The sequence below is a fragment of the Herbaspirillum sp. GW821-FHT09A12 genome, assembly GCF_059418325.1.
In genome coordinates this window covers 112,062-168,813 of record NZ_JBWKPR010000006.1, presented here as the reverse complement: position 1 = coordinate 168,813, position 56,752 = coordinate 112,062, and the positions used below count along the sequence as shown (strand labels likewise).

General features: G+C 62.7%; 50 protein-coding genes and 1 pseudogene (2 of these 51 only partly in view). 19 read left to right on the top strand and 32 right to left on the bottom strand.

All coding sequences use genetic code 11. The features are described 5' to 3' along the window. On the bottom strand, positions 1-747 hold the 5' portion of the coding sequence (locus AC07N6_RS15420; protein ID WP_494782287.1) for an MFS transporter. Its footprint begins 471 nt before the window's first position; 747 of the gene's 1,218 nt are visible here — the first part of the coding sequence; the start codon lies at positions 745-747; its stop codon lies off the left edge, out of view. Positions 748-1,058: 311 nt separating this feature from the next. Between AC07N6_RS15420 and AC07N6_RS15415 the strand changes: the two genes are divergently transcribed. The 5 genes from AC07N6_RS15415 (at position 1,059) to phaP (ending at position 4,920) form a co-directional block, all read left to right on the top strand. After that, positions 1,059-2,270, top strand: a complete 1,212-nt coding sequence (locus tag AC07N6_RS15415; RefSeq protein ID WP_494782288.1) for an MFS transporter — start codon at positions 1,059-1,061, stop codon at positions 2,268-2,270. Positions 2,271-2,285: 15 nt separating this feature from the next. Further along, positions 2,286-2,438 (top strand): hypothetical protein, encoded by a 153-nt coding sequence (locus AC07N6_RS15410; RefSeq protein ID WP_494782289.1) that lies wholly within the window; start codon positions 2,286-2,288, stop codon positions 2,436-2,438. Between the two features lie 71 nt (positions 2,439-2,509). Continuing rightward, a complete protein-coding gene (locus AC07N6_RS15405; protein WP_050468602.1) occupies positions 2,510-2,722 on the top strand; it encodes a DUF3717 domain-containing protein in 213 nt (70 codons plus the stop codon). 157 nt (positions 2,723-2,879) lie between these two features. Beyond that, the gene (locus tag AC07N6_RS15400) at positions 2,880-4,106 is read left to right on the top strand and encodes a patatin-like phospholipase family protein (protein ID WP_494782290.1); all 1,227 of its coding nucleotides are present in this window, start codon (positions 2,880-2,882) and stop codon (positions 4,104-4,106) included. Between the two features lie 244 nt (positions 4,107-4,350). Continuing rightward, on the top strand, positions 4,351-4,920 hold the full coding sequence (gene phaP, locus AC07N6_RS15395; protein ID WP_494782291.1) for a TIGR01841 family phasin: 570 nt from the start codon (positions 4,351-4,353) through the stop codon (positions 4,918-4,920). A gap of 108 nt (positions 4,921-5,028) precedes the next feature. Here phaP and AC07N6_RS15390 read toward each other — a convergent pair whose 3' ends face one another. Both AC07N6_RS15390 and AC07N6_RS15385 read right to left on the bottom strand, forming a co-directional pair. Beyond that, positions 5,029-6,636 carry an NAD(P)/FAD-dependent oxidoreductase gene (locus tag AC07N6_RS15390; protein ID WP_494782292.1) on the bottom strand — a complete coding sequence of 536 codons (1,608 nt, stop codon included), beginning with the start codon at positions 6,634-6,636 and terminating at the stop codon, positions 5,029-5,031. Between the two features lie 217 nt (positions 6,637-6,853). Further along, positions 6,854-8,068 (bottom strand): low temperature requirement protein A, encoded by a 1,215-nt coding sequence (locus tag AC07N6_RS15385; protein ID WP_494782293.1) that lies wholly within the window; start codon positions 8,066-8,068, stop codon positions 6,854-6,856. Between the two features lie 369 nt (positions 8,069-8,437). Here AC07N6_RS15385 and AC07N6_RS15380 point away from each other — a divergent pair, with 369 nt between their 5' ends. After that, positions 8,438-8,779: a YXWGXW repeat-containing protein gene (locus AC07N6_RS15380; protein WP_494782294.1), complete on the top strand. Its 342-nt coding sequence runs from the start codon at positions 8,438-8,440 to the stop codon at positions 8,777-8,779. A 31-nt stretch (positions 8,780-8,810) separates the two neighbouring features. On the opposite strand, the gene mnmC is transcribed toward AC07N6_RS15380, so the two are convergent. Then, positions 8,811-10,775 (bottom strand): bifunctional tRNA (5-methylaminomethyl-2-thiouridine)(34)-methyltransferase MnmC2/FAD-dependent 5-carboxymethylaminomethyl-2-thiouridine(34) oxidoreductase MnmC1, encoded by a 1,965-nt coding sequence (gene mnmC / locus AC07N6_RS15375; RefSeq protein ID WP_494782295.1) that lies wholly within the window; start codon positions 10,773-10,775, stop codon positions 8,811-8,813. Between the two features lie 247 nt (positions 10,776-11,022). Between mnmC and AC07N6_RS15370 the strand changes: the two genes are divergently transcribed. Further along, positions 11,023-11,727, top strand: coding sequence for a GntR family transcriptional regulator (locus AC07N6_RS15370; RefSeq protein WP_494782296.1), 705 nt, complete (start codon positions 11,023-11,025; stop codon positions 11,725-11,727). 66 nt (positions 11,728-11,793) lie between these two features. Here the strand turns inward: AC07N6_RS15370 and AC07N6_RS15365 are convergent, their stop codons facing one another. The 6 genes from AC07N6_RS15365 to AC07N6_RS15340 form a co-directional block, all read right to left on the bottom strand. Continuing rightward, the gene (locus AC07N6_RS15365; protein ID WP_494782297.1) at positions 11,794-14,628 is read right to left on the bottom strand and encodes a bifunctional diguanylate cyclase/phosphodiesterase; all 2,835 of its coding nucleotides are present in this window, start codon (positions 14,626-14,628) and stop codon (positions 11,794-11,796) included. Between the two features lie 162 nt (positions 14,629-14,790). Continuing rightward, positions 14,791-15,960 (bottom strand): CobW family GTP-binding protein, encoded by a 1,170-nt coding sequence (locus tag AC07N6_RS15360; protein ID WP_494782298.1) that lies wholly within the window; start codon positions 15,958-15,960, stop codon positions 14,791-14,793. A gap of 143 nt (positions 15,961-16,103) precedes the next feature. Beyond that, positions 16,104-16,787, bottom strand: a complete 684-nt coding sequence (gene ribA / locus AC07N6_RS15355) for a GTP cyclohydrolase II (RefSeq protein WP_494782299.1) — start codon at positions 16,785-16,787, stop codon at positions 16,104-16,106. 186 nt (positions 16,788-16,973) lie between these two features. Then, complete coding sequence (lipA, locus tag AC07N6_RS15350) at positions 16,974-17,957, bottom strand: lipoyl synthase (RefSeq protein ID WP_050468616.1); 984 nt, start codon at positions 17,955-17,957, stop codon at positions 16,974-16,976. A 32-nt stretch (positions 17,958-17,989) separates the two neighbouring features. Next, positions 17,990-18,712 carry a lipoyl(octanoyl) transferase LipB gene (lipB, locus tag AC07N6_RS15345; protein WP_494782300.1) on the bottom strand — a complete coding sequence of 241 codons (723 nt, stop codon included), beginning with the start codon at positions 18,710-18,712 and terminating at the stop codon, positions 17,990-17,992. A gap of 135 nt (positions 18,713-18,847) precedes the next feature. Next, on the bottom strand, positions 18,848-19,246 hold the full coding sequence (locus tag AC07N6_RS15340) for a DUF2917 domain-containing protein (RefSeq protein ID WP_494782301.1): 399 nt from the start codon (positions 19,244-19,246) through the stop codon (positions 18,848-18,850). A gap of 186 nt (positions 19,247-19,432) precedes the next feature. On the opposite strand from AC07N6_RS15340, the gene gcvA reads away from it, so the two are divergent. Continuing rightward, positions 19,433-20,353, top strand: a complete 921-nt coding sequence (gcvA, locus tag AC07N6_RS15335; protein WP_494782302.1) for a transcriptional regulator GcvA — start codon at positions 19,433-19,435, stop codon at positions 20,351-20,353. 68 nt (positions 20,354-20,421) lie between these two features. Here the strand turns inward: gcvA and AC07N6_RS15330 are convergent. The 5 genes and pseudogenes from AC07N6_RS15330 to AC07N6_RS15310 form a co-directional block, all read right to left on the bottom strand. Continuing rightward, a pseudogene (locus AC07N6_RS15330) lies at positions 20,422-20,871 on the bottom strand (DUF1016 N-terminal domain-containing protein); the annotation flags it as partial. 171 nt (positions 20,872-21,042) lie between these two features. Further along, on the bottom strand, positions 21,043-21,366 hold the full coding sequence (locus AC07N6_RS15325; RefSeq protein WP_141917925.1) for an HP0495 family protein: 324 nt from the start codon (positions 21,364-21,366) through the stop codon (positions 21,043-21,045). 165 nt (positions 21,367-21,531) lie between these two features. Continuing rightward, a complete protein-coding gene (locus tag AC07N6_RS15320) occupies positions 21,532-22,380 on the bottom strand; it encodes a D-amino acid aminotransferase (protein ID WP_494782303.1) in 849 nt (282 codons plus the stop codon). Positions 22,381-22,537: 157 nt separating this feature from the next. Further along, entirely contained in the window at positions 22,538-24,283 is a 1,746-nt protein-coding gene (locus tag AC07N6_RS15315) for an ABC transporter ATP-binding protein/permease (protein WP_494782304.1), read from the bottom strand. Between the two features lie 102 nt (positions 24,284-24,385). After that, positions 24,386-25,093 carry an outer membrane protein gene (locus AC07N6_RS15310; protein WP_494782305.1) on the bottom strand — a complete coding sequence of 236 codons (708 nt, stop codon included), beginning with the start codon at positions 25,091-25,093 and terminating at the stop codon, positions 24,386-24,388. 582 nt (positions 25,094-25,675) lie between these two features. Between AC07N6_RS15310 and AC07N6_RS15305 the strand changes: the two genes are divergently transcribed. Continuing rightward, positions 25,676-27,535, top strand: a complete 1,860-nt coding sequence (locus AC07N6_RS15305; protein ID WP_494782306.1) for an ABC transporter ATP-binding protein — start codon at positions 25,676-25,678, stop codon at positions 27,533-27,535. A gap of 73 nt (positions 27,536-27,608) precedes the next feature. Continuing rightward, positions 27,609-28,292, top strand: coding sequence for a hypothetical protein (locus AC07N6_RS15300; RefSeq protein WP_494782307.1), 684 nt, complete (start codon positions 27,609-27,611; stop codon positions 28,290-28,292). Positions 28,293-28,407: 115 nt separating this feature from the next. On the opposite strand, the gene bglX is transcribed toward AC07N6_RS15300, so the two are convergent. Then, positions 28,408-30,756, bottom strand: coding sequence for a beta-glucosidase BglX (gene bglX / locus AC07N6_RS15295; protein WP_494782308.1), 2,349 nt, complete (start codon positions 30,754-30,756; stop codon positions 28,408-28,410). 74 nt (positions 30,757-30,830) lie between these two features. Between bglX and AC07N6_RS15290 the strand changes: the two genes are divergently transcribed. Both AC07N6_RS15290 and AC07N6_RS15285 read left to right on the top strand, forming a co-directional pair. After that, on the top strand, positions 30,831-30,953 hold the full coding sequence (locus tag AC07N6_RS15290) for a hypothetical protein (protein ID WP_494786263.1): 123 nt from the start codon (positions 30,831-30,833) through the stop codon (positions 30,951-30,953). A 96-nt stretch (positions 30,954-31,049) separates the two neighbouring features. Beyond that, complete coding sequence (locus tag AC07N6_RS15285) at positions 31,050-32,633, top strand: glucan biosynthesis protein G (protein ID WP_494782309.1); 1,584 nt, start codon at positions 31,050-31,052, stop codon at positions 32,631-32,633. A 283-nt stretch (positions 32,634-32,916) separates the two neighbouring features. Here AC07N6_RS15285 and AC07N6_RS15280 read toward each other — a convergent pair whose 3' ends face one another. The 14 genes from AC07N6_RS15280 to AC07N6_RS15215 form a co-directional block, all read right to left on the bottom strand. Continuing rightward, on the bottom strand, positions 32,917-33,831 hold the full coding sequence (locus tag AC07N6_RS15280) for a ParB/RepB/Spo0J family partition protein (protein WP_494782310.1): 915 nt from the start codon (positions 33,829-33,831) through the stop codon (positions 32,917-32,919). 15 nt (positions 33,832-33,846) lie between these two features. Beyond that, the gene (locus AC07N6_RS15275) at positions 33,847-34,617 is read right to left on the bottom strand and encodes a ParA family protein (protein WP_141917938.1); all 771 of its coding nucleotides are present in this window, start codon (positions 34,615-34,617) and stop codon (positions 33,847-33,849) included. An 18-nt stretch (positions 34,618-34,635) separates the two neighbouring features. Further along, positions 34,636-35,268, bottom strand: coding sequence for a leucine efflux protein LeuE (gene leuE / locus AC07N6_RS15270; RefSeq protein ID WP_494782311.1), 633 nt, complete (start codon positions 35,266-35,268; stop codon positions 34,636-34,638). A gap of 79 nt (positions 35,269-35,347) precedes the next feature. Next, positions 35,348-35,851, bottom strand: a complete 504-nt coding sequence (locus AC07N6_RS15265) for a lipocalin family protein (RefSeq protein ID WP_494782424.1) — start codon at positions 35,849-35,851, stop codon at positions 35,348-35,350. 47 nt (positions 35,852-35,898) lie between these two features. Then, positions 35,899-36,561: a 16S rRNA (guanine(527)-N(7))-methyltransferase RsmG gene (rsmG, locus tag AC07N6_RS15260; protein ID WP_494782312.1), complete on the bottom strand. Its 663-nt coding sequence runs from the start codon at positions 36,559-36,561 to the stop codon at positions 35,899-35,901. A gap of 60 nt (positions 36,562-36,621) precedes the next feature. Beyond that, a complete protein-coding gene (mnmG, locus tag AC07N6_RS15255; protein ID WP_494782313.1) occupies positions 36,622-38,550 on the bottom strand; it encodes a tRNA uridine-5-carboxymethylaminomethyl(34) synthesis enzyme MnmG in 1,929 nt (642 codons plus the stop codon). A gap of 323 nt (positions 38,551-38,873) precedes the next feature. Further along, positions 38,874-39,635, bottom strand: a complete 762-nt coding sequence (locus AC07N6_RS15250; protein ID WP_494782314.1) for a sulfite exporter TauE/SafE family protein — start codon at positions 39,633-39,635, stop codon at positions 38,874-38,876. Positions 39,636-39,933: 298 nt separating this feature from the next. After that, complete coding sequence (locus AC07N6_RS15245) at positions 39,934-40,914, bottom strand: branched-chain amino acid ABC transporter permease (RefSeq protein ID WP_494782315.1); 981 nt, start codon at positions 40,912-40,914, stop codon at positions 39,934-39,936. Between the two features lie 13 nt (positions 40,915-40,927). Next, positions 40,928-41,812 carry a branched-chain amino acid ABC transporter permease gene (locus AC07N6_RS15240; RefSeq protein ID WP_494782316.1) on the bottom strand — a complete coding sequence of 295 codons (885 nt, stop codon included), beginning with the start codon at positions 41,810-41,812 and terminating at the stop codon, positions 40,928-40,930. Positions 41,813-42,027: 215 nt separating this feature from the next. Next, the gene (locus tag AC07N6_RS15235; RefSeq protein ID WP_494782317.1) at positions 42,028-43,236 is read right to left on the bottom strand and encodes an ABC transporter substrate-binding protein; all 1,209 of its coding nucleotides are present in this window, start codon (positions 43,234-43,236) and stop codon (positions 42,028-42,030) included. A 168-nt stretch (positions 43,237-43,404) separates the two neighbouring features. Continuing rightward, complete coding sequence (locus tag AC07N6_RS15230) at positions 43,405-44,163, bottom strand: ABC transporter ATP-binding protein (RefSeq protein ID WP_494782318.1); 759 nt, start codon at positions 44,161-44,163, stop codon at positions 43,405-43,407. Continuing rightward, positions 44,163-44,933 (bottom strand): ABC transporter ATP-binding protein, encoded by a 771-nt coding sequence (locus tag AC07N6_RS15225; protein ID WP_494782319.1) that lies wholly within the window; start codon positions 44,931-44,933, stop codon positions 44,163-44,165. The genes AC07N6_RS15230 and AC07N6_RS15225 overlap by 1 nt, the downstream gene beginning before the upstream one ends. A 214-nt stretch (positions 44,934-45,147) precedes the next feature. Next, entirely contained in the window at positions 45,148-46,770 is a 1,623-nt protein-coding gene (locus AC07N6_RS15220) for a GMC family oxidoreductase (protein ID WP_494782320.1), read from the bottom strand. A gap of 96 nt (positions 46,771-46,866) precedes the next feature. Next, on the bottom strand, positions 46,867-48,378 hold the full coding sequence (locus AC07N6_RS15215) for a CoA-acylating methylmalonate-semialdehyde dehydrogenase (RefSeq protein ID WP_494782321.1): 1,512 nt from the start codon (positions 48,376-48,378) through the stop codon (positions 46,867-46,869). 234 nt (positions 48,379-48,612) lie between these two features. Between AC07N6_RS15215 and AC07N6_RS15210 the strand changes: the two genes are divergently transcribed. From AC07N6_RS15210 to AC07N6_RS15200, 3 genes are all read left to right on the top strand, one after another. Beyond that, the gene (locus tag AC07N6_RS15210; protein WP_494782322.1) at positions 48,613-49,497 is read left to right on the top strand and encodes a LysR family transcriptional regulator; all 885 of its coding nucleotides are present in this window, start codon (positions 48,613-48,615) and stop codon (positions 49,495-49,497) included. 459 nt (positions 49,498-49,956) lie between these two features. Beyond that, complete coding sequence (locus AC07N6_RS15205) at positions 49,957-50,259, top strand: 2Fe-2S iron-sulfur cluster-binding protein (protein ID WP_494782323.1); 303 nt, start codon at positions 49,957-49,959, stop codon at positions 50,257-50,259. Positions 50,260-50,533: 274 nt separating this feature from the next. Beyond that, positions 50,534-50,806 (top strand): hypothetical protein, encoded by a 273-nt coding sequence (locus AC07N6_RS15200; protein ID WP_494782324.1) that lies wholly within the window; start codon positions 50,534-50,536, stop codon positions 50,804-50,806. Positions 50,807-50,884: 78 nt separating this feature from the next. On the opposite strand, the gene AC07N6_RS15195 is transcribed toward AC07N6_RS15200, so the two are convergent. Both AC07N6_RS15195 and AC07N6_RS15190 read right to left on the bottom strand, forming a co-directional pair. Further along, positions 50,885-52,921 carry an AsmA family protein gene (locus tag AC07N6_RS15195; protein ID WP_494782425.1) on the bottom strand — a complete coding sequence of 679 codons (2,037 nt, stop codon included), beginning with the start codon at positions 52,919-52,921 and terminating at the stop codon, positions 50,885-50,887. Between the two features lie 148 nt (positions 52,922-53,069). Then, the gene (locus AC07N6_RS15190) at positions 53,070-54,029 is read right to left on the bottom strand and encodes a LysR family transcriptional regulator (RefSeq protein WP_050468643.1); all 960 of its coding nucleotides are present in this window, start codon (positions 54,027-54,029) and stop codon (positions 53,070-53,072) included. 156 nt (positions 54,030-54,185) lie between these two features. Here AC07N6_RS15190 and AC07N6_RS15185 point away from each other — a divergent pair, with 156 nt between their 5' ends. The 4 genes from AC07N6_RS15185 to dnaA form a co-directional block, all read left to right on the top strand. Further along, positions 54,186-54,422 carry a hypothetical protein gene (locus tag AC07N6_RS15185; protein WP_494782325.1) on the top strand — a complete coding sequence of 79 codons (237 nt, stop codon included), beginning with the start codon at positions 54,186-54,188 and terminating at the stop codon, positions 54,420-54,422. Between the two features lie 495 nt (positions 54,423-54,917). Further along, complete coding sequence (locus AC07N6_RS15180; RefSeq protein ID WP_494782326.1) at positions 54,918-55,235, top strand: hypothetical protein; 318 nt, start codon at positions 54,918-54,920, stop codon at positions 55,233-55,235. Positions 55,236-55,472: 237 nt separating this feature from the next. After that, a complete protein-coding gene (locus tag AC07N6_RS15175; protein WP_494782327.1) occupies positions 55,473-56,240 on the top strand; it encodes a class II glutamine amidotransferase in 768 nt (255 codons plus the stop codon). A 383-nt stretch (positions 56,241-56,623) separates the two neighbouring features. Next, positions 56,624-56,752, top strand: partial view of a chromosomal replication initiator protein DnaA gene (gene dnaA, locus AC07N6_RS15170; protein ID WP_494782328.1) — the 5' end (the start) only. It continues 1,290 nt past the right edge of the window; 129 of the gene's 1,419 nt are visible here — the first part of the coding sequence; it begins with the start codon at positions 56,624-56,626; its stop codon lies off the right edge, out of view.

Here is a 56,752-nt window from a genome sequence, read left to right as displayed (position 1 = left end):
CGCCAGCCCGACGCCGATCAGCAGCAGCACCCCGGCCACGCCGCGCGGCGAGATGCCGCTGACGTCGCGCAGGATCGGGGCGATGTAGGTGAACACGGCGAAGGTGCTGGCCGAGAATGCCACCGTGGTGGCGAAGGCCAGCCAGACCGGCTTGCTGCGCCAGAGGGCGGCGCTGTCTTCGGCGGTGCCGTCGGATGTCTGGATGCGGGACGGCAGGAAAGCCATGATCGCCGCCAGCGACAGCAGGCCGATCACGGTCACGCCGAAGAAGGTGGCGCGCCAGCCGAAGCTTTGGCCCAGCAGCGTGCCGCCGGGTACGCCCACCACGTTGGCCAGGGTCAGGCCGGTAAACATGAGGGCGATGGCGCTGGCCTGCTTCTCCTTGCTGACCAGGCTGGTGGCGACCACCGCGCCCAGGCCGAAGAACGAGCCGTGGGCGAACGAGGTGACCACGCGCGCCACCATCAACATGCCGTAGTTGGCCGACAGCGCACACAGCAAGTTGCCGGCGATGAAGATCAGCATCAGCATGGCCAGCGCGCGCTTGGGCGGGATGCGGCTGGTGACGGCCGCCAGGATCGGCGCACCGACCGTGACGCCGAGCGCGTAGCCGCTCACCAGGTAACCGGCGGCGGGCAAATTGACCTGCAGGTCGGCGGCCATCTCGGGCAACAGGCCCATGATGACGAATTCGGTGGTGCCGATGGCGAAGGCGCATAGCGCCAGGGCAAATAAGGGGATGGGCATGTTTTTCTCCGGATAGCGTGGCGGATGTGGCGCGGGTTGATGCGGATCGGTGCGGGCCGACATGGGGCGAATCCATGCTGTGCCGCAGCAATTCCATGCGCGCACCTTACCCCAGATGCTGATTTCCTGCAGACCGCAGCCGTTTTTGCACAGCATGAGAAAAAGCCGCGGAAGGCCGTGTGCCGATGCTTGCAGCGGCTTTGCAGTAAACTCCACCGGCACCAACAAAAAAAACGCATAAGCAAATGCGCGCATGCCTTGCCGGCACAACGCCACACATAACAACAACATCACCGAAAGAAGAGAGAGACATGTTCCGAACCGACCGCGCCCCCGATTTCAAGACCGTGCTGCTGGCCAGCGGCGTGGTGCTCACGCTGGCCATGGGCGTGCGTCATGGGCTGGGCTTCTGGCTGCAGCCGATGTCGCAGGCGCATGGCTGGACGCGCGAGACCTTCTCGCTGGCCATCGCCATGCAAAACCTGATGTGGGGCGCCATCGGCCCCTTCGCCGGCATGGCCTGCGACCGTTTCGGCACGGCGCGCGTGATCGTGCTGGGCGCCTTCCTGTACGCGGCGGGACTGATGTGGATGGCGCTGGTGGCGCAACCGCTGCTGTTCGTGGTCGGCTCCGGGGTGCTGATCGGCGCCGCGCTGGCTTGTACCGCCTTCGGCGCGGTGAGCGGCATCGTCGGCCGCAGCGCGCCGCCGGAAAAGCGTTCCTGGGCCTTCGGCATTTCTTCCGCGGCCGGCTCCTTCGGCCAGTTCATGATGATGCCGGTGGAGCAGCAGCTGATCTCGCTGGCCGGTTGGCAACAGGCGTTCTTCTGGCTGGCCGCGCTGGTGCTGGTGGCGATGCTGCCGATGGCGATGCGCCTGCGGGAGCCGCCGCTGGCAAAGGCGGCGCAAGAGCAAAGCATCGCCGAGGCGATGCGCGAGGCGTTCGCCTACCGTCCCTTCCAGCTGCTGGTGGCGGGCTATTTCGTGTGCGGCTTCCAGGTGGTGTTCATCGGCGCCCACCTGCCTTCCTACCTGAAGGACAAGGGCATCATGGATCCGAATGTGGCGGTGGTGGCGCTGGCGCTGATCGGCCTGTTCAACATCTTCGGCTCTTACTACGCCGGCAAGCTGGGCGGCCTGCTGCCCAAGCGCTTTTTGCTGGCGGGCATCTATTTCTCGCGCACGGTGGCGATCGCGCTGTTCCTGGCGGCGCCGCTGTCGGCCTGGTCGGTGTATATCTTCGCGGCGGCGATGGGAATCCTGTGGCTGTCGACCGTGCCGCTGACCAACGGCATCGTGGCCGGCATTTTCGGCGTGAAGCACCTGTCGATGCTGTCGGGCTTCGTGTTCTTCTCGCACCAGGTCGGCAGCTTTCTGGGCGTCTGGCTGGGCGGCTGGCTGTTTACCCGCGAGGGCAGCTACGACACGGTGTGGGCCATCACGCTGGCGCTGGGCATCTTCGCCACGCTGATCAACTTGCCGGTGCGCGAACAGGCGATTGCCCGCCCGCTGGCGGTGAACTGAGTGGAGAACTTTGCCGTGGCCAGACGCTCTGAGCATGCTCGCGCCGGACGCTGGCGGCGCCTGGCGCTGGCGCTGGCCGGCGCCGGGGTGCTGGCGGCGATATTTCTTGCCTATCTGCAACCGGCATTCATCGTCGACCTGGCGAACCGGATTTACCTGTGTTTTTAGACAGTAGTCCGACCAAATTACGCTAGAATGAGCCGACCCGCTCCCGCCCGTCACCACCAACAAGAAACGCCATGCTCTCGCTCACCGACCTCGAACAAGCCATCAACTACTGGCGCCAGCAGCGCCCCGCCACCGGCGAGGAATGCGCGCTGTCGCCCGAGGTGAACGCGCTGGCCGACCTGTACGCGATGATGATCTACGACCACCGCCATGAAGTGGCGCTGGACGAAATGGGCACCCAGGCGCGCCAGCTGGTGGAGTCCTGGCAGGGCACGCGCGCCTGAACTTGCTCTGCTCCATTTTTCTTTCGCCTCGCCGCACATCCTCCCTCTGTAACCGCGTTATGCTAGAACCCCGCTGGCGGATTGGCGGCGCGCAACCTCCACTGAACGTTTCCATTTCCGCCCGATCTTTTCCTGAGATATTTTAAAAGGAAGGAACATGCGCAAGATCCCCGAGCAGACAGCCCCTGCCGGCCGCCGCAAGGCGGAGCCGGCCAGGCCCGCCGCGCGTTCCCGCAAAAAGGCCGAGCCCGGCCAGCCCCGGGTGGCGCTGGTGCTGCAAGGCGGCGGCGCGCTGGGCGCCTACCAGGCCGGGGTCTACCAGGCCTTGCATGAGAACGGCCTGACGCCGGACTGGGTGGTCGGCACCTCGATCGGCGCCATCAATGCCGCCATCATCGCCGGCAACCCGCGCGAGACGCGCATCGCGCGCCTGCGCGAATTCTGGGAGACGGTGGCCCACCCCGACCTGTTCGACCTGCAGCACCTGCCCGACAGCCTGCGCCTGCTGTCCACCCGGCTGACCACGCTCGATACCTTCATGCGCGGCGCGCCGGGCTTCTTCCGGCCGCGTCCGCTCAACCCGTTTGCCCTGGGCCTGCCGGTGCCGGCCGAGGACGCCAGCTTCTATAGCACCGCCGAGCTGCGGGAGACGCTGGCGCGGCTGGTCGACTTCGATTACCTCAACCGCGCGGCCGGCATGCGCATGACGGTCAGCGCCGTCAAGGTGACGTGCGGCACGCTGGTCAAGTTCGACTCCGCCACCCGCCCCATCGGCCCCGAGCACATCATGGCCAGCGGCGCGCTGCCGCCGGGTTTCGCGCCGGTGCGCATCGACGGCGAGCTGTACTGGGATGGCGGCTTGTATTCCAACACCCCGCTGGAAGCGGTCCTCAACGATGAGCCGCGCATGAATACGCTGTGCATGATGGTCGACCTGTGGCATGCCGACGGCCCCGAGCCCAAGACGCTGGAAGAAGTGCAGACGCGCGAAAAGGACGTGACCTTCGCCTCGCGCTCGCAACGCCATATCGATGCCTATCTCAAGCAATACCAGTTGCGCCGCGCCGCGCACGACCTGTACCAGCGCCTGCCGGCCGCCATGCTCACCGCCGCCGACCGCAAGATGATGGCCGAGCTGGGCGCCGACACTACCATCCACATCGTGCGCCTGCCCTATGCCGGGCGCGACTGGAACATGGCGTCCAAGGATGTCAATTTCGCGCGCGGCTCGCTGCTGTGGCGCTGGGATCAGGGTTACCAGGACGGCCTGCGCGGTATCGAGGTCAGCGCCGGCTGTCCGTTCGAGTCTTCCGCGGCGGGCATTGTGGTGCATGAGCTTCCGGCTGGCGAAACCGGCGTAAAAGTGTCCGAACGTTCGTCTTGATTGGCCGCAAAGCCGCGCCTGGATTGGACGTCGCATATTATCGACGGAGTTACAAATTATTTTGTGCGTCGCACAAAATTCACTTGACCTCCCCAAAGAAGTGCATAAAATAGGAATTGTTGCGGCGCACAAATCATGATTGTTGGTTGATTCTGGTCGAAAGCCGCTGTGGAAGGCCGTTTGTTTATCCATTCCGGCTATTCGTTGAGTGCATCAAATCGTCATTAACATCAAGGAGATGAATATGTTTTCGTACCAAGATCAGTTTTCCGCCGCCACCAAATCCAACCTGCAGGCTCAGCTCGATCTGATCAACACCCTGACCGCGAAGGCTTTCGAAGGCGTGGAAAAGATTGTTGAACTGAACCTGTCCGCCGCCAAGGCTTCGCTGGAAGAATCCGCCGCCGCCGCCAAGCAGTTGGCCGCCGCCAAGGATCCTCAGGAACTGCTGGCGCTGGCTGCCGCGCAAGCCCAGCCGGGCGCTGAAAAGGCTGCCGCTTACGGCCGCCACCTGGCCGGCATCGTTTCGGCCACGCAAGCCGAATTCACCAAGGCTGCCGAAGCCCAGGTCGCCGAAACCAGCCGCAAGGTCGGCGCCCTGATCGACGAAATCAGCAAGAACGCGCCCCCGGGTTCGGAACAGGCGATTTCGCTGCTCAAGGCCACCCTGACCAACGCCAACGCCGGCTACGAACAGCTGACCAAGAGCACCAAGCAAGCCGTCGAAACGCTGGAAGCCAACCTGAGCAACGCCGCCAAGCAATTCACCGCGGTTGCGGAAAAAACTGCTGCGACTACCCGCTCCAAGAAGTAACCGGCCGGTAAGCAACACGCAACAACACCCAGCAGTAATAAGCAGCAGGCAAACGACAAAGGCCGCTCCGGGAAACCGGAGCGGCCTTTTGTCTTGTCTGCCGGATGCTTAGGGCCGGCCGATGATATCCAGCGCCAATGCCTCGGCCACGCGGATGCCGTCGATGGCGGCCGACATGATGCCGCCGGCATAACCGGCGCCTTCGCCGGCCGGATACAGCCCCTTGGTATTCAAGCTTTGCAACGTATGGTCGTCGCGCTTGATGCGGATCGGCGACGAGGTGCGGGTCTCGACGCCGGTCAGCACGGCGTCATGCATCGAATAACCGCGGATCTGCTTGTCGAAGGCCGGCAGCGCTTCGCGGATGGCGTCGATGGCGTACGTGGGCAGCGACGGATTGAGGTCGCCCAGCTTGACGCCCGGCTTGTAGGACGGCTCCACGCTGCCCAGCGCCGTGGAGGGGCGGTTGGCGATGAAGTCGCCCACCAGTTGCGCCGGCGCGTCGTAGTTGCCGCCGCCCAGTTCATAGGCGCGGCTTTCCCATTCGCGCTGGAAGGCGATCCCGGCCAGCGGGTGGCCGGGATAGTCGGCCGGGGTGATGCCCACCACGATGCCGCTGTTGGCGTTGCGCTCGTTGCGCGAGTATTGGCTCATGCCGTTGGTGACCACCCGCCCCGGCTCCGAGGTGGCCGCCACCACGGTGCCGCCCGGGCACATGCAGAAACTGTAGACCGAACGGCCATTGGCGGCGTGGTGCACCAGCTTGTAGTCGGCCGCGCCGAGGATGGGGTGGCCGGCGCTGGGGCCGAAACGGCACTTGTCGATCAGCGACTGCGGGTGTTCGGCGCGAAAGCCGATCGAGAACGGCTTGGCCTCGATGTAGACGCCGCGCTCATACAGCATCTCGAAGGTGTCGCGCGCGCTGTGGCCGATGGCCAATACCACATGGTCGGCCGCGATCTGCTCGCCGGATGCGAGCGTCAGGCCGCGGATCTGGCCGTCTTCGATCAGCACATCCTCCACGCGCTGCTCGAAGCGGAATTCGCCGCCCAGCTGTTCGATCTTCTCGCGCATCAGCTGGATCATCTTCACCAGGCGGAAAGTGCCGATGTGCGGCTTGCTGACGTACATGATCTCGGGCGGGGCATCGGCGGCGACGAATTCCTTGAGCACCTTGCGGCCGTAATGCTTGGGATCCTTGACCTGGCTGTAGAGCTTGCCGTCGGAAAAGGTGCCGGCGCCGCCTTCGCCGAACTGGACGTTGGATTCCGGCTTGAGTTCGCGCTGGCGCCACAGGCCCCAGGTGTCCTTGGTGCGCTCGCGCACGGTCTTGCCGCGTTCCAGGATGATCGGGTTGAAGCCCATCTCGGCCAGCAACAAGGCGGCGAACAGGCCGCACGGGCCGAAGCCGATCACCACCGGGCGCTGCTTCAGGCCGGCCGGCGCCCGGCCGACGAAGTGGTAGCCGGTGTCGGGCGTGGGGCCGACATTGGTTTTGTTCTGGTTGCGCGCCAGCACCTGCGCTTCGTCCTTCACTTCCACATCGATGGTGTAGGTGAGGATCACCGCGCTCTTCTTGCGCGCGTCGTAGCTGCGACGAAACAGCGTGAAGCCGACCAGCTCGTCGGCGGCGATGCCCAGGCGTTCCAGGATCGCGGCGTTCAGGTCGTCTTCCGTATGGTCCAGCGGAAGGAATAGCTCATTGATGCGCAACATGTGCGGGGACTTTCCAGTGTGGCTTGAAATGCATGGGAGCGGCGCGGCCGAAGGCGTTGTCCCGGCGGACGGGCCCGGCGCGGGCCCCGGTGGACAGGGCGCAAGGCGGGCTGCGCGAAAGGCGACATTCTACTCCAGCCGCGGCTGGCCGGCCCAGTGGGCGGGCTGCCGGGCTTGCAGGCTTGCCGGGCTTTTTGACGGCAGCGCGCCGGGCGCGTCAGAAATCGGCGGCGTGCTCGTCCAGATACCCCAGCCGCACCGCCCGCCGCGCACAGCCTTCCCAGCCCGCGACGACCACCAGCACGGCGGTGGTCAGGCCGCTCACCATCAACAGGTCGGTGAAGAAAGCCAGCGGCGCCAGCACCGCCAGCAGCGCCAGGCCGGCGATGTGGGAGAGCGGGAAGCGGCGGTAAACCACCTGCTTGTAGATGCCGTTGCCCAGGACATAGATGGCCGGCCCCAGGATCAGCAACGCCGCGTGCAGCACGTCGATGCGCTGGTCGGGATGGGCGATCACCAGCTCGTTGCCCACCGCCGACAGGATCACGCCGGCCACGATGACCACATGCACGTAATGGAAATAGGCGCCGATGCGCCCCGGGTCGTCGGAACGCACGATGGCTTCGCTGCCGTCCTTGCTGCTGGTGTCGAAATACATCCACCACATCGCCACCGCCCCCACGAAGGTGACGATGAAGGCCACCAGCACCGGGATTTCCCATGCGTGGGCGTGGGCCAATGTCGCGCCGGTCATCAGCAGGGTTTCGCCCAGGGCGACGATGACGAACAGCTGGCAGCGCTCGGCCAGATGGCCGCCCTCGATGCTCCAGTCGCCGGTGCGCGAACGGCCCATGCCGGGCAGGTAGAAGCCGAGCATGGGGGAGATGTACTCGCAGGCCACGGCGGCAATCCACAAACCCAGCCGGTATTGCGGCAGCAAGCCGCCGGCGATCCACAGCACCGCCGACAGCGACAGCCAGCCGAGCATGCGCCGGAAGTTGGCGGCCAGTTCATGGTCGCGGCCCAGGCTGGCCAGCACGTACAAGGTGCGGCCGACCTGGATCGCGGCGTAAGCGATGGCGAACACCAGAGCGCGCTCGCCGAACGCTTCCGGCAGCGCCGCCGCCATCAGCAGGCCGACCAGCATGATGGCGAACAGCAAGGTGCGGATCGGCAGGGCTTCCGGGTCGAACCAGTTGGTCACCCAGGCGGTGTATTGCCACGCCAGCCAGACCGCGAACCACAACACCAGAGTCTGGATGGCGCCTTCGGGCGTGAGATTTTCCAGCAGGCTGTGCGACAGCTGGGTCACGGCGAAGACGTAGATCAGGTCGAAGAACAGTTCGACGAAGGAGACCCGGGCTTCGTGGCCGTCGCGCACGCGCAGCAGGGATGGCCGATGGGATTTGTGATGGCGGATCTGTTGGTTCATGGCGCAATTCCGGAGGTCGGCAGCCGGCGCCAAGTAACAGTACGCCGGAGCTTGTTACAAGAACGCATCGCACGGCGGCGTGAAATGCGTCTGAGGTTTTCTTGTTCTTTACATCCTGTCGACCATCCTCGCACGCGCCCCTCTCGCCAACAATATCGGCGACCCGGCTTTGTCGAAATTTTCCTGCGGGATGCGGCAAATTGGCAACGCATCGGCGCATCGCGATGGCGGAAAAAGGCGACACAAATCGAAACACAAATTAACAGCGTCAAACGCGGCGGCCCTCTACATTGAACTCACGGTCATGCGCGATGCGCAACCAATCAATCCATGTGCCGTCCATGAACACCCGATAAGCAGGAGCCCATCATGAAAACCACAACAACACGCCTCGCCTTCGCTTTGCTGACCACCCTGACTGCCATCGGCGCGGTCATCGCCGCCGCGCCCGCGGCCCAGGCCCAGGCGGTCGGTTCGGTCAATGTGCGCATCGGCACGGCGCCGCCTCCGCCACGCTATGAAGTCGCGCCGCGGCCACGCCCAGGTTATGCCTGGGCGCCCGGCTACTGGGCCTGGAACGGCCACCGCCACGTCTGGATGGGCGGCCACTGGGAACGCGCGCGCCGCGGCTATGCCCGCTATGAACCGGCGCACTGGCAGCAAGGCCGGCATGGCGGCTGGTACTTCGTTCCGGGCCGCTGGATGCGTTGAACGTTTGTTGAGCGCGTTTGGGGAGAAAGAATCAGTCGTCGGCCGCCGCCGTCCCGACATCGGTTTTCCATACGAAGCGGGCCGGATCGAGCGCGGCCAGCAAGTCGCGCGGCAGCGGCAGGGGCTCGCGCTCCAGCATCGCCGCCAGGAGTTCGGCCATGACCGGCGCCCAGATCAGCCCGCGCGAAGCATAACCCAGCAAGCCATATAAGCCGGCGTGGCGCGGCACGGCGTCCAGCCGGGTAGGCGCGAGCGCGGCGGCGGCATCCATGTCGGGCAAGGCGCCCACCAGCGGCAGGCGGTCGGGGCCGATGCACCGAAAGCCGACGCGGCCCGGCAGATTGGCCGCTTGCGCATCCGGCATGGCGTAGCGTTGATCGATCCCCGGCAGCATGTTGCGCAGGCGCTGCAGGTTCTCGGCATGGCTGCCGGCGCGCAGGCCGACACCATCGTCGCGGTCATAGCTGGCGCCCATGCACACATGGCCGGCATAGGGACGGGTCAGGTAGCCGTCGCCGCATAGGGCCACCGGCAGCTCGGGAAACCCTGCCGCCGGCAGATGCGTGACCTGGCCGCGCACCGCGTTCAGCGGCAGCGATGCGCTCTGCGCCAGCGCGCGCGCCTGAGCGCCGGCGGCAAGGATCACCACCGGCGCTTGCGCGATGATGTGTCCCGCCGGGTCCAGCGCCTGCCAATGCCCGCCGTCGCGGCGCAAGGCCGCCACCTGCCGGCCGAAATGCGTGGCCGTCGCCCCGCCCTGCTGCGCCACGGCCAACAGGCGGCGGCATACCGACGGCGGATTCAACCAGCCGGCCTGCGGGAAAAAATAGCCTCCCCCCATGACCGGCATGCCCAACAATGCACGCGCCTGCTCCGGATCCATCCAGCGCGCATACTCGGGCGGGTAGTTCCAGTCCCGCGCGCCCTGCTCGAACGACAGCGCTTGCCTGGCGTCGCGGCCGAACTGCAGGATGCCGCAGCACTCGCCGGCAATGGCGGCATCCGCCGCCGTGCCGACACCGCCCAGCCGCTCCCAATGGCGCGCGGCGAACAGGAAAGCGGCCCGCGTCAGGCGCGCCAGCGGGCTGTCGTCGCGCGCCAGCGCCGGCATGAACAGTCCGCCGTGGTTGCCGGAAGCCTGGGTGGCCGGGCCGTCGCCGGCCTCCACCAGGTCGATGCGCCAACCGCGCGCGGCCAGCCGTTCGGCGATGGCGCAGCCGGCCAGGCCGGCGCCGATCACCAGCGCGTGGCGCGCATGTTCCGGTTGGCGCCGCAACGGGGTGGCGGCCGCGGCCACATGCGAGGGCGGTCGTGCCCATGCCGGCGCGTAATGCAAAAACAGCGCCGCGCCTGGCCGTGGTTCACCGGTGAAGCCAACCTGGCGCATCGCATCGGCCGTGGCCGCGCCGTCGAACACCAGCGCGCGTGCGCCGGTCCAGGCCAGGCGCGCGAGGCGCTTGCAGGCATGCGGGTTCCAGTCCGGAGCGGCGGCGTCGAAATCCTGCTGCCGCCCGTGCAGATAGAACAAGTCGCACGGCGCTTCCAGGCGCGCCAATTCTTCGTCGAGCGGGCCGAACACCAGGGTCAGCGTCACGCGGCCCTCATCCAGCAGCAACCGGTGCGTACCCGGCAGCAGCAGCGGCCACGCCGCGCGCAATCGGTCGGCGTAAGGCGCCAGTTCTTGCCAGCCGGCATGCAGCGCCAGCAACTGTTCGACAGTACAGGGATGCGGCTGGATCGCCACATAATGCAAACGCTGCGCCCCGCCCTGCGCACGCATCCGGTCGAAACGCCGCCAACTGGCGAGAAAGGCCAGCCCGGCGCCGAAATGCAGGTCCAGGATGGCCGGACTATATTGCTCTTGCAGGCAGGCATCCAGCCCGGCTTGCGGCATCGCCAGCAATTGCGCCATGTGGCCGGCGTCGCCGCTATGCGGGTCGACGCGCCAGGCGGCAAGCAGGTTGGCAGAGGCTGGGATGACGGGACGGGCGGGCATCGGTGTTCCGGTGTTAGAACAGGTTCTTGAGATCTTGGGCAGGCTGGAAGGCCGCCATTCTACGCCTTCGCCTGGCGCCGGACGGTGCGGCTTGACAAAGCTGCGGCGCAACAATAATCTGCATACAGAACACGAAAATGGCGTTTTGAGGGAAACTGTCTGAAACAGGCCATCTCCCTATGTCCGGCTTTTCCAGCTTGCGCCGTTCTTTGCCTTACCATTCCGATTCCTTTTTAGCGGCAGCTCCATGTACAAAATCGACGCCCCGGCGCAACTGATCGAGCAGGTCTACGATGCCATCCTGGATGCGATCTGCTCCGGCACGCTGGCGCCCAACGAAAAAATCACCCAGGAAGGCCTGGCCGAACAGCTGGGCGTATCGCGCCAACCCATCCTGCAGGCTTTCCAGCTGCTCAAGCGCCAGGGCTTCATCGAAGATGCCGGGCGCAAAGGCGTGATGGTGACGGCGCTCGATCCGACCCGGCTGATGCAGCTCTACCAAGTGCGTTCGGTGCTGGACGGCCTGGCCGCGCGCGAGGCCGCCGAACGCTGGAAGCAGGACGGCGATGAACGCAGCGCCGGCCAGCGCGAGGGCCGCGCCCTGATCGCCGCCGGACGCAGCGTCGCCGACATGGGCGACCTGTCGGCGCGCATCGTGGCCGACATGAACTTCCACCAGTTCATCTACCGCAGCTGCGGCAACCCGATGGTGGGCGAGACCACCGCCCTCCACTGGCATCACATCCGCCGCGCCATGGGCGCCATCCTCTCGTCGGACGTGCGCTCCCATATCTCGGTGTGGGACGAGCATGAAGCCATCCTGCAAGCCATCATCGATGGCCGCGCGGCGGTGGCCGACAAGCTGGCGCGCCAGCACGCCGAAAGCGCGGCCGAACATCTGGCGCGGGTGCTGACCAGCGCAGAATACGCATCGAAGAGGAAGCAGGCCTGACCCGGCCTTCGCCGCCGGGATGGCCATTAGATTTGAACGGCCCCGGACGAGATCGCGAACAAGCTCTCAGATCACTGCCCGTTCCTGCCTTAGCAACTGCTCGAATTTCTCGGCCGGCACCGGCGGACTGAACAGGTAGCCCTGGATCTCGTCGCAGCCGTAATGACGCAGGTAATCCAGCTGCTCGTCGGTTTCCACGCCTTCGGCGATCACGCGCAGCTTCAGGTGGCGCGCCAGCGAGATGATGGACGCGGTGATGGCGGCGTCGTCGGCGTCGCTGGTGATGTCGCGCACGAAGGAGCGGTCGATCTTGAGCACGTCGATGGGGAAGCGCTTGAGGTAGGCCAGCGAGGAATAGCCGGTGCCGAAGTCGTCGATCGACAGCCGCACGCCCAGCTCCTTCAAGCCGGCCAGGATGCCGATGGCGTGCTCGACATCGGTCATCATCAGGCTTTCCGTCAATTCCAGTTCCAGCGAGGCCGGCGGCAGGCCGGTGTCTTCCAGCACGTCGGCGATCGAGGTCACCAGGTCTTTCTGCAGGAATTGCCCCACCGACAGGTTGACCGAAACGCCGATATCGTCATGCCCGCCAAGCTGCCAGCGGCGGCACTGGACGCAGGCCGTGCGCAGCACCCAGGCGCCGATCGGCAGGATCAACCCGGTCTCTTCGGCCAGGCCGATGAAACGCGCCGGCGAGACCATGCCCAGTTGCGGATGCTGCCAGCGGATCAGCGCTTCGCTGCCGACGATGCGCCCGCTGGCGAGGTCGACCTTGGGCTGGTAATGCAGCAGGAATTCGTTGTTGTCCAGCGCGTTGCGCAGGTCGGCTTCGATGCGCAGGCGTTCCAGCGCCTGCTCGTTCATGGCCGGCGTGTAGAACTGGAAGTTGTTGCGCCCGGTCTGCTTGCCGCGGTACATGGCGATGTCGGCGTGCTTGATCAGGGTCTCGCCATCGGTGCCGTCGGCCGGGTAGCAGGCCACGCCGATGCTGCAGGTCATGAACAGCGTGTGGCCGCCCAATGCGATGGGCGCGGCCACCGCATCCATGATGCGTTGCAGGCTGCGGGTGTCGAGCGTGAGCTCATCCTGCTCGGGCAGGATCATGATGAACTCGTCGCCGCCCAGGCGCGCCACCGTGTCGGCCTCGCGCACCGCCGCGCGCAGGCGCCCGGCCACGGTGCGCAGCAGGGTGTCGCCGGCCTTGTGGCCCAGCGTGTCGTTGACGAACTTGAAGCGGTCGAGGTCGACGAACACCAGCCACAGCGCCTGCTTCTGCCGTTCGGCGTGGCCGATGGCCTGGTCCAGGTGGTGGCGCAGCATGTGGCGGTTGATCAGGCCGGTAAGCGTATCGCGGCTGGCCTGGAATTCCAGTTCGGCCTCGTAGCGCTTCATGGAGGTGATGTCGTAGAGCGCCGCCACGAAGTGCGTCACGGCGCCATTGTCGTCCCTCACCGGCGCGATGTAGAAGTCGTTCCACAGCTCCGAGCCGTCCTTGTGGTAGTTGCGCAGCACCACGTTGTACTCGCGCTGCTCGCGCATGGCGTGCCACACGGTTTCGAAGCCGCCGGGGTCGCTGTCGCGCCCTTCCAGGAAACGGATGCTCTGGCCCACGGCTTCGGCCGGGCTGTAGCCGGTGATGCGGCCGAACGCCGGGTTGACGTATTCGATGGGGTAGTCCGGCGCCTGCGCGGAGAGGATGATGGTGGCGTTGGCGCTGGCTTCGATGGCCTGGTGGCGCAGTTGCAGGGCGCTCTCGGCCTGGCGGCGCGCCTTGATGTCGTCGGACAGCAGCGCGTTGGTGTAACGCAGCTCGGCGGTCTTTTCCTCGACCAGGCGCTGCACGCGGTTCGAGCGCATCGACAGCGCGCGCAGGTAGGCCGCTCCCAGCAGGGAGCAAATGACGCCGGCCAGCAGGATCAGGAGCGAGCCGTAATGGTCGGCCAGCAAGGAGTGCGGGGCGATGCTGATTTCCATATGCCAGGTCTGGCCGGCGATGTCGAAGCTGGTCATGGTGCTGGACGGCTTGCGGAACAGGTCGCCCAGCGCCGCCAGTTGGCCATGGCTTTGCTCCATCGCGCTGTCATGGCGATACACCAGGCTGGATTCATCGGCTTTCGGGCCGACGAAGATGCGCAGGCCGATCTGGTCGTCGTCCAGCAAGCCGGCGCCGTCCAGGATTTTCTGCACCAATTCGGTGACCTGCAGCACGACGGCGGTATCGCCCGTCATGGCGGCGCGCCGCGCCGCGGCGTTGTCCGGCTGGATGCCGCCGCGGTAGACCGGCTGCAACATCAGCAAGCCGCGCTGGTCGGGCGAGGACTGGGCCAGGCGGATGGGCAGCGTCGAGGCCGGGCGGCCGCTGGCCAATGCCACTTCCAGCGCTTGCATGACGAGCGGGTTGCCGGTCTGGTCCAATCCCAGGGCGGCCCGGTTGCCGTTGAGCGGCTCGACGTAGTCGACCACCAGATAGAACGGGCGCTGGGGCGCCCGCTCGAGCTTGCCGTCGATGAAGGCCGTGATCTGGAAGTCGGGAACGGAGCCTTGGCGCAGGGCTTCGAATACCAGCCGGTCGTCGTCGGCGACGAAGCGCTGGACGCTGAAGGCGCGCACATACGGATAGCGCTCCAGCAGCGGCTGGGTGAAATTGCGGAACTGCTGGCGGGTGGGATCGCCGACGGTGGCGTAGAAATGGTTAATCACCGACAGCACCTGCACGGCCTCTTCCAGGCCGCGCTGGACGGTAAAGGTGCGCAAGGCCGCCCGGCGGTCGAAATCCAGGCTGACGGCATCGTCTTCCAGGCGACTGGTGGCGATGAACACCAATATGGTTGCGCACAGTCCCAGCATCAGCGTAAGCGATGCCGACAACGTTGCCCCCAGCTTGTTGATCACACGCCGCATAACTGAATCGTTATCTTTAACGATACCGATAATAATCTGGTCTTCATCAAATTATTAAAAACACCAGATTTATTTTTATCGGCGGCCGCAACCGGAATACGCGGCCGCCGGCCCGCGTTTACCCGGAAAATGCCCGGCCGGCCCCGCCGCCGGCGTCCTAGCTCAATAGCCGTACGGCGAAGATGGTTGTTTTTTGCGTTCTTCCTGCTCGATCGCCTGCGCCTGCATGAAGGCATCGAAAGAGCGTTCGATGGTGGCGCGCTCGATATCGCGGGTGATGAAGACGATACGGCTGCGGCGATCCCCGGACGGCCATTCGGGCAGCGTCACGGTCGAATGGAAGATGTGCTGCACGCCGTGGATCACGGTCGGCTTGTCTTCCCCCTGGAGGTTGAGGATGCCTTTGATGCGCAGGATGTTAGGGCCCTTGAAACCGACCAGCAAGCTCAGCCATTCATCGAACAGCGCCGGATCGATCGGCGCGTCGAAAGTGAAGCAAAAGGCGCGGATGTGGTCGTCGTGGCGGTTCACGTCGTGCGCGTGATCATGGTGATCATGGTGATCATGGTGATCGTGATGGTCATGGCCATGGGCCTGCCCATGATCATGGTGTTGATGGTCGTGCGCCTGCTTCTCGGCAAAAGCCTCCTCGTTGAGCCAGCGCGCCACATCGGGCATCTTCTCGCCCGGCTTGAACAAACCCGCATCCAGCAGCTCGGACGGCGAAATCTTTCCATGCTGCGGCAGCAATTGCCGCGCACCCGGGTTGAGCACGCGCAGGCGCTCGCGCAATTGCTCCAGCTGGGCGGCATCGGCCAGGTCGCTCTTGGTGAGCAGCAGGCGGTCGGCGACCGCGGCCTGCTGCACCGCTTCAACGTGGTTGTCCAGCGTGGCCATGCCATTGACGGCGTCGACCGTGACGATCACGCCGTCCAGCCGGTAGCGCGAGGCGATGAAGGCGTCGGTCATCAGCGTATGCAGGATGGGCACCGGCGACGCCAGCCCGGTGGTCTCGATCACCACGCGGTTGAACTTGCGCTGGCCCCCTTCGGCAAAGCGCCAGGTGATGTCCTTGAGCGTCTTCTTCAGGTCGCCGCGGATGGTGCAGCACAGGCAGCCGCTGCTCATCTCGACCACGGTGTCTTCCTGGCTGTGCGCCACCAGCAGGTGGTCCAGGCCGATCTCGCCGAACTCGTTGATGATGACCAGGGTGTCCTTCATCTCCGGCTGGGCGATCAGGTAATTGAGCAGCGTGGTCTTGCCGCTGCCGAGAAAGCCGGTCAGCAGGGAAACGGGAATCGGCGCATCGCCGGCGGGTACGGATGGGTTCATGATGGAATGCTCGGGCAGAAATAAGGCGCGGAATCGGCGCGTGAACCTCCATGCTAACCGATGCCTCAAGAGAACTGCGGAGGACTGCGGAGGACTGCGCGCCATGAAAAAACGGACCACGCGGGATCCGTCTTGCGGGAATCTTACTCGTTGTCGTGCGCGTCCAGCGGCACCTTGGCGGGCGCTTCTCCGGCCTTGCCCACGCCGGGCAGCAGGTGGCCCAGCTTGCGCGCCTTGGTGCCGAGGTAGCCGATGTTGAATGGATTGTGGTTGGCGATCAGCGGAATGCGCTCGGCCACCGGGATGCCGTTGTCTTCCAGCGCCTTGACCTTGCGCGGGTTGTTGGTCATCAACCGCAGGCTGGTGATCTTCAGGTGCGCCAGCATCGGCAGCACGATGGTGTAGCGGCGCATGTCGGCCGGAAAACCCAGGCGCTCATTGGCCTCGACGGTGTCGGCGCCCTGGTCCTGCAAATGATAGGCGCGGATCTTGTTGAGCAAGCCGATGCCGCGCCCTTCCTGGCGCAGGTAGAACAACACGCCGCGGCCTTCCTTGGCGATCTTCTTCAATGCCGCTTCCAACTGGGCGCCGCAATCGCAGCGCTGCGAGAACAGCCCGTCACCGGTCAGGCATTCGGAATGCACGCGGCCCAGCACCGGCTCGCCGTTGCCGACATCGCCCAAGGACAGCGCCAGGTGTTCCTTGCCGGAAATCTCATCGTAAAAGGCATGCAGTTCAAATGTCGCCCATGGCATGGGCAACTTGCACGAGCTGACGAATTCGAGTTTTTCTTCCGGCACGGCGCCGGGCTCAATCGGTGACGACATGACAACCTGCTTTCAATACGGATGCGGTGAACCGCGTATCTTACCTTGCGGCGGGGTTTATTTCAGGACCTGCAGATGATGGCGATCGTCCGCTTTGCAAGCCGACCCGACGCCGGAAAGACCCGCCCAAAACGACTCAGCCCCGCCATGGGCGGGGCTGAGCGGGCGATTCAGGCGAAAACCGGATTACACCAATCCATGCGCCTGCTGGTCCGCATGGTAACTGGAACGCACCATGGCGCCGACAGCGGCGTGCACGAAGCCCATCTTGTAGGCTTCTTCCTCATACATCTTGAAGGTGTCCGGGTGCACGTAGCGGCGCACCGGCAGGTGGTCGCCGCTGGGCATCAGGTACTGGCCGATGGTCAGCATGTCGACGTTGTGGGCGCGCATGTCGCGCATGACCTGCAGCACTTCCTCGTCGGTCTCGCCCAGGCCGACCATGATGCCGGACTTGGTCGGGGTTTCCGGATGCAGGTCCTTGAAGCGCTTCAACAGGTTCAGCGAGTACTCGTAGTCGGAGCCGGGGCGCGCTTCCTTGTACAGGCGCGGCGCGGTTTCCAGGTTGTGGTTCATGACGTCCGGCGGGGCCATCTTGAGGATTTCCAGCGCGCGGTCCATGCGGCCGCGGAAGTCCGGGGTCAGGATTTCGATGCGGGTCTCGGGCGACAGCTCGCGCACGCGGCGGATGCATTCGGCGAAGTGGGCGGCGCCGCCGTCGCGCAGGTCGTCGCGGTCGACGCTGGTGATGACCACGTACGACAGCTTCAGCTGGGCGATGGTCTTGGCCAGGTTTTCCGGCTCATTGGGGTCGAGCGGGTCGGGACGGCCGTGGCCGACGTCGCAGAACGGGCAACGGCGGGTGCACTTGTCGCCCATGATCATGAAGGTGGCGGTGCCCTTGCCGAAGCATTCGCCGATGTTGGGGCAGGAGGCTTCCTCGCACACCGTCACCAGGTTGTTGGCGCGCAGGATGTCCTTGATCTCGTAGAAGCGCGTGGTCGGCGAGCCGGCCTTGACGCGGATCCAGTCCGGCTTCTTCAGTTTCTCGGCGGCCACGATCTTGATCGGGATCCAGGCGGTCTTGCCGGCGCCCTTCTGCTTGTCGAGCGGGTTGGCGCGCGCCGCGTTGCTGGAGGAATCTGCTGCTGGAGTGATGTCGGTAGTCATGGTGTCGGTATTTCCGGCGCCCGGCGTGTGCCTCAGCGCCCTTCTATGCCCGTGAAGCGGGCGATCAGTTTCTCGGCAAGCAGCGCCTGGACGTCGGCCAGGCGGGCAGCGGCGGCGCCCAGGGTCTTCATGTCGACCGTGGCCAGGCCTTCGTAGCCGCAGGGATTGATCCAGGAAAACGGCGTCAGATCCATGTCGACGTTGAGCGATACCCCGTGGTAAGTGCAGCCGTTGCCGCGGATCTTCAAGCCCAATGCGGCCACCTTGGCGCCCTGCCACGCCCCGTCGGCGGCATAGATGCCCGGCGCGCCCTGCTTGCGTTCACCGGCCAGATTATACGCCGCCAGCGTGTCGATCACCGCCTGCTCGATGTTGTGCACGAACTCGCGCGCGAACAGCCGGGCCCCGGCGCGGTGGCGGCGCAGGTCCATCAGCAGGTAGATCACCGCCTGGCCGGGGCCGTGGAAGGTGACTTCGCCGCCGCGGTCGGTCTGCACCACCGGGATGTCGTGAGGATTCAATACGTGGGAACGGTCGGCGCCCAGGCCCAGCGTGTAGACCGGGGGATGCTCGACGATCCAGAGCTGGTCGGGCGTCTCGGCGGTGCGCGCGTCGGTGTAGGCGCGCATGGCGGCGAAGCTGGCCTCGTAGGGCTCGGCGCCGCGCCGCACGATCTGCGGCAGGCCGGGGCTGGCCAGGATGGCGGGCGAAGCAGCAGCTTGCTGCGCGCCGACGGTGTGTGTTGCTGTCTGCATGGCAGCCAGTTTAGCGAACTTCGCTCTGGCCCGTCGGCGCGGCATGGGTTTTGACGGCCAATATTGCATCATGAGCAATATTTGTTGGCGGAAAGCGTTGGAAAAAGGCGACCGGCCAGGCTTCCCGTTATCCGCTCAGAACCAGCGGATCAGTCCGCGCGGCAACAGGTGGCTGATGCGTGGCGCGCCCTGCTCCCCCGCCGCGCAGCAGTCGGCGGCGGCCGGCCTGGTCGCCGGCTGCTTGCGGACCAACCAGTTGCGGACCATCCGGGCGGCGCGCGCCAGCGGGCCGGGCAGCGGCAGGATGTCGAATTCGGCGCGCCCCTTGACGGCTTCAAACACCGCCAGCCCGCGACCGTGGAAATCGAAGTCGCGGCCGGGACTGAGCCACACGTCGGCGCCGCCCTCTTCCACCGTCAGCCAGACCAACCCGCAACGCACCCTCACCCGTACCGGATGTTGCAGGCGCACGGCGTGGACGCGCCCTTCTTCAAGGCATAGCGGGGCGGTTTGGTTTGTGAATGAAATTGGCATGGCGCATTCCTTTTCCCGTTTCGCAGGACAAACCCCGGGGCAAGCCGCCAGGCCTTGATGGCGCGGCCTCTCAGAGGTATTTCCGGTGATTTCGTTGAATTGGAGTTCATTGTAGGAAGCCTCACGCACAAACCAAAACGATATATATTCGGTGTTATTGCGAATGGAATTCACAAGGAACCAAGCATGGCCGATTTGAGGAAGCTGCCCAACCTGGCGGCATTGCGCGCCTTCGACGCCGCCGCGCGCTACGAATGCTTTTCGCGCGCCGCCGAAGAGATCCACGTCACGCCCGGCGCCATCAGCCACCAGGTGCGCGCACTGGAGGAGGAGCTTGGCCTGCAGTTGTTCATCCGCCACGGCAAGCGCATCTCGGTGACCGAAACCGGCCAGCGCTTCGCCGCCACCATCCGCAAGTCGCTGTCCGAGATCGCGCTGGCCGCCGAACATCTACGCAGCCTGAACCGCCAGCAACGGCTGGTGATATCGAGCACGCCTTCGTTCGCCTCGCGCTGGCTGGCGCCGCGCTTGTGGAAGTTCATCGACCGCCATCCGGAAATCGAGGTGGTGCTGCAGTCGGGCAGCCATTTGTCCGACTTGCGCCTGGACGGCGTCGACGTCGGCCTGCGCTTCGGCCGCGGCAACTATAGCGGCGTGGTATCGGAAAAACTGAGCGACGATTACTACTACCCGGTGGCCTCCCCCGCCTACCGCAGCAAGCGCGGCAAGAAGCCCGCCAAACCCGCCGACCTCGCGCAATGCACACTGCTGCGCATGGACCAGCGCGAATCCTGGCAGCCGTGGCTGCAGCGGGCCGGGCTGGATTTGCCGGAGCCCAGCGGCGGACTGGTGATCGAGGATTCTTCGCTGACCTTGCGCGCGGCGGCCGACGGCGGCGGCGTGGCACTGACCCGGCACATGATCGCCTCGCAGGAGATCGCCGCCGGCGAGGTAGTGCGACTGTTCGCCATGGCCCTGAAAGCCGAGGAATCGTATTACTTCGTGCACCTGCCCGAAGGGCTGGAGAAGCCGGCCGTGGCCGAGTTCAAGAAGTGGATCTTCAAGGAAATGAAACTGTTCCGCGAGAGCGGCGACTGGCCTGGCTAACACCGCAATACACGGTTATCGCCTGCGCGCCTTGGGGGCAATTGCCCCGTGAGACTCCATCAGCCGATTTGACGGGCGTGGTCACCCTTGACCGACAGTAGCCGGACGTAGGCAGACCACGGCAGCGTGAACATTCGCGCCAGTTCGTCCAGCCGCCAGAATCGCTCTGCTGACGATACGGAGGAAGATTTGCCAGACAGTGTCTGGCAAATCGGCCAAGTCAGGAAGAATGATCGCATTTGCTGCAAGTTCTGGCGGCTGAACCCGCGCCCAAACCGTGCAGTCAAGTCACCGGACAGGCGAGCGATCAACTGCTCCCCGTATCCGGCACGCCGCCTTCCCTGCTGTTCGGCTTCCACAATGCGACGGCCGATTTCCCAATAACTCGCCGTCATCAGCGCATTGACGCTACGCGCCGCCGCATGACGTGCCGTATCGAGCAATTCCACGATCCCGCCGTGGATACCGGCATAACCGACGGGCAAGACAGGGGACCTGGTGAGCTTGATTTTTGCCATGATGATTCTTCGGAAAACATCGGCATATAGTGAACCAGGCTCCATCATTGGCGCGCTTGCAATATCGATTTATGAGGTAGTCCCACAAAGTTCGATCCCGCGCCTCTCTCAAACAAAAACCCGGCGCGCCAGGATGGCTACGCCGGGTTTCATACGCGATCGCGCAAGGGCTTACAGCACGAACTTCACCTTCTCATGCGACGACAGCGCGCGGTACAGGTTGTCCAGCTGCTCGCGGCTGGTGGCGCGCACGGTCAGCGTCAGCGACAGGTACTTGCCCTGCGAGGACGGCCGCATTTCCAGCTTGCCGGCATGGAATTCGGGGTCGTGCTCGACCACCAGCTCGACAATGGTCTGGGCGAATTCATCGTGCAGGATCCCGACCACCTTGATCGGGAAGTCGCTCGGGTATTCGATGAGGGATTCTTCGGTAGGGATAGTCATGGCAGTATGGCTCGGCGTGTTCCGCTGGCGCTCCGTTTTCAATGTACCCATATGGGGTTCAAACGGCCGGCTTCAAGCGGAGGGGTTGCGGGAGGGGGAATGCCAGCATTTTACGCCATACGTAGCCGATCAAGCCCAATACGGCCCGATACGCCCTAATACGCACACGGGCCGCACTTGGCGGCCCATGCAGGCAAAAAAACCCAAAGCGGCGGCTTACAGGCGCGCCTTGGCCGCCTGGTAAGCGGCGTAGACCTTGGCATAGACCGGGCCCGGCTTGCCGCTGCCGATGGGCTTGCCGTCCAGCGTCACCACCGGCAGCACTTCCTTGCTGGCCGAGGAAAGGAACAGTTCATCGGCGGCGAACACTTCATCGCGCGGGATGCGGCGCGCTTCCAGCGCAATGCCCTGCCCGGCGCACAGCTCTTCCATCAAGCCGTAACGGATGCCTTCCAGGATCAGGTTGTCCTTAGGCGGCGCGGAAATCTTGCCGTCCTTGACCACCCATACGTTGGACGAGGATGCCTCGGACAGGAAACCGTCACGGAACTGGATCGCCTCAGTCACTTCGTTTTCGGCCGCGAACTGCGCCGCCAGCACGTTGCCCAGCAGCGAGGTCGACTTGATCTGGCAGTTCAGCCAGCGGCGGTCTTCCATGGTCACGCAAGCCACGCCGTTTTCACGCGCGGAGGCCGGCGGCAACACCATGGGATTGGTCATGATCAGCACGGTCGGCGTCACTTCCTTGGGGAAGGCATGCGCGCGCTTGGCCACGCCGCGCGTGACCTGGATGTAGATCATCTGGTCATCCAACCCATTGGCCTGCACCACGCGCTCGATCAGGGCGAACCAGCCGGCTTCGTCATGCGGATTCGGTATGGAGATGGTCTTCAGGCTGCGGAACAGGCGCGCCAGGTGCTGCTGGCTGCGGAAAGCCTTGCGGCCATACATCGGGATCACTTCGTAAATGCCGTCGCCGAAGATGAAACCCCGATCCAGCACCGGAACGCGGGCTTCGGACAGGGGCGTGAGTTCGCCGTTGAGATAGACGATGGGGTCGTTCATGGTGAGTTTTCCAAGTGTGCGGGAATGAGGGAAAGCGGCAGATTCGCCGCCTTCATTCAAAGATTGTGGCATACGCAAGTGTACGGGGTTATGCAAAAACGGTATTGCATTTCCTGAAGTGGAGATCGAGTACAGGTTCTCAACCAACGTGCGATATCTACAGCGCCGCGACCTCTACCCGGCAACCCTCGCCTTCGCCGATCGGCACGAACCTCCAGCGCAGCGAATGGAAGCGCGCCAGCGTCTCGCGGTGGGCGATGCTAACCACCGTCACGCCCGGCAACTCCCGCGGCAAGGCCGCGTACAGCGCTTCTTCGGTTTCGCCATCCATGGCGCTGCTGGCCTCGTCCAGGAACACCAGCGCCGGCCGGTTCAAAAACACCCGCACGAAGGCCAGGCGCTGCTGCTCGCCAGGCGACAGGGCATGGCTCCAGTTGGCGGCCTGGTCCAGCCGGCCGACCAGTTGCGGCAGCCGGCACAGCGCCAGGTAACGCGCGATCGTGGCATCGTCGAAGCTGCCCTCGGCGGCCGGATACGACAGCGCCGCGCGCAAGGTGCCGATGGGCAGGTAACTGCGCTGCGGCAGGAACATCACCGCCGCGCCGGCGGGCAGGCCGATGCGCCCGCGTCCATACGGCCAGACATCGGCGATGGCGCGGATCAGCGTCGACTTGCCGCAGCCGGAAGGGCCGCTGACCAGCACATGCTCGCCCGACTCCAGCCGCGCATCCATGCCGCGCAGCACCACGCCGCCGTCCGGCAAGGACAGCTGCAGGCCTTCGATGGTCAGCGCGCTCCCGGTGTGGCGTTCGACCTCGATGGTGCGCGCCATGCCTTGCGCGCGCTCGACATCGGCATTGAAGCCGGCCAGGCGGTTGATGCTGGCCTTCCAGCTGGCCAGCGTGGTGAAGGCATTGATGAACCACGACAGCGCATCCTGTACCTGGCCGAAGGCATTGCTGATCTGCATCAGCACGCCCAGCGAAATGGCGCCGGAGAAATAGCGCGGCGCCGACACCAGCATCGGGAAAATGATCGCGAACTGGCCGTAGAAATTGACCGCGATATTGAGCTTCTTGGTCACGCGCATGATGTCCCACCAGTTGCCGCGGATGTCATCCAGGCGCGCGGTGAGCTGCGCGCGCTCCTGCGCCTCGCCGCGATACAGGGCAACCGCTTCCGAATGCTCGCGCACGCGGATCAGGCCGAAACGGAAGTTCGCCTCGAAGCGTTCCTGGTTGAAATTCAGGCCGACCAGCGGCCGGCCGATCCACCATACGATGGCCGAGCCGACCGCCGCGTAGGCCACCGCGAACCACACCATGTAACCGGGGATGTTCCATGCCTGGCCCAGCGCGGAGAAGGAAGCCGGCCCGCTCACCAGCCACAGGATATGCACGAAGGAAAGCAGCGTGACGCTGCTGGAGATGAAGCCCAGCACCAGCGACAGCGTGTCGGAAGTCAGCGCGCGCAAATCCTCGGCGATACGCTGGTCGGGGTTGTCGGAGAGGCGTCCCTGCTGGCCCTGTTCGATGCGGTAGTAGGCGCGATGCGCCAGCCAGCGGTCCATGTAGCGCTCGGTCATCCAGTAGCGCCAGCGGATCTGCAGCGCCTGCGTCAGGTAGACGCTGTAGATGGCGACCGCGATGAAGACGAAGGCCAGGCCGGAGAACTGCCACAGCAGCGATTTGAACTGCGGGTAATTGTGCGCCTGGAGCACGTCGTACATGTCGCGGTTCCAGGAGTTCAGGCGCACATTGATGTAGACCATGCCCAGGTTCAGGGCGATGATCGCCAACAAGAGACCGAAGGCTTTCCATTTCTGCTCGGAAGCCCAGAACGGTTTGATCAGTTTCCAGACGGCGGCGCGGCCGGGGTTGCTGGGTGGCGTAGTGTTGGTCATGACAAGCTGGTTGGCGATGGACTTGCCGACCAGCTTGCCGTGACAGACTTAAGCCAGACTTAACCCGGCTAAGAGAACAACATTGTCGTGCACCATGGCCGATCAGAAACCGGCGCGCAGTTCGACGAACAGGTTCTGCTCCTTCAGGCGGCCCTGGTGCTGCTCATCGCGGCTGCGGCTGGCGTTGTTGAGGAACAGGTTGCGGCCGGTCTGGTATTTGCCCAGGTCGACGTAGCGATAACCGGCGCCCAGCGTGAAACGCTGGCTCAGGCGGAAATCCATGCCCAGCGTGGCGCTCCAGGCCAGGTTGTCGCGGCTGTTGCGCTCGAAGCGGCGCGTCGTCATCCCCGCCTGGTAACCCTCGGCGTCGATGCGCGACAGGCCCAGGCCCAGGCCGGCATACAGGCTGAACGTCTGGTTCAGCGGGAAGTCCTTGTAGGCATTGAGCATCAGCCGCTGCGAACGGGTTTCGATGACATTGGGGCTAGGGCCCACAAATCCGGTGGCGGGATTGCGGAAGCGCCATTGCGTTTCGAAGCTGGCGTCGCTGGGAAACACATACTCCGCTTCCACCCGCCAGTCGCCCGGCAGGCGATGGCCCAACGCCAGGCTGCCGGCAAGCTTGTCCGTTCCCGATGGGCCGCGTGTGATATCCAGGGTGCGCGGGCTGTAACGCTGCTGCCCCGAGATCTCCTGGTGTGCATTCTGCAAACGTGCGGAAACATAAAAATCGTCCTGCTTGGCCTGCGCGTGGGCGGCGCCGGCCAAGCCCGCTGCCGCGGAAAAGACCGTGATTGCAGCCAGTGCCATGTGTTTCATTGCTTGCCTTTCGTTTTTTGTTGAGGGAAAAATCGGAGGCTGGAATTATTCGCCCGGAACAACCCTCAAAACCTGGCGCACCGGCCGGTTGCCGCAAACTTCCCGATAAATCGCATTTGCTCGATCAACACATGGCAAGACAACGAGAACGCCCCCCACGGATCACGGGACGTATTCACACAGACGCCGGCAAACAGCCTGGGATACGCGCCACCAGCGCGACCATTCGGTTTTTCCGACAAGTGTTTTCAGCGCCCGCGCACACGCGATGGCGCCCGATATGAGATGATTCGGCTTCATCTTTTCTTCAGCATCCCTTGAGGCCGCAGACCGTGGCCGCAGGTACAAGGAAGACAACGTCGCCGCAGTACGGGGCAACAAGATAAGCGGCCGCCAAGCCGCACCGCCCCAGCAGCACGCTGCGCGCGCCAGCCGGCCCGACGGTTCCGGCCCGGCCGCGCGCAACGATAAATGAATAACCGACGCCCCGCCTGCCCGGCCCGACACGCTCACATCGACCGTCGGCGTCGTGGCGACGCTGCTCACGGCAGGCCCGGCTTTTGTGGAGTTTGCATGTTCGCCTGGTTCGAAAAACTGGTTCACCCTTATCCCGAAGACCATCCCCTGCCGCCTCCGCGCGGCTTCATGCGCTTCATCTGGTCCTGTACCCGCGGCGTGCGCGGCTATATCGCGGCCATGACCACGATGACCGCCATCATTGGCGTGTTCGAGGCGATGCTGTTTGCCATGATGGGCCGCATTGTCGACTGGCTGGCCAAGGTCGAGCCGTCCCAACTGTGGGCGCAGGAAGGCCGCCACCTGCTCTGGCTGGGCCTGGTGCTGGCCGGCAGCCCGCTGCTGGTGGCGCTGCAGACGCTGTGCAAGCACCAGACCCTGGCCGGCAATTTCCCGATGCTGCTGCGCTGGAATTTCCACCGGTTGATGCTCAGCCAGAGCATGAGCTTCTACCAGAACGAGTTCGCCGGCCGGGTCGCCACCAAGGTCATGCAAACCGCGTTGGCGGTGCGCGACTTTTGCATGATCACCGGCGACATCATGGTGTTCATCGTGATCTACTTCGTCACGCTGATCGCCGTGGTCGGCACCTTCGACCTGCTGATGCTGGTGCCCTTCCTGATCTGGCTGGTCGCCTATGCGATCGCCATGCGCTACTTCGTGCCTCGCCTGTCCAAGGTGGCCCGCAACCAGGCCGATGCCCGTTCTCTGATGACCGGGCGCATCACCGATGCCTATACCAATATCGCGACCGTCAAGCTGTTCTCGCACGCCGGCCGCGAAGCCAGCTACGCGCGCAGCGCCATGCGCGAGTTCCTGTTCACGGTGAACCGCCAGATGCGCCTGGTGTCCGGCTTCGAAGTGGTCAACCACATCCTGAACATGGTGCTCATCATCGGCACCACCGGCATCGCGCTGCACCTGTGGATGCAGGGCAAGGTCGGCATCGGCGCGGTGGCCGCCGGCACCGCGATGGCGCTGCGCCTGAACGGGATCGCGCACTGGGTCATGTGGGAAATGGCGGCGCTGTTCGAACACGTGGGCACGGTGCAGGACGGCATCAACACGCTCTCGCGCGCGCATGACGTGAAGGACGCGCCCGATGCCAAACCGCTGCTGGTGAAACAGGGCGAACTGCGCTTTGAAGGGGTGGACTTCAGCTATGGCGGCGCGGCGCCGCGCCCGGTGGTGGACCGGCTGGACCTGGTGATCCGCCCGGGTGAAAAGATCGGCCTGGTGGGCCGCTCCGGCGCCGGCAAGTCGACCATCGTCAACCTGCTGCTGCGCTTTTACGATATCGAAGGCGGCCGCATCCTGATCGACGGCCAGGACATCGCGCATGTCACGCAAGACAGCCTGCGCGCGCAGATCGGCATGGTGACGCAGGATACCTCGCTGCTGCATCGCTCGGTGCGCGACAACATCCTCTACGGCCGCCCCGACGCCGGCGACGCCGAGATGATCCATGCCGCCAGGCGCGCCGAAGCGCACGACTTCATCGGCACGCTGGCCGATGCCAAGGGCCGCACCGGCTACGATGCGCACGTGGGCGAACGCGGCGTGAAGCTCTCCGGCGGCCAGCGCCAGCGCATCGCGATCGCCCGCGTGATGCTCAAGGACGCGCCCATCCTGCTGCTGGACGAGGCCACCAGCGCGCTCGATTCGGAAGTCGAAGCGGCGATCCAGACCAGCCTGTACAAGCTGATGGAAGGCAAGACCGTGGTCGCCATCGCGCACCGCCTGTCGACCATCGCGGCGATGGACCGCCTGATCGTGCTGGACCAGGGCCGCATCGCCGAGCAAGGCACGCACAGCGAACTGCTGGCCGCCAACGGCTTGTATGCGCGGTTGTGGGCGCACCAGAGCGGCGGCTTCCTGGGTGAGGAAGATGGCGAGCCTTCGGTCTTGATGGCGTAGGGAAAAAGTCCGCCATCACAGGCCGCGTGCTATTTCTTACAGCGATAGATTTTGACGAAGATAAGTGGGGAATATGTCTATCCAGACTGCACTAATACTGATGTTGGGTGTGCTGATACCCTGCCTGATTGCTTACTTCAATGCCTATAGCAAGGAAAAAGGGAAAAATCGGGCGCTGCATGAAGACGTAACTAAACTCGAAATGGAAAAGCAAGCCATCGCAGCCAATCATGCGCGGACACTTGAAGAATTGAAACGACAGCATTCGCTGGACATCGAAAAAAGAAAATACAGATATGAGAGCAAGAAGGAACAATACTTTCTTTTCATGGAGCGGTTCGACAACTACAACGCTCGCTCTTTAAACGTTGTCGCCGATATGATGGCCCCAATCATGATGGAGTACTATCGCTCGCCAAGTAAGACACGAAGCGAGGAGCTGACACATGAATTTAACAATAAGGCTCAACAGGCTGACATGGAACTGATGAAACAAGAAGCAGAGTTGTTTTCTCAGCTCAATGCTTTCCGGTTGATCTCAAGTGAAAAAGTGATAGGACTCATTGAGTGCCTGTTGCAGGAGATTCAGCGAGCAGGGGAAGCACAGCGAAAAATCCTCGACTTTATAGGTACACCTGAATTCCGGGATACTCTAACGATTCCCCAAGAAATGTTTTCGGCGACTTCTGAAGCGAAGATTCCTGAAATTAAAAGCGCCCTAGCACAAGCGATGAGAAGTGAGTTGGACGAGATATAGACGATCCGAAAAGGTTCTTTCTCCAGATAACCACGAATAGCAGAAAATAAAAAGCAGGACGCACTAGATGGCGCGCCCTGCTTTTTTCTTTGGCCGATACGGCATTACATACGTTTCATTCCAAGGTGAACGAAGCCGTCTTCACGTCCTTCGAATCCAGCCCCACCTGCACCTGGAACTCGCCCGGCTCGGCCACATGTTCCAGCCTGGCGTTGTAGAAGCTGAGCGCCCTGGCATCGATGGTGAAGCGCACTTCCTTTTGCTCGCCCGGCTGCAGCAGCACCTTGCGGAAGTCCTTGAGTTCCTTGACCGGACGCACCACCGACGCGGCCACATCGCGAATGTACAACTGAACCACGGTGGCGCCGGCGCGGCGGCCGGTGTTCTTCACGGTGACCGTGGCATCGACGCGGCCATCGGCTTTCATCGTCGGCTGCGACATGCTCACCCCGGACAGGCTGAACTCGGTGTAGCTCAAGCCATAGCCGAATGGGTAGAGCGGCCCGTTGGGTTCTTCGAAGTACTGCGAGGTGTAGTTGCCCGGCTTGCCTTCGGTGAACGGCCGGCCCAGGCGCGCGTGGTTGTAGTAGCTGGGGATCTGGCCCACCGAGCGCGGGAAGGTGATCGGCAACTTGCCCGAGGGGTTGACGTCGCCGAACAAGATGTCGGCGATCGCATGGCCGCCTTCGGTGCCGGTATACCAGGTTTCGAGGATGGCGGAAGCGTTTTCACGCGCCCAGTTCAGGTCCAGCGGACGGCCGTTCATCAGCACCAGCACCAGCGGCTTGCCGGTGGCCTTCAAGGCCTTGAGCAAGGCGGTCTGGTTCTCCGGCAGCGTCAGCTGGGTGCGGCTAGACGACTCGTGCGACATGCCGCGCGACTCGCCCACTGCCGCCACCACCACGTCGGCATTGCGCGCCGCCTTGACCGCCTCGGCGATCATGGCTTGCGGGCTGCGCTGGTCCTGCACCACCTCGGGATCGTCCCAGTTGAGGAAGTTGAGGTAATCGACAATGTGCTTGTCTTCGGTGATGTTGGCGCCGCGCGCGTAGAGCAGTTTGGCCTTGGCGCCCAACGCATCCTGCAGGCCCTGCCTGAGGGTGACGGTCTGCTGGTCCACCCCGGCGCCGGACCAGCTGCCCAACATGTCGATATGCGAATCGGCCAGCGGGCCGACCAGCGCGATGGTTCCCGCCTTCTTCAGCGGCAGCGTGGCATTGCGGTTTTCCAGCAAGACCATGGACTGTTGCGCCACCGCGCGCGCGGCGGCGCGATGCAGGCGGCTCTCGGCATTGACGCCGGGCGGATCGCCGGCGGCCTGGCCGATGCGCAGGTAGGGGTCCTGGAACAGGCCCATGTCGTACTTGGCGCCGAGGATCTCGCGCACCGCATTGTCAAGATCCTGCCGCGTCACCTTGCCCGACTTGAGCAAGCCCGGCAACTGGCTGATATAGACCTGGTCGGCCATGCTCATGTCGGTGCCGGCCTTGATCGACAGTTGCGCCGCTTCGGCCTCGTCGCGCGCCACGCCGTGGTTCACCAGTTCGGTGATGGCGCCGTGGTCGCTCACGGTCAGCCCCTTGAAGCCCCATTCGCGGCGCAGCAGGTCTTGCAACAGCCAGGTGTTGGAGGTGGCGGGCGTGCCATTGATGGAGTTAAGCGCCACCATCACCGCGCCGGCGCCGGCATCCACCGCCGCCCGATACGGCGGCAGGTAGTCGTTGTACATGCGCTGCGCATCCATGTTGACCACGTTGTAGTCGCGCCCGCCCTCGACTGCGCCATACAGCGCGAAGTGCTTGACGCTGGCCATCAGGCGGTTAGCGGCGATGGGCTTCTGCTCGCCCTGCAATGCGCGCACCGAGACCTCGGCGATGCGCGACACCAGGTAAGGATCTTCGCCGAAGCCTTCCGAAGTGCGGCCCCAGCGCGGATCGCGGCTGATGTCGACCATCGGCGCGAAGGTCATGTCGATGCCGTCGGCGGCGGCTTCTTCGGCGGCGGTGCGCATGGCGGTGGCGACCACGTCCAGGTCCCAGCTCGAGGCCAGCCCGAGGCCGATCGGGAAGGTGGTGCGATGGCCGTGGATCACGTCGTAGGCGAAGAACATCGGGATCTTCAGGCGCGAGCGCATGGCGCCATCCTGCAGCGGCCGGTTGTCGGCGCGCGTGACCGAGTTGAAGGTGCCGCCGACGCGGCCGGCGGCGATTTCATCGGCCAGCCTGTTGGCCGGCATGTCGGGGCCGATGCTGACCAGGCGCAATTGGCCGATCTTTTCATCGACCGTCATCTGCGACATCAGGTCGTCGATGAAGGCGCTCTTGTCGCCGAGCAAGGCCGGCTTGCCCTGGGCATACGCCTGCGGCGCCAGAAGGCCGGCGGCACAGGCCAGCGCGCACAGCAATGCGATGCGGCGATGGCGGCGCGCGTGGACGGGCGGCCTGGCGGAAAGCTTGATGGACACGTAAATTCCTCTCTTCTTGTAAAACTTTGGCCACGGCATCCCCTCATACGGGAGGTGCCGCGGCCTGGAAACGGATGATGCGCGTCGGTGCAAAAGCCCTGGCGCGATCGATGCTTGCAGCGTTGCGTGCGCATTTACCTGCGTATTTTCTTGCGCACCTGCTTGCTTATTTGCTTGCTTATTTACTTACTCTGTGACGTGCCGGTACCTGAACGGTTCGCTATATTATTCTGTTTTAACGCGCGCCGGACGCCTCCCCCGCTGCCCGGCGCCGCGCCTTTATGGAGAAATGAGTGATTCTGAACGTGTTCAAGCGCCTTCCCTTGCGCGGCGCCTTGCTGTTGTCTGCCGCCCTGCTGGCAACGGCTGCGCAGGCCCAGGCCCAGGCCTTTTCGCTGGAACAGGTGACGGCCCGCGCCAAGGCGCTGGCCGACCAGCCTTACCGCAAGCCCGCGAGCAACCTGCCGCCGGTGTTTTCCAGCATGCAGTTCGCCGACTACATGAAGATCCAGCCCAGGAGCGAAAAGTTCGAATGGCGCGACCAGAAGACGCCCTTCAAGCTGGCCTTCTACCACCAGGGCATGCAGTTCAACTCGCCGGTGCTGATCCATGAAATTGTCGGCGGCCGCACGCAGGAGATCGGCTACAGCACCGACCGCTTCGACTTCGGCGACCTGCATTTCGACAAGGAGAGCACCGCGCGCCTGGGATATGCGGGCTTTCGCGTGGTCTATCCGGTCAACAGCCCCAACAAGGAAGACGAGGTGATGAGCGTGCTGGGCGCGAGCTATTTCCGCGTGATCGGCAAGGGGCAGGTATACGGCCTGTCCGCGCGCGGCCTGGCGATCGACACGGCGACGATGAGCGGCGAGGAATTCCCGCACTTCACCGAATTTTGGATCCAGCGCCCGGCCGGCGGCGACAAGCAGCTGACCTTCTACGCGCTGCTCGACTCCCCGCGCGCCACCGGCGCCTACAAGTTCACCCTTGCGCCCGGCCAGGATGCGGTGCTGGATGTGCAGGCGCGCGTGTTCCTGCGCGGCGAGGTGGCCCGCCTGGGCATCGCGCCGCTGACCAGCATGTTCCTGTTCGGCCCCAACCAGCAATCGTCCAGGCGCAACTTCCGCCCGGCCATCCATGACTCCAACGGCCTGGCGATCCACACCGGTTCCGGCGAATGGCTGTGGCGACCGCTCAACGATCCGCAGAACGTGGAAGTGAGTTCGTTCGAAGTCACCAATCCCAAGGGCTTCGGCCTGCTGCAGCGCGGCCGCGAATTCTCCAACTTCGAGGACCTGAAAGACCGCTACGACCTGCGGCCGAGCGCCTGGATCGAGCCGAAGGGCGACTGGGGCAAAGGCGCGGTGCAACTGGTGGAAATCCCCACCGCCGACGAGACCAACGACAACATCGTAGCCTACTGGCTGCCGGCGCAATTGCCGGCCAGGGGGGTGCCGATGGCGTTCGATTACCGCATCCACTGGACCATGGACGAGGCGGCTATCCTGAAGGATGAAGTGGGCTGGGTGAAGCAGACCTTCCACACCGACGGCGAGCTGACCCAGGCCAACCTGATCCGCAGCTTCGACGGCACCACCGCCCTGCTGGTCGACTTCACCGGCCCGGCGCTGGCCAGGCTGCCGGCCGGCGCGCCGCTCAGCCCGCAAGTGAGCATCGGCAACAACGGCGAACTGATCGATGCCACGCTGCAGCCCAACCCGGCCATCAACGGCTGGCGCCTGACGCTGCGGGTCAAGGTCAGGAATTCGGCGCAGGCGGTGGAGCTGCGCGCGGCGCTGTTGTCCGGCCCCAAGGTGCTGACCGAGACCTGGAGCTACCAGTTGCCGCCGCGTTCGGATGTGCAGCGGACGTTCTGATTTCGGGCCTGTCCAAAAAATTATTTATATAATTAATTCAAGCCGCTTCGATTGAAGCGGCTTTTTTATTTCATGCCATTGGGACTGCGGCCAACCATCTCCCGTCGTCCCGGCGCATGCCGGGACCCAGTGTCGTTCGCTGCCCATCAGAGACACCGCGCACGACACTGGATCCTGACTTTCGTCAGGATGACGGCGAGGTTTTGATGCGCGCCAAATAAAAATGCCGCCCAGTTTGCACTGGACGGCATTGCGGCTTGATCTGCGACCGGCTTATCGCCAATCAGGACTCCACCGATTCGCCACGCAGGCGGGTGATCACGCCATCCAGCGCATCGAGGTCGTTGAAGCTGATGACCAGTTGTCCCTTGTTCTTGGCGCCGGTCTTGATGCTGACCTGGGTGGCCAGCAGGTCGGACAGTTCTTCTTCCAGGCGTGCGATGTCGCGCGATTTTTCCTTGCCTTCGCGCGGCTTGGCGGCCTGCTCGGCGGAAGCGCGGGTGACCAGCTTTTCGGCGTCGCGCACCGACATGCGCTTGGCGACGATCTGGTTGGCCAGCTGGATCTGGGTGGCCGAGTCGACCACCAGCAGCGCGCGGGCGTGGCCCATGTCGATGTCGCCGGCCATGAGCATGGTCTGCACCGGCTTGGCCAGGTTCAACAGGCGCAGCAGGTTCGATACCGCGCTGCGCGAGCGGCCCACAGCCACCGCCGCCTGTTCGTGCGTGAACGAGAAGTCGGTGATCAGGCGGTGGATGCCCTGCGCCTCTTCCAGCGGGTTGAGGTCTTCGCGCTGCATGTTTTCGATCAGCGCCATGGCGGCGGTGGTCTGGTCGTCGACATTCTTGACCAGCACCGGCACCTCGCTCAGGCCGGCGATCTTGGCGGCGCGGAAACGGCGCTCGCCGGCGATGATCTCGTAGATATCCTTGCCGTTCTTCTGGCCGATGGCGCGGATCAGGATCGGCTGCAGCAAGCCCTGTTCCTTGATCGAAGCCGCCAGTTCATTGAGCGCGCCTTCGTCCATGCGGCTGCGCGGCTGGTATTTGCCGGCCTGCAGCTCGGTCACCGCCATCACGCTGGGCAGGCCGGCCTGCGCGGCTTGCGCCTGGGCTTCTTCGGTAATGTCGGACGAGCCGCCCAGCAGCGCGTCGAGTCCGCGCCCCAGGCCTTTGGATTTTTTCGGTGATGTTGCCATTGGATTGCCTATTGCTTATAAGGTCTTGATGCGCTCGACCATTTCCGCGCCGAACGCGATATAGGCTTGCGCACCCTTGGAGTTGGGGTCGAAGTTGACGCCCGGGATGCCGTAGGACGGCGCCTCGGCCAGCCGCACATTGCGCGGGATGACGGTCTTGAAGACCTTGTCGCCGAAGTGCTGTTCCAGCTGGTCGGAAACCTGCTGCGACAGCGTCATGCGCGGGTCGAACATCACGCGCAAGAGGCCGATCACCTTCAGGTCCGGGTTCAGCTTGGCATGCACTTTCTTGATGGTGTTGACCAGGTCGGACAAGCCTTCCAGCGCGTAGTACTCGCACTGCATCGGGATAATCACGCCATGCGCCGAGCACAGGCCGTTGAGCGTCAACATCGACAGCGCCGGCGGGCAGTCGACCAGGATGAAGTCGTAGTCGTCGGCCACGGCGGCGAAGGCGTTCTTCAGGCGCGCCTCGCGCTGTTCCAGCTCGACCATTTCGACTTCGGCGCCGGCCAGTTCGCGGTTGGCGGGCAGCACGTCGAACTTGCCGGACTCCGACGCCTTGCGCACCGTGCGGATGTCGGACATGCCCAGCAGCACTTCATAGATCGAGCCTTCCAGCGTCGCCTTGTTGATGCCGGCGCCCATGGTGGCGTTGCCCTGCGGGTCGAGGTCGGCCAGCAATACCCGTTGATCCAGTTGCGCCAGGCCGGCGGCGAGGTTGACTGCTGTGGTGGTCTTACCGACGCCGCCCTTCTGGTTGGCGACGCAAAAAATTTTAGCCATATTGTTTTGATCACTCGCTTATTGTGTCGTCAGCTTGATGCCGAAACCGATCAGGAACACGCCTGCCGCGCGCGAAGCCAGGGTGGCGATGGTGCGGTTGCGCGCCAGGCGCCGCGCGGCCGCATTGCCGGCCAGGACCAGGATGCTGCCATAGAAGGCGGTGCAGCAGCAGATCACCGCGCCCATCGTGACGAAAGTGAGCGCACCCTGTTGCGTGGCGGGGTCCAGAAACAGCGGGAAGAACGCCATGTAAAACACGATGGCTTTCGGGTTGATCAGCGTCACCAGAAAGCCGCGCCGGAAATCCGCAGCGTTGGAAAAGGGTACGACTGTACCACCGCCCTCGCCTCTTGCAAACAACAGCCGCAGTCCGAGGTAGGCCAGGTAGGCCGCGCCCAGGTACTGCATGCCGCGAAACAGCAGCGGATTGGCATGCAGCAGCGCCGCCACGCCGATGGCCGCCAGGAACATCAGCACGATGTCGCCCAGCATCAGCCCGGCCATGGCCGCGAAGCCGCCGCGCAGGCCATGCTTGGCCGAGCAGGTCAGCACGCAAAAGGTGCCGGGGCCGGGCAACAGCAGGAACACCATGGTGGCGGCAACCAGTTGCCAGATGTCGGTGATGCCGATGCCATGAAACAGTGCCTGCATGTTGCCTCTCCCTCTGCTGTTTTTTCTGTTTTTACCGTTCTTGCCGCCGCGCCGCCATCGCGGGCGCGGCGGCGCTGATTTATTGCTGCCGGGTCTTCACCAGGCGCGCGGTATCGAACCCCTGCTTGGTGGCGTTGTTGACGGCGTTCTCATACTGCTCGTCGCTGATGGTTGGCGTGCGCGCGAATATCCACAGGGATTCGCGCGAAGGACTGCCGACGGTGGCCAGCGTATATTGCGTATCCAGTTCCGTGACCCAGTAGTCGCTCCAGACCCACGGCAGCCACGACAACCATGACGGCATGAAACTCACCTGCAACTTGGTGTTGCCGCTGCCGCCGACCACCCGCGCCAAGCCCTGTTGCTCGTCGCTGCCAGCGGCAGTCTTGCAGCGGCTGGTGACGTCGATATCGCCGTCGTCGCGGGCGCGGTATTCGGTCGTGGCGCCGGACACGCATTTTTTCTGGAGGTCGTTGGGGATCTTGGCGATCTCGTACCACTTGCCGGCATAGCGCTTGAGGTCGACCGCGGGAACGGTCTTCACTTCCTGCGCGCCGGCTGCGGCCATGAGGGCCAGCGGCATGAACACGGCAATGGCAGCAGCGGCGGCCTTGGCGATGGAGGTTTTCATCAGGACTTTCTTTCCAAAAAGATGAGATGCCGTTCGGCATCCAGCCCCGGTACATGCAAGGCTTGTACCTTGTCCACGCTCCAGCCCGGCGGCAGCCGGTCGATTTCCTGTTGCGGCATGACGCCCTTGAGGGCGATGTACTTGCCGCCCTCTTGCAACAGGTGGTTCGACCAGTCGATGAAATCGTTCAGTTCGGCGAAGGCGCGCGAGGTGATGACGTCATATTGTTGCTCAACAGGCAACTGTTCGACACGCGCGTGAACCACGGAAACATTGCCCAATTGCAATTCTGCCTTTGCCTGGGTCAGGAAGGCGGTTTTCTTTTGCACCGTATCGACCAGGGTGATGCGCATCTGCGGCTCGGCCTCGGCCGCCCAGATCGCCAGCACGATGCCCGGCAAGCCGCCGCCGGCGCCCACATCCAGTACGCGCCGGGCGCCGGCGAAGGCCGATACCGCCGCCAGCGAGTCCAGCAGATGATGGGTCATCATCTGCGCCGGATCGCGCAGCGCGGTCAGGTTGTAGACCTTGTTCCATTTCGCCAGCAGCGCCTGGTAGGCCAGCAGGCGCGACAACTGGCGCTCGCTCAGGTGCAGGCCGAGTGCGGCGGCGCCATCCTTCAGGGTCTGGGTCAATGGGTTCTGGTCTGCCGCGATGCTCATCCGTATTCCGTTTTCTTGTGCTTGCTGTCCTGGCCTGCCAGGCGCCGTTGCCGTTCTCAGTCAGGCCGCTTCGTTGGTCTCGCCTTGCGCCAGCTTCAGGCCGCCCTTTTTCAGGTGCACCAGCAGCAGCGACAATGCCGCCGGGGTCACGCCGGAAATGCGGGATGCCTGGCCCAGGGTTTCGGGCTTGTGCTTGTTGAGCTTCTGGCGCACTTCGATCGACAGCGCCTTGACCTCCATGTAGTCGAGGTCGGCCGGCAGCTTCAGGTTTTCATTGTGGTCCTGGCGGCTGATCTCGTTGGCCTGGCGGGCGATGTAGCCGGCGTACTTGACCTGGATCTCGACCTGCTCGCGCACCGGCCCGTCTTCGATGCCGGGGCCGGCCAGCGACTGGCCTTCGGCGCCGGTCAGGCTCATCAGGCTGTCATAGCTCACGTTGGGGCGGCGCAGCAGGTCGAGCAGGCTGTATTCGTGCTCGATGGCCTTGCCCAGCACGCGCTCGGCTTCGGCCGCGGCCAGGATGCGCGGGTTGACCCAGGTGCTCTTGAGGCGCTCCATTTCACGCGCCACCGCTTCGCGCTTTTTCTCGAAGGCTGCCCATTGGGCGTCGCCGACGCAACCGAGCCGGCGGCCGATTTCGGTCAGGCGCAGGTCGGCGTTGTCTTCGCGCAGCGACAGGCGATATTCGGCGCGGCTGGTGAACATGCGGTACGGCTCCTGCACGCCCTGGGTGACCAGGTCATCGACCAGCACGCCGAGGTAGGCTTCATCGCGGCGCGGGGTCCAGGCATCGCGGCCTTGGGTCTGCAGCGCGGCATTGAGGCCGGCCAGCATGCCCTGGGCGGCGGCTTCTTCGTAGCCGGTAGTGCCGTTGATCTGGCCGGCGAAGAACAGGCCGGCGATCTGGCGGGTTTCCAGCGAAGACTTCAGGCCGCGCGGATCATAGTAGTCGTATTCGATGGCATAGCCGGGACGCAGGATGTGGGCGTTTTCCATACCCTTCATCGAGCGCACCAGTTCCAGCTGCACGTCGAACGGCAGGCTGGTGGAGATGCCGTTGGGGTAGAACTCGTGGGTGCTCAGGCCCTCGGGCTCCAGGTAGATCTGGTGCGAATCCTTGCCGGCAAAGCGGTGGATCTTGTCTTCAATGGATGGGCAGTAGCGCGGGCCCACGCCTTCGATCACGCCGGTGTACATCGGGCTGCGGTCCAGGCCGCCGCGGATGATGTCATGGGTGCGGCTGTTGGTATGGGTAATCCAGCACGGCATCTGGCGCGGGTGCATGGCGGCATTGCCCATGACCGAGAACACCGGCACCGGATCGAGGTCGCCCGGTTGTTCTTCCAGGATCGCCAGGTTGATGCTGCGACCGTCGATGCGGGGCGGCGTGCCGGTCTTCAGTCGGCCTTGCGGCAGCTTCAGCTCCTTCAGGCGCGCCGACAGCGACACCGCAGGCGGATCGCCGGCGCGGCCGCCGGCATAGTTGTTGAGGCCGACGTGGATCTTCCCGTCCAGGAAAGTACCGGCGGTCAGCACCACCGCCCTGCCCTGGAACCGGATACCGGCCTGGGTCACGGCGCCGACCACGCGGTCGCCTTCGATCATCAGGTCGTCCACCGCCTGCTGGAACAACCACAGGTTGGGCTGGTTTTCCAGGCGCGAACGGATCGCCTGCTTGTACAGGATACGGTCGGCCTGGGCGCGGGTAGCGCGCACGGCCGGGCCCTTGGACGAGTTCAGGATACGGAACTGGATGCCGGCTTCGTCGGTGGCGATCGCCATCGCCCCACCCATGGCATCAACTTCCTTGACCAGGTGGCCCTTGCCGATGCCGCCGATGGACGGGTTGCAGGACATCTGGCCCAGGGTTTCGATGTTGTGCGTCAACAGCAGGGTCTTCTGGCCCATGCGTGCCGCGGCCAGTGCGGCTTCCGTGCCGGCGTGCCCGCCGCCGACGACGATGACGTCAAATTGTGTGGGGAATAGCATGATGCGCCTCGTGGAGACGGTGTGAACAGAGGCGAGATTATAAAGTCTTTTGGATGATGGGGTCGGCAAGCCATCGTATTAAGTGGAATATCGGCATGAGGTGATGCTGGTTTACCTCATTCCCTGTCCTACCGATATCCACCAGCTATCGGATATCTGTCGGCTAGCTGGCCGGCATGGACTGTTTCACGTGAAACATTGGGCGACGACAATTCCTGCGGATGCTAAAAAACAAAACGGAGCCGCAGCTCCGTTTGATTTTCTCTTTCATTTCCTGTGCGATGTTTCACGTGAAACATCGCAGTGAAAACACATTCCCTTATTTACTTCAGGAAGGCATCGTACCCGCTCTTCAAGATCAACGCCCCTACCACCAGCAAGAACAATTTACGCACGAATACGCTGCCATGCTTCATCGCCAACCTGGTGCCCACCAGCGAACCGCCGATATTGAATACCGCCATCAGCAAGCCCAACTGCCAGAGCACATGGCCGCTATAGCCGAACCAGCACAGGGCCGCCAGGTTGGTCGCGATATTGACGAACTTGGATACCGCCGATGCCGACAGGAAGTCATAGCTGAATACCCGCACGAACAGGAAAACCAGGAAGCTGCCGGTACCCGGCCCAAAAACGCCGTCGTAGAAACCCACCCCGGCCCCGATCAATGCGGCATACGCCATTTCCCTGGCGCCGCTCAGGGTAGGCGCATGGGTCTGCCCGAAGTCTTTTTTCTTCAGCGTATATATCGCTACCGCAATCAAGACGAAGGGCAAGGCCTTGCGGATCATCTCCGTCGGAATATGGGTGACCACATAGGCGCCGAAGAAGGACAATGCGAAAGCAGCGATCGCCGCCGGCGTTACCGTGCTCCAGCGTACCGCGACCTTGCGGGCGAAATTGATGGCCGCGGCGCTGGTTCCCATGACGCCCGCCACTTTGTTGGTGCCAAGCAATGTCGCCGGCGGCGTATTGGGAAATACCGAGAACAAGGTCGGCACCAGCACCAGGCCGCCCCCGCCGACGACCGCATCGATCAAGCCGGCGACAAAGGCGGCGGCGCACAGGATCAGGTAATCAGCCATGGCGGATCACCAGCACGGGAAAACGAAATTGCATGGAAAGACTTTCGATCGAAACGAGTTGGCGCGATGATTATTGTTGGAACAAGCCCGGCCCCTATTTGCCGGGTGCGCTATTCTACTCCGCCCCCTGCTTCCATACTGGCAACAGATCCGGCAAGTCCCGGGCTGTTACGCAACAGCCGCATCTGTTATGGCGGAGGGAACCTGGCGACAAAAAAATACCGCCGGCAATCATCTTCCGATGACTTGCCGGCGGCAAGGATTGCCATCGCGAGGATGGCAAGTTTCTCTCTCGAACTCAGTGCGGCTGGCTTGCCGCCCCCTTCTTGGTCAAGGCCAGGATCTCGCCGACGATGCCCTTGCGGAACAGGAGCACGCAGATGATGAAGATGAAGCCGGTCACAATGGTCACCGAATCGCCCAGGGTGTTGAACCAGTCGATGTGGGTCACGCCGGCCAGCCAGTTGCCGATGTCGCCCAGCTTGTTCTCCAGCATGATGATGATGATGGCGCCGACGATCGGGCCGACGATGGTGCCCAGGCCGCCGACCAGGGTCATCAGCACCACCAGGCCGGACATGCTCCAGTGCACGTCGGTCAGCGTCTCGAAGCCCAGCACCAGGGTCTTGGTGGACCCCGCCAGGCCCGACAGCGCCGCCGACAGCACGAAGGCCAGCAGCTTGTAGCGCGCCACGTCATAGCCCAGCGAGATGGCACGCGGCTCGTTCTCCTTGATCGCCTTCAACACCTGGCCGAAGGGAGAGTTGATGGTGCGCACGATCAGGGCGAAGCCGAAGATGGCGATGGCCAGCACCACGTAGTACAGGGTCAGGTCGTTTTTGAGATCGATGAAGCCCAACAACTTGCCGCGCGGCACGCCTTGCAAGCCGTCTTCGCCACCGGTAAAGGACGCCTGCAACGCGACGAAGTACAGCATCTGCGCCAGCGCCAGGGTGATCATGGTGAAGTAGATGCCCTGCCGGCGGATTGCCAGCAAGCCCATCACCAGGCCGATCAGCGCCGCCACGCCGGTGCCCACCAGCAAGCCCAGTTCCGTCGGCAAGCCCCACACCTTTAACGCCTGGCCGCACAGATAGCCGGCCCAGCCAAGGAAGGCGGCATGGCCGAAAGACAGCAGGCCGGTATAGCCGATCAGCAAGTTGAAGGCGCAGGCGAACAACGCAAAGCACAACATCTTCATCAGGAACACCGGATACAGCCCGAACGGTGCAGCCAATGCAAGTATTAACAAAACAACAACTATTAGTTTCTTGTTCATGCCGGTCTCCCGATTATTTCTCTTTGCCGAACAGGCCGGCCGGACGGATCATCAGCACGATCGCCATGATGATGAACACCACGGTGGCTGACAGCTCGGGATAAAACACCCGGGTCAGGCCTTCGATCAGGCCCAGCGCAAGGCCGGTGACGATGGATCCGAGGATCGAGCCCATGCCGCCGATCACCACCACCGCGAACACGGTAATGATCAGGTTCGACCCCATCAGCGGCGAGACCTGGATCACCGGCGCCGCCAGCACGCCGGCAAAGGCCGCCAGCCCCACGCCGAAGCCATAGGTCAGGGTGACCATCAGCGGCACATTGATGCCGAAGGCTTCGACCAGCTTGGGGTTTTCGGTGCCGGCGCGCAGGTAGGCGCCCAGGCGCGTCTTTTCGATCACGAACCAGGTCACGAAGCACACCACCAGCGACGCCGCCACCACCCATGCGCGGTAGTTCGGCAACACCATGAAGCCGAGATTGGTCGCGCCTTGCAACGCATCGGGCACCGAATACGGCTGGCCCGAGACGCCATAGACGGAACGGAAGATGCCCTCGATCATCAACGTGATGCCGAAGGTCAGCAGCAAACCGTACAAGTGATCGAGCTTGTAGAGCCAGCGCAGCATGGTCTTCTCGATGATGATGCCGAAGATGCCGACCAGTACCGGCGCCAGCGCCAGCATGACCCAGTAATTGAGATCGAAGTAACTCAAGCCCATCCATGCCAGGAACGCGCCCATCATGTAGAGCGTGCCGTGCGCGAAGTTGATCACGTTGAGCAAGCCGAAAATCACCGCCAGGCCGAGCGACAGCATGGCGTAGAAAGAGCCGTTGACCAAGCCCAGCAGGAGCTGGCTCAGCAAGGCTTGCAGGGGGATTCCGAATAGTTCCATAAAAACCCGTTCATCCAGATGGGTGAAGAACGCAACCGCTTATTTGCCTGGACGGAAGCCGCCCGCGCACAACATCGGGGGCCGCTTCCAACAGCAAAAATCTGTCATTCCCGGCCAGCAGAAATGACAGATTTCGCGGATTGCCTTTACTGCCGCTTCTTTTATTGCCGCCTTTCAGCGTTGATGCGGTTGCTGCCGGTGATACGTCCTGCGCATTACTTCCACAGCGCGCACTTGGACTCGGCCTTGGTGGTCCATGCCTGCTCGGCAGGAATGGTCTGCACCAGCTTGTAGTAGTCCCACGGATACTTCGATTCCGACTGCGCCTTGACCTGGTACAGGTACATGTCGTGCACCACACGGCCGTCGGCGCGCAGGTAGCCGTTCTTCTGGTACATGTCATTGAACTTGGTCTTGCGCAGCTGGGCCATGACCTTGTCCGGATCGTCGGTGCCGATTTCCTTGACCACCTTCAGGTACTGCAGGGTCGCCGAGTAGTCGGCGGCTTGCAGCGACGAAGGCATTTTCTTGCGCACGGCGAAGTAACGCTTGGCGAAAGCGCGCGTCTCTTCGTTGGCATCCCAGTACCAGCTATCGGTCAGGTACAGGCCTTCGGTGCTCTTCAGGGTCAGCGAGTGCACGTCGTTGATGAACACCAGCAGGCCGGCCAGCTTGGCGGTCTTGGTGATGCCGAACTCATTGGCCGCCTTGACCGAGTTGATGAAGTCGCCGCCGGCATTGGCCAGGCCGATGATCTGCGCCTTGGAGCTTTGCGCCTGCAGCAGGAAGGAAGAGAAGTCCGAAGCGCCCAGCGGATGCTTCACGGAACCGACCACGGTGCCGCCCGATGCCTTCACCACGGTTGCGGTGTCGGCTTCCAGCGAGTGACCGAACGCGTAGTCGGCAGTCAGGAAGAACCAGCTCTTGCCGCCCTGCTTGACCACCGCCGAGCCGGTACCCTTGGCCAGCGCCACGGTGTCATACGCATAGTGCACGGTGTACGGCGAGCACTCTTCGTTGGTCAGGCGCGCGGAACCGGCGCCGATCTGGATGTAGACCTTCTTCTTCTCGGCCGCAACCTTGGCCGAGGCCAGCGCGGTGCCGGAGTTGGTGCCGCCGATCAGCACATCCACACCCTGCTGGTCGAACCATTCGCGCGCCTTGCTGGCGGCGACGTCGGCCTTGTTCTGGTGGTCCGCCACCAGCAGCTCGATCTTCTTGCCGTTGACCGCGCCGCCCATGTCGGCGATCGCCATCTTGATCGCCTCGGCGCCGCCCTGGCCGTCGATGTCGGAATACACCCCGGAAATATCGGTGATGAAACCGATCTTGATCACGTCCCCGGAGATCTGCGCCGATGCCGGCGCCGTCGAAAACGCTGCGGCTGCAGCGGTGACAGCAAGTGCCATTGCCTTATGTTTCATTTTCATCTCCTCAGTGTTGAGCCCGCTAAATTGATAGACCTGCGAGACAGCTTTATATTGAGCGGAGCAGGGATCGCCTCCCCCGCGACGTACTTGTTGTCAGTACTTTTTATGATTCTTGCGGCCTGGCCCATCCCAATCCGGGCGCGTGCCTTGCAAACGGTGCGGTCAGACGCCCAGCAATTCGTTCAGGGTCTGCATCTTGGCTTCCAGCTGCGAGGCTTCGAACGACTCGACGATCTGGCCATGCTCCATCACATAGAAGCGGTCGGCCAGCGGCGCCGCGAAGCGGAAGTTCTGCTCCACCATCACGATGGTGTAACCCTTGGCCTTGAGCGTGGTGATCATGCGCGCCAGCGCCTGCACGATGACCGGCGCCAGGCCTTCCGAAATTTCATCCAGCAGCAGCAGGCGCGCGCCGGTGCGCAGGATGCGCGCCACCGCCAGCATCTGCTGCTCGCCGCCCGACAGGCGCGTGCCCTGGCTGTTGCGACGCTCTTTCAGGTTGGGGAACATATCGTAGATCTCGTCGATCGACATGCCCTTGTCGGTCTTCGACACGAACGGCGGCAGCATCAGGTTTTCTTCCGCCGACAGCGAAGAAAAAATGCCGCGCTCTTCCGGGCAATAGCCGACGCCGAAATGGGCGATCTTGTGCGTGGCGAGGTTGATGGTTTCCTGGCCGTTGATCTTGATCGATCCCTTGCGGGTGCCGACCAGGCCCATGATGGAACGTAGCGTGGTGGTGCGGCCGGCGCCGTTGCGGCCCAGCAGCGTCACCACTTCGCCCTGGCGCACGTTCAGGTTGACGTTGTGCAGGATGTGCGATTCGCCGTACCAGGATTGCAGGTCGCTGATCTGCAGCGCCAGCGGGGCATTGGAATTGGAGGAGGCGCTCACGGGAGAATTCATGGTTGCGGTCGACATCAATGCGCTCCCTGCAGTTCGGTGGCGGCGGTGCCCATGTAGGCTTCCATCACCTGCGGGTTGCGCGAGACTTCAGCGTAGCTGCCCTCGGCCAGCACGGCGCCGCGCTGCAAGACGCTGATGCGGTCGCAGATGCCGGCGATCACGCTCATGTTGTGTTCCACCATCAGGATGGTGCGGCCGGCCGAAACCTTCTTGATCAGCGCGGTGACCCGGTCCACGTCTTCGTGGCCCATGCCCTGGGTCGGTTCATCCAGCAGCATCAGTTCCGGTTCCATCGCCAGGGTGGTGGCGATTTCCAATGCGCGCTTGCGGCCGTAAGGCAAATCCACGGTGGTGGTCTGCGCGAAATCGGTCAGGTCGACCTCGTCCAGCAATTCCATGGCACGCGCGTCAAGCTGCTTGAGGCTCTCGCCGTTCTTCCAGAAATGGAAGGAGGTGCCGAGCTTGCGCTGCAAGCCGATGCGCACGTTTTCCAGCACGCTCATGTGCGGGAATACCGCCGAAATCTGGAACGAACGGATGATGCCCTGGCGCGCGATCTGCGCCGGCGCTTCGGCTGTGATGTCCTTGCCGTTGAACAGGATCTGGCCCGAGGTCGGCACCAGGAACTTGGTCAGCAGGTTGAAGCAGGTAGTCTTGCCGGCGCCGTTGGGGCCGATCAATGCATGAATGTGGCCGCGCTCAATTTGCAGATTGACCGCGCTTACCGCCGTGAAACCCTTGAATTCCTTCGTCAGGTTCCTTGTCTCCAGAATGACGTCTGTCATAGTCTCATCTTTCCCTTTGATGCCCGCGCCGGTTCATCCGGTCATCGAGGCCTGCCCTGCTGCAAATCGCCCAACGCTTTTGGCATGAGAGACCGCGGTTCTTATCTGGCGAATCGAGAAGCTCTTTTTAATATTTGGCGCATAGTAGCCGAGTAGTACCATTCCTACAATACGTATAAGTACCGTATCGGCCAACGCCCCGGAAAATATCGTCTCAGCGCCCGGAAAGCAGAGCCGATGCGACTTTCTCGGCGATCATCAGCGTCGGCGAGTTGGTATTACCGGATGTGATGGCAGGCATCACGGATGCGTCTGCCACCATTAATCCGGACACTCCGCGCACGCGGCATTGCGAGTCCACCACCGCCGCCGCATCGTCGGCGCGTCCCATGCGGCAAGTGCCCACGGGATGGAAAATCGTCGTGCCCACTTCGCCGGCGGCACGATAGAGATCCTCTTCGCTCTGGTATTGCAAACCGGGCTTGAACTCCTGCGGCATGTACTTCGCCAGCGCCGGCGATGCGGCGATGCGGCGCGTCAGCTTGAGCGAGTCGGCCGCGACCTTCAGGTCTTCCGGGGTGGACAGGTAATTGGTGGTGATCTTCGGCGCCGGCGCATGGTCGGCGGAAGCGAGCCGCACATGGCCGCGCGAGGTCGGACGCAAGTTGCACACGCTGGCGGTAAACGCCGGGAAGGCATGCAGCGGGTCGCCGAACTTTTCCAGCGACAGCGGCTGCACATGGTATTCCAGGTTGGCGCTGGCCTGCGACGGATCGGAGCGGGCAAATGCCCCCAGCTGCGACGGCGCCATGGACATCGGCCCGCTTTGCGTGAGCAGGTATTCCAGGCCGATCTTCATCTTGCCGGCCAGCGTGGAAGCCATCGCATTGAGCGTCCTGGCCCCGCTGACCTTGAAGGCGGTACGGATCTGCAGATGGTCCTGCAGGTTCTCGCCCACGCCCTGCAAGGCATGCACCACCGGGATCTGGTGCTGCTGCAGGAGTTCGCCGTTGCCGATGCCCGACAATTGCAGGATATGCGGCGATCCGATGGCGCCGGCCGACAGGATGGTTTCCTTCTTCGCTTCGGCGAACCACTCGCTGCCGCCGCCGGTGAATTCCACACCGGTGCAGACCGGCCCATTCTCGCCGTTAGAGAATCGCAGCTTCTTCACATGCGAGCCGGTCATGATGTCGAGGTTGCCGCTCTTCATCGCCGGCCGCAAAAACGCCTTCGAGGCATTCCAGCGGATACCGCGTTTCTGGTTCACGTCGAAATAGCCGCAGCCCTCATTGTCGCCGCGGTTGAAATCGTCGACCTTGGGAATACCGTTCTCGGCCGCCGCCTCGCGAAACGCATCGAGGATGTCCCATTTCAGGCGCTGCTTTTCTACCCGCCATTCGCCGCCGGCGCCATGGAATTCATCGCTGCCGCGGTAGTAATCCTCGCTCTTCCTGAACAGCGGCAGCACATTGTCCCAGCGCCAGCTGTCATCGCCCGTCATGCCCGCCCACGCGTCGTAGTCGCGCGCCTGTCCGCGCATGTAGATCATGCCGTTGATCGAAGAACTGCCGCCCAGCACCTTGCCGCGCGGATAGATCAGGCTGCGTCCGTTCAACCCGGGATCGGCTTCGGTGCGAAACATCCAGTCGGTGCGGGGATTGTTGATGCAATAGAGATAGCCGACCGGGATGTGGATCCAGATGTAATCGTCCTTGGCCCCCGCTTCCAGCAGCAGCACCTTCACGCCGGGTTGCTTGGAAAGGCGGTTGGCCAGCACGCAGCCGGCGGTGCCGGCGCCGATGATGATGTAGTCGTATTGCCCTGCCGATTGCATGGTGTCTCCGTTTTTTTATTAGCTGTTCTTATTATTTCCCGTCGTCCCGACGCAAGTCAGGACGACGGCACACTGCTTTTCTTCCGATTCCGGCAATTACTTCGCCACCGGCATCGTGAACTCGGCCCCCTTGCCGATGGTCGCCGACCAGCGCTGCATGATGGACTTGTAGCGCGTATAGAAGCGGATCCCCTCTTCGCCATAGGCATGGGTGTCGCCGAACAGCGAACGCTTCCAGCCGCCAAAGGAATGCCAGGCCATCGGCACCGGGATCGGCACGTTGATGCCGACCATGCCCACCTGGATACGGCGCGAGAATTCATGCGCGGTATTGCCGTCGGCGGTGAATAGTGACACACCATTGCCATACTCATGCGCATTAATCAGCTTCACCGCCTCGGCAAAGTCCGGCACCCGCACCACGCACAGCACCGGGCCGAAGATTTCTTCCCGGTAGATCTTCATGTCGGTGCTCACGTTGTCGAACAGCGTGCCGCCGATGAAGAAGCCGTTTTCATGGCCCGGCACCTTCAAGCCGCGGCCATCCACCAGCAGCCTGGCGCCGGCATCGACGCCGCTCTGGATATAGCCCTCGACCTTGGCCTTGTGGGCGGCGCTAACCAGCGGCCCCATCTCGGCGTCGTCCTCCATGCCGTTCTTGACCTTCAGGGCCTTCACGCGCGGAATCAACGCCTCCACCAGCTTGTCGGCCACGCTGCCGACCGCCACCGCCACCGAGATCGCCATGCAGCGCTCGCCGGCCGAACCGTAGGCGGCGCCAATCAGTGCGTCGACCGCCTGCTCCAGGTTGGCGTCGGGCATCACCACCAGGTGGTTCTTGGCGCCGCCCAGCGCCTGCGCACGCAGCGGGAAAGTGCCGGCGCGCTCGGTCGCCTTGCGATAAATGTATTCGGCGATCGGCGTCGAACCGACAAAAGATACCGCCTGTACTTCGGGATGCTCCAGCAGCGCATCGACCGCCACCTTGTCGCCCTGGACCACGTTGAACACGCCGTCCGGCAGGCCGGCGCGCTTGAACAGTTCAGCCAGCATCAGCGACGGCGAGGGGTCGCGCTCGGAAGGCTTCAACACGAAGCTGTTGCCGGTGGCGATGGCGATCGGCGCCATCCACAGCGGCACCATCACCGGAAAGTTGAATGGCGTGATGCCGGCGGTTACGCCCAGCGGCTGGCGCAGGTTCCAGTTGTCGATGCCGCCGCCAATATTGTCGGTGAACTGGGTCTTGAGCAGTTGCGGGATGCCGGTGGCGAATTCCACGATTTCCAAGCCGCGGGTCACCTCGCCCTTGGCATCCGAAAACACCTTGCCATGTTCCAGCGTGATCGCCTTGGCCAGCGCATCCTGGTTTTGCTCGATCAGCTCCTTGAACTTGAACAGCACGCGCGCGCGCTTCAACGGCGCCGTCTCGGCCCAGGCCGGCGCCGCCGCGCTGGCGGCCGCCACCGCCGCATTGACTTCTTGCACCGACGCCAGCGACACCTTGGCCGCCACATCGCCGGTGGCCGGATTGAACACGTCCTGGCTGCGGCCGCTTTCCGATTGCGCCAGCTTGCCGTTGATGAAATGGTCGATGTGCGGGATGCTCATAAGTATTCCTTTGGTGATTGATATCAAACCGGGCCGGATCTGTCTCCCGATCCTGTTGACCCATGATGGAAGTGCCGATAAAAGCTGAATTAGGCAGACGTTGCAAGAATATCGCGCTAATTCGATCCCATCCAATGAGTTATTATCAACAGCAATATAAGAACAACTTATGAAGCATATATTTCCCATGTATGCAACTTAATGCATAAAAAGAGAATTTAAGAAGAATTAGCGATGGATATCATACAGTTACGTGCTTTTATCACCGTCGCCCGCGAAGGCAACCTGACCCGCGCTGCTGAAAAGCTGCATGTCAGCCAACCTGCCGTCAGCCTGCAGATCAAATCCCTGCAGGAACAACTGGGCCTGGCCTTGTTCACCCGCACCGCCGCCGGCATGGTGCTGACGGTGGAAGGCAACAAATTGCTGCCGTTGGCCGAACGGGTCCTGGCCGACCTGCAGGAACTGCGCCGCCATGCGGCTGCCTTGCAAGCCAGCGCCGACCGCCTGTCCGGTTCGCTGGGCATCGGCACCATCCTCGATCCGGAATTCATCCGCCTGGGCGCCTTCCTCAAATTGCTGGTCGAACGCCATCCGCAGCTGTCCACCAAGTTATCCCATCACATGTCGGGCTCGGTCTTGAATGAGATCCGGCATGGACGGCTGGATGTCGGATTTTTCCTGGGCGACCCGGGCAAAGGTTTCCATGCCATGACGCTCACCCCCTTCACCTACAACGTGATCGCCCCGGCCGGCTGGAAAAGCCGGGTTTCCGGCAAAGGCTGGAAAGAGCTGTCGCGCCTGCCCTGGATCTGGACGCCGCCGGAGTCCGCCCATCACCGGCTGCTGAGCAAGGTATTCGCGCAACACAAGGTGCAACCGGACACCGTGGCCCTGGTCGACCAGGAATCTTCGATGCTGGATCTGGTGAAATCGGGAGTAGGCCTGTCATTGGCGCGGGAGTCGATCGCCTTGAGCCAGGCGCATGCCCATGGGCTGGTGATTGCCGACGCGGTAGACCTGTCGACCGAACTGCGTTTTGTTTCACTGGAGAAACGTCAGAACGAAGATGCCATCAAGGCCGCATTCCAGGTGCTCCAGGAAATCTGGAAGTACTGAATTTCCATTCCTCTATCGCTTGCGGGTCTGGAACCGGCAAGCGTTTCCCTTTCATCCCTCCCCATTGCCAAACAAAACACTGGATGTCATCTCCGGTGCTGGTTGAGCGCGTCGTCGTTGTTGAATGCTTCTGTTGGACGGGCTTTTGCGACGCTTTTTCAGGTTATCCCCGCAATTCCGCTTTTCTGTTTTTTAAATTAAAAGTTTATATATAAAGATAGTAGTAATAGTTAACGCAGGACTTTTCTGTGGATAACCCGGTTTACCTGAATTGAATCAGCAATTTACGTCCTGGATAAACGCTTGGTAAGCTTCTGCATAGCGCAGGAACAAATATTGGATAAATTTTCGCCTTTGGATAACTTGCCGAGATATTCCCAATTCGCGCAATAGATATGCAAAGACTTATCCACAGGCGCCTGAAATAACAGATCAACAACATCGATCCTCCACCGCCCTATGCCTCCTGCCACGTCTTACCGCGTTGAGATCCAACCTGCCGGCCTGCGTTTTGAACAACGTCCCGGCCTATCACTGCTGCAATCGGCGCTGGCCCAATCCATCCGGCTTCCCAGTTCCTGCCGTAACGGCACTTGCCGTACCTGCATGTGCCAATTGAAATCCGGCGCGGTGAGTTACCAAATCGAATGGCCGGGATTGAGCAAGGAAGAAAAAAAGGAAGGCTGGATCCTTCCTTGCGTAGCCCAGGCGCAAACCGACCTGGTGCTGGTGGTACCCCTGGCAGTCGACCTGAAGGGATGAGCTGAGGGCGTCCTGTGCCTTTCTTCATTAACCCATGTGGTTGATGCGGGTTGAAGTCATCGCATCAGCATCAGATTCAAAGACGGGTTTTGATCTGGAGAGAATCGTCGGTTGCCGCCGGTTTTCCGGGGATTCGGCTTTTTTGTCTTTTTGAATAAGTCTATATATATAAATAGTAGGTAATAGTTAACACAGGCCCATTTCTGTGGATAACCCGGTTTACCGGAAAAGAATCATGGAGTTGGGAAAAGTATAAACACTTGGCAAAGCGTGTATGGCCGGCGGACAGTTATTGGATAAAAAAATAATCTTGGATAACTTCCCCGGTTTTCCCCAATCCATGAAAAAGTTATCCAGACCTTTATCCACAGGCCGGGCTGCTTTTTGTGGACATCTTTGGGTGGAAGGGGAATTTTCAGGAATTTGGCATTTTTTGCCGTTTCAGACCCGTTGGAACCGGACTTTCAGGGAGAAAATGACCTCTTCCAAAGCATTTTTTGAGAGTTTTGGCTTTTCCGGCAATTTGAACAAATACTCACGACAGTAAAAAAGCCGCCAAAAATGAAAAAGGCCGGAAGAGTTATCCCCCGGCCGATGATGGCAAAAATGCCAATTTCTTCCATGCCTATTTTTTAGGCGCAACTTTCCTGGCAGCGGCTTTTCCGGCCGGCGGCGCCTGCGGTTGCTTTTTCACTTCCTCCAGCAGATTGTTGCAATCGGCCTTTTGCTCGCCGTCTACATTGATCAGCGGCAAGATGGCGGTCACCGGCGCCAGCAAGCCCAGCGCCAGCGCCCCGCCGGCGCGCAGCGCCAATACCGCCTTGTTCACGCCGACGTCCGGATCCTTGAACGTGCCCGAGACGTACAGCGGCGAGCGCAGCGAGATGATGCGCAGGCCCTTGCTCTTGGGATGGATGGTCAGGTCCAGTTTTTCCTGTTTCATGTCCACCGTGCCGTCGGCGCCGATCAGCGCATCTTCGGTATCGAGCACGAAAGTGCGGATATCCATCACCCCATTGCTGACCGGAAAGTCGCCCACCATGCAATTGAGCTTTACCTCCTTGTCGCCGAACAGCTTGTTGATGACGATATTGCCCACATTCAGGCCGGCCGCTTCCAGCAGGAATTTACTGATGGCGCCCTGGTTGACCAGGGTCTTGAGCTCGCCGTTGGCCGACCCCAGCATCGCCGCCACCGAATTGCCGGTCGCGCTCAGCTTGGCGTCGCCATTGATTTCGCCGAAGCTGGTCTTGGAAGCGTCCAGTTCCGGGTACAACTGCTGGATCTTGATGCGGCGCGCCGTCAATGTCATCTCCGACTTCATCTGCTTGTCCTGGCCGTTGAGGCGGATGGTCGAGCTCAGGTTGCCGCCGGCCACGCCAAAGCGCAGCGGATCCAGCGTCAGCACCTTGTCCTTGAGCACCAGGTGCGCTTGCAGGTCGCTGATGGGCAAGTCCTTTTGCTTGACGATGCGTTTGCCGGTCAGTTTGACGTCGGCGTCCAGCGCGCCCCAGGCATCGGTGCTGAACTGCTTGACCGGCAGCACCTTGTCGGTCGGCTGGCGTTCCTGGGCGCCGCGCTGCGTTTTTTCCTCATTGGAATCGGCCCCGATCAGCGGCGCCAGATCCTCGAAACGCAGCAAGTTGGAGGTGATGGCGCCGTCCAGCCGCGGACGCGGGCCGCTGGTGTTGTAGAACAAGCTGCCGCCGACATCGCTGCCGCCGACCTTGCCGGTGAATTCCTCATAGCTCCATTCGCTATGAGTGGCGTCGATCTTGCCCAGCAGATGGCCTTCGGTGGCGAAGGGCGGGGTTTCCGGCAGCAGTATCCCGGTCAGCGGATACAGGTTGCCCATGCTGGCGCCCGAGACCGACAGGCGCAGATCCAGCGCCGCCAGCTGGGCCGGCTTGGTCAGCGTGCCGCGCACGCCGATGGCGGTCTTGCCTACCTTCACATTGGCCTGCAAGGGGTACGGCTGCTGCTGGTCCTGCAGCGAGAGCACGCCGCCGGCACGGCCGTCGCCGGACACCGGCGCGCCGTTGAAACTGCCCTTCAGGTTCCAGCCCAGGCCGTAGACCTTGTCCTTGTCGGGGTCGAGGGTGTCGATCTCGGCCTTGATGTCGATCTTCTGGATCGCGTCATCCAGTTTGAACGTGCCCTGGCGCAGGATCAGCCGCCCCAGTTTCAGGTTCCAGCCGGACGATCCGCTATCGCTGGCCTTGAAGGTCCAGTTGTTGGCGTTGTCCTTGTTGCGCAGCAGCGCGATGTCGGGATTGTGGATTTCCAGCGTCGGCAGCGAGATGTCATGCACCAGCAGCGGCACCGGGTTGAGCGTGAAGGTGACCTGCTTGACCGTGGCCATCTTGCCGGACTTGCTGAACGCATCGGGATTGGCCAGCGTGATGTCTTGCGCCTGCAGCCGCGGCCAGGGCACCCAGCTCGACCAGCCGGACTGCGCGGGCGTGGTCTGCCCGGCGCGCTGCCATTGCAGCGAGAGCTCGCCGTTGATGGCGAATTCACGCCCGATCGATTCGGACACGCGCTGGTTGATCCAGGGCTTGGCCCGGTTCCAGTCGAAGGTGAGGAGGAAGATCACCGCGGCCGCGATGAGGATGAAAAGGCTGGCGAGGAGCCACAAGATTATTTTTCGGATACGCGGCATTGGCATGGTTGTTCCCGTGAGGGTGGATCATACGGTGCGGGCGATTCCCTGTGGGCCGCCTGTCTCCTGGGGCCGGCGGGATTCTTGTACCTGTGTGTTCGTGTGCTTTCGGTGTGCTTTCGGTATGTTTATTGCTGCATGCGCCGCATCAGCGCTTCATGTTGATGCGGCCGAATTCGTCATGCGTCGTCGCGCTCAAGTGCGCGCGCAGCCATTTGTGGGCCGGATTGCGCGCATCGCGCTCGTGCCACAGCATGTCGACGTGTTCTTCCGGCGTCTGGAACGGCAGTTCCTTGACCACCAGCACCTCGGCCATGCCGGTGGCGGCCACCAGGTGGCGCGGCAGTACCGTCAGCAATTCCGAACTGGCGACGATGCGCCCGGCCGTGAAGAACTGGTTCACCGTCAGCAGGATCTTGCGCTCGCGGTTCATGCCGGCCAGCACGTCGTCGATCACCGCATGCGGTTTGCCCGACAGGCTCACCAGCAAATGGTCGGCGGCGCAGTAGGTATCCAGCGTCAGCGGCTGGCCCGCCAATGGATGGTTCTTGTGCATCACGCACACGTATTGGCCGGTGTACAGCCGGGCATGGCTGATCTGGCTCTTGGCCATGCCCTGGCCATCGGCCAGTTGCGCCGTCACGCCGGGGAAAAACCCCACCGCCAGGTCGATGTCGCCGCGCAGCAGCATGGCGCGCGGGTCGCGGGTGGTCAGCGGCATCATGCGGATCTTGATGCGCGGCGCGTCGCGCATGATGGTGCGCACCAGCGACGGCAGCCACAGCGCGGCGGTGGCGTCCACCATGGCCATGCGGAAGGTGTTCTGGGCCCGCGAGATATCGAAGCTTTCCGGCGCGATCACCGCTTCCAGCTCGGACAGCGCCCGGCGCACGGTCGGCCACAGTTCTTCGGCGCGCGGCGTCGGCTTTACGCCGTGCGCGGTGCGGATCACCAGGTCGTCGTTGAGGGTATCGCGCAGTCGGCGTAGCGCATTGGAGACAGCCGGCTGGGTCATGGCCAACAGGTTGGCCGCGCGCGTCAGGTTCTGCTCCGTCATGACCGCATCGAATACGCGCAGCAGGTTCAGGTCCAGGGTGAGGAAGCTCATAGGGCGGGCCTTTGCGGCGGAAAGTGGATCGCGAATGAATTCTGGAAATCGCTATTCACGAATTATATAACTGATATCCGAAAAGGAAATTGGTCAAATAAATATGAGTTCACTACACTGCAATGCAACATAACACACAACGTCAAGGATCGAATCATGGCAACCATCGCACAAAGCACCGTCAACACCACGTTCAAGAGCAAGTTCGCCGCCGTCATGCGCAACATCTTCATCCATTTCGTCAAGGCCCACGAGCTGCAAGCCGTCGCCCTGGTCGCCGCCGAACAGGATCGCGCCAACGGTTCGCGCCAGCTGAACCGCATGGCCGACAAGTTCGAAGCGACCCAGCCGAACCTGGCCGCTGAACTGCGCTTCATCGCTTCCCGCGGCTAATTTGCAACACCGGCCGACAGGCGCTGGATAAGCGCCGGCGGCAAGGCAGTACAGGACTCAAGTTTTTACCGGTCGCGCGCCATTCGTTGCGCGACATGGCGGCAGGCCCAACCGGCCACCGCCTCCGGTGTCAGGAATTTCGGTTGTCCAGGCGCGTACGGCGCCTGTGTTGACGCTGATTCGATCAACGCGTCTGGACACCGATCCGTTGTCTCCTCCTCCCTCTTTAGGAAGGATTAACCCCGCAGGCCATGCCTGCGGGGTTTTTTTTCGTGGCGACACACTCCCGATGCCGAGGCTACACCAGCAAGGCCGGGAAGATATTCACAAACAATTCATCGGCAATGTTGTCCTGCCATATTCATCATCGCTATATCTGATATGGGAACTCTAAAGTAGTCATACAAACCTCGCAAACATATACTGCGATGCAACAACAGTGAAATTGAACGCGCCTGATGCGCACCGCAATGAATTATCAGAGGTAGAAATATCATGTCCTTCCTGAACCTGGCCTTTCCCGCCGAAGCCGCGATCCCTTTCGCGCAGACGCTGATCGGCATGCTGGCCGCTTATATGCGCCCGGCCCTGGGTCTGGGCGCGCTGGTGACTGTCCTGATGCTGTTCAAGCCGCTGCTGCTGGGCCTGGCGCAAGCCGCCGTGCTGCTGGTCAAGCCGCGCAAGTCGCTGGAGCAACGCATCCTGGCGCACAAGTTCAGCGGCAAGCGCATGTTGAACCGCATGGCCAATGAATACAGCCTGAGCCAACCGAATTTCGCCAACGAACTGCGCAACATGGCCGCGCGCGACTGAGCGCCCGCCGCCGTTCCAGGGCAAGCCGACTTCTAGTCGAGTAGTAGTCTGAGGTTTTGTAGTACGTACCGTGTCTCCTCCTCCCTCTACAGGAAGGATTAACCCCGCAAGCGCAAGCTCGCGGGGTTTTTTTTATCTGCGTTTTTTTATCCGCATTTGCGGAGCCGGCCGCTCCCGGCAGGCGGCAATCGTGATAACTTTGACAGTCCGGCAACACTTATCAACGCCTCGAATACCATGTGCCAGCTTCTTGGGATGAACTGCAATACCCCGACCGATATCGTCTTCAGCTTTACCGGTTTCGCCACCCGCGGGGGATTGACCGATCATCACAGCGACGGCTGGGGCATTGCCTTCTTCGAAGGCGCCGGCGTGCGCACCTTCGTCGACCACCAGGCCGCGATCGAGTCGCCGGTAGCCGACTTGATCAAGCAATACCCGATCAAGTCGCAGCACGTCATCGCCCATATCCGCAAGGCGACCCAGGGCCGCGTGGCGCTGGCCAACTGCCATCCCTTCGTGCGCGAACTGTGGGGGCGCTACTGGGTGTTCGCCCACAATGGCGACCTGAAAAACTTCACGCCGCAGCTCGACGGCCCCTACCGCCCGGTCGGCACCACCGACAGCGAACAGGCCTTTTGCTACATCCTGCAAGAGTTCCGCAAGCGCTTCGGCGACACGCTGCCGCCGCCGTCCGAACTGCGCGCCGCGCTGCGCGAGATTGCCGACTATGTCGCCGGCCACGGCACCTTCAATATGCTGCTCTCGGACGGATCGGCGCTCTACACGCACTGTTCCACCCAGCTCTACTACATCATCCGCCAGCACCCCTTCGCCACCGCCAAGCTGTCGGATGACGACCTGTCGGTCGATTTCGCCCAGGTCACCACGGTCAATGACCGCGTGGCCGTCATCGTCACCCAGCCGCTGACCAACAATGAAGTCTGGACGCCATACCAGCCGGGCGAACTCAAGGTATTCGTGGATGGCGACGTGGTGGTTTGACCCGGCCGGCGCCTGCGGCTGAAAAGCGCTCAAATAGGACAAAAAAGGGACAAAGCCGCGCAGTCTCCCGCAAACCGGATCGCGTGTTGCAAAAAACACTGTCCCCATCAAAACATTGTCGAAAAGGAAATCGATCGGCTCTGTCCCCCGGCAAGCCGCATGGCGTTGCCACTTGCCAGAAAAATAATGTCCGAATCGGCCATTTCCCGCCGATGGATATGATTTTTTACTCTGCCAAACTGCCTCGCGCCCTGTGGATAACTTTCTCCCGGCAGGGTAAAATGCGTCCCTTGTTTGCGCCTCGGCCGACATCGCTTTTCATCCACCGGTCCTGACCTGAATCCGTTCAACGGCGCCGCACTCCTATTCAATAAGAAAGCTTCATGGAAAATTTCTGGCAGACCTGCTCCACCAAACTCGAGCAGGAACTGACTCCGCAACAATACAGCGCCTGGATCAAGCCGCTGATTCCGCTCGACTATGAAGACGGGCTGCTGCGCATCGCCGCGCCC

Excerpts from the sequence above, each read along its gene's own strand:
- AC07N6_RS15340 (WP_494782301.1), bottom strand. The coding sequence starts at position 19,246 with ATGCCAATTTCATTCACAAACCAAACCGCCCCGCTATGCCTTGAAGAA.
- AC07N6_RS15360 (WP_494782298.1), bottom strand. The coding sequence starts at position 15,960 with ATGAACCCATCCGTACCCGCCGGCGATGCGCCGATTCCCGTTTCCCTG.
- rsmG (WP_494782312.1), bottom strand. The coding sequence starts at position 36,561 with ATGAGCATCGCGGCAGACCAGAACCCATTGACCCAGACCCTGAAGGAT.
- lipB (WP_494782300.1), bottom strand. The coding sequence starts at position 18,712 with ATGCAGACAGCAACACACACCGTCGGCGCGCAGCAAGCTGCTGCTTCG.
- AC07N6_RS15230 (WP_494782318.1), bottom strand. The coding sequence starts at position 44,163 with ATGTCGACCGCAACCATGAATTCTCCCGTGAGCGCCTCCTCCAATTCC.
- AC07N6_RS15275 (WP_141917938.1), bottom strand. The coding sequence starts at position 34,617 with ATGGCTAAAATTTTTTGCGTCGCCAACCAGAAGGGCGGCGTCGGTAAG.
- AC07N6_RS15180 (WP_494782326.1), top strand. The coding sequence starts at position 54,918 with ATGTCCTTCCTGAACCTGGCCTTTCCCGCCGAAGCCGCGATCCCTTTC.
- AC07N6_RS15315 (WP_494782304.1), bottom strand. The coding sequence starts at position 24,283 with ATGACCAACACTACGCCACCCAGCAACCCCGGCCGCGCCGCCGTCTGG.
- AC07N6_RS15195 (WP_494782425.1), bottom strand. The coding sequence starts at position 52,921 with ATGCCGCGTATCCGAAAAATAATCTTGTGGCTCCTCGCCAGCCTTTTC.
- AC07N6_RS15205 (WP_494782323.1), top strand. The coding sequence starts at position 49,957 with ATGCCTCCTGCCACGTCTTACCGCGTTGAGATCCAACCTGCCGGCCTG.
- AC07N6_RS15280 (WP_494782310.1), bottom strand. The coding sequence starts at position 33,831 with ATGGCAACATCACCGAAAAAATCCAAAGGCCTGGGGCGCGGACTCGAC.
- AC07N6_RS15250 (WP_494782314.1), bottom strand. The coding sequence starts at position 39,635 with ATGGCTGATTACCTGATCCTGTGCGCCGCCGCCTTTGTCGCCGGCTTG.
- AC07N6_RS15215 (WP_494782321.1), bottom strand. The coding sequence starts at position 48,378 with ATGAGCATCCCGCACATCGACCATTTCATCAACGGCAAGCTGGCGCAA.
- AC07N6_RS15400 (WP_494782290.1), top strand. The coding sequence starts at position 2,880 with ATGCGCAAGATCCCCGAGCAGACAGCCCCTGCCGGCCGCCGCAAGGCG.
- AC07N6_RS15175 (WP_494782327.1), top strand. The coding sequence starts at position 55,473 with ATGTGCCAGCTTCTTGGGATGAACTGCAATACCCCGACCGATATCGTC.
- AC07N6_RS15200 (WP_494782324.1), top strand. The coding sequence starts at position 50,534 with ATGGCCGGCGGACAGTTATTGGATAAAAAAATAATCTTGGATAACTTC.
- AC07N6_RS15365 (WP_494782297.1), bottom strand. The coding sequence starts at position 14,628 with ATGCGGCGTGTGATCAACAAGCTGGGGGCAACGTTGTCGGCATCGCTT.
- AC07N6_RS15405 (WP_050468602.1), top strand. The coding sequence starts at position 2,510 with ATGCTCTCGCTCACCGACCTCGAACAAGCCATCAACTACTGGCGCCAG.
- AC07N6_RS15305 (WP_494782306.1), top strand. The coding sequence starts at position 25,676 with ATGTTCGCCTGGTTCGAAAAACTGGTTCACCCTTATCCCGAAGACCAT.
- AC07N6_RS15265 (WP_494782424.1), bottom strand. The coding sequence starts at position 35,851 with ATGCCGCTGGCCCTCATGGCCGCAGCCGGCGCGCAGGAAGTGAAGACC.
- AC07N6_RS15245 (WP_494782315.1), bottom strand. The coding sequence starts at position 40,914 with ATGAACAAGAAACTAATAGTTGTTGTTTTGTTAATACTTGCATTGGCT.
- AC07N6_RS15385 (WP_494782293.1), bottom strand. The coding sequence starts at position 8,068 with ATGAACCAACAGATCCGCCATCACAAATCCCATCGGCCATCCCTGCTG.
- ribA (WP_494782299.1), bottom strand. The coding sequence starts at position 16,787 with ATGTCGTCACCGATTGAGCCCGGCGCCGTGCCGGAAGAAAAACTCGAA.
- mnmG (WP_494782313.1), bottom strand. The coding sequence starts at position 38,550 with ATGCTATTCCCCACACAATTTGACGTCATCGTCGTCGGCGGCGGGCAC.
- AC07N6_RS15380 (WP_494782294.1), top strand. The coding sequence starts at position 8,438 with ATGAAAACCACAACAACACGCCTCGCCTTCGCTTTGCTGACCACCCTG.
- AC07N6_RS15225 (WP_494782319.1), bottom strand. The coding sequence starts at position 44,933 with ATGACAGACGTCATTCTGGAGACAAGGAACCTGACGAAGGAATTCAAG.
- AC07N6_RS15190 (WP_050468643.1), bottom strand. The coding sequence starts at position 54,029 with ATGAGCTTCCTCACCCTGGACCTGAACCTGCTGCGCGTATTCGATGCG.
- lipA (WP_050468616.1), bottom strand. The coding sequence starts at position 17,957 with ATGACTACCGACATCACTCCAGCAGCAGATTCCTCCAGCAACGCGGCG.
- AC07N6_RS15325 (WP_141917925.1), bottom strand. The coding sequence starts at position 21,366 with ATGGGTACATTGAAAACGGAGCGCCAGCGGAACACGCCGAGCCATACT.
- AC07N6_RS15415 (WP_494782288.1), top strand. The coding sequence starts at position 1,059 with ATGTTCCGAACCGACCGCGCCCCCGATTTCAAGACCGTGCTGCTGGCC.
- AC07N6_RS15310 (WP_494782305.1), bottom strand. The coding sequence starts at position 25,093 with ATGGCACTGGCTGCAATCACGGTCTTTTCCGCGGCAGCGGGCTTGGCC.
- AC07N6_RS15185 (WP_494782325.1), top strand. The coding sequence starts at position 54,186 with ATGGCAACCATCGCACAAAGCACCGTCAACACCACGTTCAAGAGCAAG.
- mnmC (WP_494782295.1), bottom strand. The coding sequence starts at position 10,775 with ATGCCCGCCCGTCCCGTCATCCCAGCCTCTGCCAACCTGCTTGCCGCC.
- AC07N6_RS15235 (WP_494782317.1), bottom strand. The coding sequence starts at position 43,236 with ATGAAACATAAGGCAATGGCACTTGCTGTCACCGCTGCAGCCGCAGCG.
- AC07N6_RS15320 (WP_494782303.1), bottom strand. The coding sequence starts at position 22,380 with ATGAACGACCCCATCGTCTATCTCAACGGCGAACTCACGCCCCTGTCC.
- gcvA (WP_494782302.1), top strand. The coding sequence starts at position 19,433 with ATGGCCGATTTGAGGAAGCTGCCCAACCTGGCGGCATTGCGCGCCTTC.
- AC07N6_RS15300 (WP_494782307.1), top strand. The coding sequence starts at position 27,609 with ATGTCTATCCAGACTGCACTAATACTGATGTTGGGTGTGCTGATACCC.
- phaP (WP_494782291.1), top strand. The coding sequence starts at position 4,351 with ATGTTTTCGTACCAAGATCAGTTTTCCGCCGCCACCAAATCCAACCTG.
- AC07N6_RS15290 (WP_494786263.1), top strand. The coding sequence starts at position 30,831 with ATGATGCGCGTCGGTGCAAAAGCCCTGGCGCGATCGATGCTTGCAGCG.
- AC07N6_RS15220 (WP_494782320.1), bottom strand. The coding sequence starts at position 46,770 with ATGCAATCGGCAGGGCAATACGACTACATCATCATCGGCGCCGGCACC.
- AC07N6_RS15370 (WP_494782296.1), top strand. The coding sequence starts at position 11,023 with ATGTACAAAATCGACGCCCCGGCGCAACTGATCGAGCAGGTCTACGAT.
- AC07N6_RS15210 (WP_494782322.1), top strand. The coding sequence starts at position 48,613 with ATGGATATCATACAGTTACGTGCTTTTATCACCGTCGCCCGCGAAGGC.
- leuE (WP_494782311.1), bottom strand. The coding sequence starts at position 35,268 with ATGCAGGCACTGTTTCATGGCATCGGCATCACCGACATCTGGCAACTG.
- AC07N6_RS15240 (WP_494782316.1), bottom strand. The coding sequence starts at position 41,812 with ATGGAACTATTCGGAATCCCCCTGCAAGCCTTGCTGAGCCAGCTCCTG.
- AC07N6_RS15390 (WP_494782292.1), bottom strand. The coding sequence starts at position 6,636 with ATGTTGCGCATCAATGAGCTATTCCTTCCGCTGGACCATACGGAAGAC.